This is a genomic window from Pseudoxanthomonas winnipegensis (genome assembly GCF_030322905.1).
Classification (GTDB): domain Bacteria; phylum Pseudomonadota; class Gammaproteobacteria; order Xanthomonadales; family Xanthomonadaceae; genus Pseudoxanthomonas_A; species Pseudoxanthomonas_A winnipegensis.
In genome coordinates this window covers 3,707,747-3,763,171 of the sequence record NZ_CP095475.1, presented here as the reverse complement: position 1 = coordinate 3,763,171, position 55,425 = coordinate 3,707,747, and the positions used below count along the sequence as shown (strand labels likewise).

51 protein-coding genes and 1 riboswitch (1 of these 52 running past the window's edge) are annotated in these 55,425 nt (G+C 70.5%); of the genes, 31 read left to right on the top strand and 20 right to left on the bottom strand.

Annotation, left to right across the window (positions count from 1 at the left end; translation table 11 throughout):
- From MWN52_RS16560 to MWN52_RS16545, 4 genes are all read right to left on the bottom strand, one after another.
- Positions 1-223 carry the 5' portion of a peptidoglycan-binding protein gene (locus MWN52_RS16560; protein WP_286575571.1) on the bottom strand. The gene continues 1,463 nt to the left of window position 1, outside the view, so the window shows 223 of its 1,686 coding nt (coding positions 1-223); its start codon is at positions 221-223; the stop codon falls past the left edge of the window.
- Between the two features lie 114 nt (positions 224-337).
- A complete protein-coding gene (locus MWN52_RS16555) occupies positions 338-904 on the bottom strand; it encodes a hypothetical protein (protein WP_286575570.1) in 567 nt (188 codons plus the stop codon).
- Between the two features lie 135 nt (positions 905-1,039).
- Positions 1,040-1,477 (bottom strand): hypothetical protein, encoded by a 438-nt coding sequence (locus MWN52_RS16550; protein WP_286577774.1) that lies wholly within the window; start codon positions 1,475-1,477, stop codon positions 1,040-1,042.
- Between the two features lie 164 nt (positions 1,478-1,641).
- A complete protein-coding gene (locus MWN52_RS16545; RefSeq protein WP_130525035.1) occupies positions 1,642-2,568 on the bottom strand; it encodes a phosphoribosylaminoimidazolesuccinocarboxamide synthase in 927 nt (308 codons plus the stop codon).
- 368 nt (positions 2,569-2,936) lie between these two features.
- Here MWN52_RS16545 and MWN52_RS16540 point away from each other — a divergent pair, with 368 nt between their 5' ends.
- The 5 genes from MWN52_RS16540 (at position 2,937) to yegS (ending at position 6,949) form a co-directional block, all read left to right on the top strand.
- The gene (locus tag MWN52_RS16540) at positions 2,937-3,278 is read left to right on the top strand and encodes a J domain-containing protein (RefSeq protein WP_130516420.1); all 342 of its coding nucleotides are present in this window, start codon (positions 2,937-2,939) and stop codon (positions 3,276-3,278) included.
- Between the two features lie 26 nt (positions 3,279-3,304).
- Positions 3,305-3,976, top strand: coding sequence for a ribulose-phosphate 3-epimerase (gene rpe, locus MWN52_RS16535; RefSeq protein WP_130525034.1), 672 nt, complete (start codon positions 3,305-3,307; stop codon positions 3,974-3,976).
- Positions 3,973-4,452, top strand: a complete 480-nt coding sequence (locus MWN52_RS16530) for a GNAT family N-acetyltransferase (RefSeq protein ID WP_130528152.1) — start codon at positions 3,973-3,975, stop codon at positions 4,450-4,452. The genes rpe and MWN52_RS16530 overlap by 4 nt, the downstream gene beginning before the upstream one ends.
- Before the next feature lie 9 nt (positions 4,453-4,461).
- The gene (locus MWN52_RS16525; protein ID WP_286575569.1) at positions 4,462-5,625 is read left to right on the top strand and encodes a lactonase family protein; all 1,164 of its coding nucleotides are present in this window, start codon (positions 4,462-4,464) and stop codon (positions 5,623-5,625) included.
- Between the two features lie 385 nt (positions 5,626-6,010).
- On the top strand, positions 6,011-6,949 hold the full coding sequence (yegS, locus tag MWN52_RS16520) for a lipid kinase YegS (protein ID WP_286575568.1): 939 nt from the start codon (positions 6,011-6,013) through the stop codon (positions 6,947-6,949).
- 15 nt (positions 6,950-6,964) lie between these two features.
- Here the strand turns inward: yegS and MWN52_RS16515 are convergent, their stop codons facing one another.
- Complete coding sequence (locus MWN52_RS16515) at positions 6,965-7,285, bottom strand: hypothetical protein (RefSeq protein ID WP_286575567.1); 321 nt, start codon at positions 7,283-7,285, stop codon at positions 6,965-6,967.
- A 470-nt stretch (positions 7,286-7,755) separates the two neighbouring features.
- On the opposite strand from MWN52_RS16515, the gene MWN52_RS16510 reads away from it, so the two are divergent.
- The 9 genes from MWN52_RS16510 to MWN52_RS16470 all read left to right on the top strand — a co-directional run bounded on the left by MWN52_RS16510 (position 7,756) and on the right by MWN52_RS16470 (position 16,449).
- Positions 7,756-8,856, top strand: coding sequence for a PLP-dependent cysteine synthase family protein (locus tag MWN52_RS16510; protein WP_130516434.1), 1,101 nt, complete (start codon positions 7,756-7,758; stop codon positions 8,854-8,856).
- A 177-nt stretch (positions 8,857-9,033) separates the two neighbouring features.
- Positions 9,034-10,674 (top strand): malonate decarboxylase subunit alpha, encoded by a 1,641-nt coding sequence (gene mdcA, locus MWN52_RS16505; RefSeq protein ID WP_286575566.1) that lies wholly within the window; start codon positions 9,034-9,036, stop codon positions 10,672-10,674.
- A gap of 10 nt (positions 10,675-10,684) precedes the next feature.
- Positions 10,685-11,002, top strand: coding sequence for a malonate decarboxylase acyl carrier protein (mdcC, locus tag MWN52_RS16500; protein WP_286575565.1), 318 nt, complete (start codon positions 10,685-10,687; stop codon positions 11,000-11,002).
- Complete coding sequence (locus tag MWN52_RS16495) at positions 10,999-11,907, top strand: biotin-independent malonate decarboxylase subunit beta (RefSeq protein WP_286575564.1); 909 nt, start codon at positions 10,999-11,001, stop codon at positions 11,905-11,907. Before mdcC ends, MWN52_RS16495 begins: the two co-directional genes overlap by 4 nt.
- Positions 11,898-12,602 carry a biotin-independent malonate decarboxylase subunit gamma gene (mdcE, locus tag MWN52_RS16490; RefSeq protein ID WP_286575563.1) on the top strand — a complete coding sequence of 235 codons (705 nt, stop codon included), beginning with the start codon at positions 11,898-11,900 and terminating at the stop codon, positions 12,600-12,602. Before MWN52_RS16495 ends, mdcE begins: the two co-directional genes overlap by 10 nt.
- The gene (gene mdcG, locus MWN52_RS16485; protein WP_286575562.1) at positions 12,595-13,245 is read left to right on the top strand and encodes a malonate decarboxylase holo-[acyl-carrier-protein] synthase; all 651 of its coding nucleotides are present in this window, start codon (positions 12,595-12,597) and stop codon (positions 13,243-13,245) included. Before mdcE ends, mdcG begins: the two co-directional genes overlap by 8 nt.
- Positions 13,242-14,108, top strand: a complete 867-nt coding sequence (gene mdcB / locus MWN52_RS16480; RefSeq protein WP_286575561.1) for a triphosphoribosyl-dephospho-CoA synthase MdcB — start codon at positions 13,242-13,244, stop codon at positions 14,106-14,108. Before mdcG ends, mdcB begins: the two co-directional genes overlap by 4 nt.
- Entirely contained in the window at positions 14,105-15,031 is a 927-nt protein-coding gene (mdcH, locus tag MWN52_RS16475) for a malonate decarboxylase subunit epsilon (protein WP_286575560.1), read from the top strand. Before mdcB ends, mdcH begins: the two co-directional genes overlap by 4 nt.
- Positions 15,032-15,099: 68 nt before the next feature.
- Positions 15,100-16,449 carry an SLC13 family permease gene (locus MWN52_RS16470; protein WP_286575559.1) on the top strand — a complete coding sequence of 450 codons (1,350 nt, stop codon included), beginning with the start codon at positions 15,100-15,102 and terminating at the stop codon, positions 16,447-16,449.
- 228 nt (positions 16,450-16,677) lie between these two features.
- Here the strand turns inward: MWN52_RS16470 and MWN52_RS16465 are convergent, their stop codons facing one another.
- Complete coding sequence (locus tag MWN52_RS16465; protein ID WP_130516451.1) at positions 16,678-17,403, bottom strand: GntR family transcriptional regulator; 726 nt, start codon at positions 17,401-17,403, stop codon at positions 16,678-16,680.
- Between the two features lie 178 nt (positions 17,404-17,581).
- Between MWN52_RS16465 and MWN52_RS16460 the strand changes: the two genes are divergently transcribed.
- Both MWN52_RS16460 and trhA read left to right on the top strand, forming a co-directional pair.
- Positions 17,582-19,603, top strand: coding sequence for a M3 family metallopeptidase (locus tag MWN52_RS16460; protein ID WP_286575558.1), 2,022 nt, complete (start codon positions 17,582-17,584; stop codon positions 19,601-19,603).
- Between the two features lie 651 nt (positions 19,604-20,254).
- Positions 20,255-20,926 carry a PAQR family membrane homeostasis protein TrhA gene (trhA, locus tag MWN52_RS16455; protein ID WP_286577773.1) on the top strand — a complete coding sequence of 224 codons (672 nt, stop codon included), beginning with the start codon at positions 20,255-20,257 and terminating at the stop codon, positions 20,924-20,926.
- Between the two features lie 10 nt (positions 20,927-20,936).
- On the opposite strand, the gene MWN52_RS16450 is transcribed toward trhA, so the two are convergent.
- Genes MWN52_RS16450 through MWN52_RS16435 form a run of 4 tightly spaced genes read right to left on the bottom strand, consistent with a single transcriptional unit; the run spans position 20,937 to position 26,567 of the window.
- The gene (locus MWN52_RS16450; protein ID WP_286575557.1) at positions 20,937-22,055 is read right to left on the bottom strand and encodes a hybrid sensor histidine kinase/response regulator; all 1,119 of its coding nucleotides are present in this window, start codon (positions 22,053-22,055) and stop codon (positions 20,937-20,939) included.
- Complete coding sequence (locus tag MWN52_RS16445; protein WP_130525007.1) at positions 22,052-22,633, bottom strand: chemotaxis protein CheB; 582 nt, start codon at positions 22,631-22,633, stop codon at positions 22,052-22,054. The genes MWN52_RS16450 and MWN52_RS16445 overlap by 4 nt, the downstream gene beginning before the upstream one ends.
- The gene (locus MWN52_RS16440) at positions 22,630-23,478 is read right to left on the bottom strand and encodes a CheR family methyltransferase (protein WP_286575556.1); all 849 of its coding nucleotides are present in this window, start codon (positions 23,476-23,478) and stop codon (positions 22,630-22,632) included. The genes MWN52_RS16445 and MWN52_RS16440 overlap by 4 nt, the downstream gene beginning before the upstream one ends.
- Positions 23,451-26,567 (bottom strand): response regulator, encoded by a 3,117-nt coding sequence (locus MWN52_RS16435; protein ID WP_286575555.1) that lies wholly within the window; start codon positions 26,565-26,567, stop codon positions 23,451-23,453. The genes MWN52_RS16440 and MWN52_RS16435 overlap by 28 nt, the downstream gene beginning before the upstream one ends.
- A gap of 228 nt (positions 26,568-26,795) precedes the next feature.
- Between MWN52_RS16435 and MWN52_RS16430 the strand changes: the two genes are divergently transcribed.
- A complete protein-coding gene (locus MWN52_RS16430; protein ID WP_130516465.1) occupies positions 26,796-27,173 on the top strand; it encodes a response regulator in 378 nt (125 codons plus the stop codon).
- Positions 27,174-27,300: 127 nt separating this feature from the next.
- Positions 27,301-29,622 (top strand): S9 family peptidase, encoded by a 2,322-nt coding sequence (locus MWN52_RS16425; protein ID WP_286575554.1) that lies wholly within the window; start codon positions 27,301-27,303, stop codon positions 29,620-29,622.
- Positions 29,623-29,857: 235 nt separating this feature from the next.
- Here the strand turns inward: MWN52_RS16425 and MWN52_RS16420 are convergent, their stop codons facing one another.
- Complete coding sequence (locus MWN52_RS16420) at positions 29,858-30,160, bottom strand: hypothetical protein (protein WP_130516470.1); 303 nt, start codon at positions 30,158-30,160, stop codon at positions 29,858-29,860.
- A 310-nt stretch (positions 30,161-30,470) separates the two neighbouring features.
- Here MWN52_RS16420 and dinB point away from each other — a divergent pair, with 310 nt between their 5' ends.
- The 6 genes from dinB (at position 30,471) to gph (ending at position 38,516) form a co-directional block, all read left to right on the top strand.
- Positions 30,471-31,571 carry a DNA polymerase IV gene (gene dinB, locus MWN52_RS16415; protein ID WP_286575553.1) on the top strand — a complete coding sequence of 367 codons (1,101 nt, stop codon included), beginning with the start codon at positions 30,471-30,473 and terminating at the stop codon, positions 31,569-31,571.
- A 38-nt stretch (positions 31,572-31,609) separates the two neighbouring features.
- Positions 31,610-31,987 (top strand): hypothetical protein, encoded by a 378-nt coding sequence (locus MWN52_RS16410; protein ID WP_286575552.1) that lies wholly within the window; start codon positions 31,610-31,612, stop codon positions 31,985-31,987.
- A gap of 71 nt (positions 31,988-32,058) precedes the next feature.
- The gene (locus tag MWN52_RS16405) at positions 32,059-33,330 is read left to right on the top strand and encodes a TolC family protein (protein WP_286575551.1); all 1,272 of its coding nucleotides are present in this window, start codon (positions 32,059-32,061) and stop codon (positions 33,328-33,330) included.
- The gene (locus tag MWN52_RS16400; protein ID WP_286575550.1) at positions 33,327-34,316 is read left to right on the top strand and encodes an efflux RND transporter periplasmic adaptor subunit; all 990 of its coding nucleotides are present in this window, start codon (positions 33,327-33,329) and stop codon (positions 34,314-34,316) included. The genes MWN52_RS16405 and MWN52_RS16400 overlap by 4 nt, the downstream gene beginning before the upstream one ends.
- Positions 34,317-34,510: 194 nt before the next feature.
- A complete protein-coding gene (locus MWN52_RS16395) occupies positions 34,511-37,693 on the top strand; it encodes an efflux RND transporter permease subunit (protein WP_286575549.1) in 3,183 nt (1,060 codons plus the stop codon).
- Positions 37,694-37,865: 172 nt separating this feature from the next.
- Positions 37,866-38,516, top strand: a complete 651-nt coding sequence (gene gph, locus MWN52_RS16390) for a phosphoglycolate phosphatase (RefSeq protein ID WP_131659652.1) — start codon at positions 37,866-37,868, stop codon at positions 38,514-38,516.
- Positions 38,517-38,520: 4 nt separating this feature from the next.
- Here gph and MWN52_RS16385 read toward each other — a convergent pair whose 3' ends face one another.
- Positions 38,521-38,877: an ArsR/SmtB family transcription factor gene (locus MWN52_RS16385; RefSeq protein WP_286575548.1), complete on the bottom strand. Its 357-nt coding sequence runs from the start codon at positions 38,875-38,877 to the stop codon at positions 38,521-38,523.
- A gap of 70 nt (positions 38,878-38,947) precedes the next feature.
- On the opposite strand from MWN52_RS16385, the gene MWN52_RS16380 reads away from it, so the two are divergent.
- Genes MWN52_RS16380 through MWN52_RS16370 form a run of 3 tightly spaced genes read left to right on the top strand, consistent with a single transcriptional unit; the run spans position 38,948 to position 40,667 of the window.
- Positions 38,948-39,832: an MBL fold metallo-hydrolase gene (locus MWN52_RS16380; protein WP_286575547.1), complete on the top strand. Its 885-nt coding sequence runs from the start codon at positions 38,948-38,950 to the stop codon at positions 39,830-39,832.
- Complete coding sequence (locus MWN52_RS16375) at positions 39,829-40,254, top strand: YeeE/YedE family protein (RefSeq protein ID WP_286575546.1); 426 nt, start codon at positions 39,829-39,831, stop codon at positions 40,252-40,254. Before MWN52_RS16380 ends, MWN52_RS16375 begins: the two co-directional genes overlap by 4 nt.
- The gene (locus MWN52_RS16370) at positions 40,251-40,667 is read left to right on the top strand and encodes a DUF6691 family protein (protein WP_286575545.1); all 417 of its coding nucleotides are present in this window, start codon (positions 40,251-40,253) and stop codon (positions 40,665-40,667) included. The genes MWN52_RS16375 and MWN52_RS16370 overlap by 4 nt, the downstream gene beginning before the upstream one ends.
- 54 nt (positions 40,668-40,721) lie before the next feature.
- Here the strand turns inward: MWN52_RS16370 and btuB are convergent, their stop codons facing one another.
- From btuB to MWN52_RS16345, 5 genes are all read right to left on the bottom strand, one after another.
- Positions 40,722-42,599, bottom strand: coding sequence for a TonB-dependent vitamin B12 receptor (gene btuB / locus MWN52_RS16365; protein WP_130524993.1), 1,878 nt, complete (start codon positions 42,597-42,599; stop codon positions 40,722-40,724).
- 145 nt (positions 42,600-42,744) lie between these two features.
- A riboswitch (cobalamin riboswitch) is annotated at positions 42,745-42,977 on the bottom strand.
- 25 nt (positions 42,978-43,002) lie between these two features.
- On the bottom strand, positions 43,003-43,377 hold the full coding sequence (locus MWN52_RS16360; protein ID WP_130516491.1) for a TfoX/Sxy family protein: 375 nt from the start codon (positions 43,375-43,377) through the stop codon (positions 43,003-43,005).
- The gene (locus tag MWN52_RS16355; protein WP_286575542.1) at positions 43,374-43,859 is read right to left on the bottom strand and encodes a GAF domain-containing protein; all 486 of its coding nucleotides are present in this window, start codon (positions 43,857-43,859) and stop codon (positions 43,374-43,376) included. The genes MWN52_RS16360 and MWN52_RS16355 overlap by 4 nt, the downstream gene beginning before the upstream one ends.
- 746 nt (positions 43,860-44,605) lie before the next feature.
- A complete protein-coding gene (queD, locus tag MWN52_RS16350) occupies positions 44,606-44,971 on the bottom strand; it encodes a 6-carboxytetrahydropterin synthase QueD (protein ID WP_130516495.1) in 366 nt (121 codons plus the stop codon).
- 84 nt (positions 44,972-45,055) lie between these two features.
- On the bottom strand, positions 45,056-46,420 hold the full coding sequence (locus MWN52_RS16345; protein WP_130528189.1) for a DEAD/DEAH box helicase: 1,365 nt from the start codon (positions 46,418-46,420) through the stop codon (positions 45,056-45,058).
- Positions 46,421-47,138: 718 nt separating this feature from the next.
- Between MWN52_RS16345 and MWN52_RS16340 the strand changes: the two genes are divergently transcribed.
- Positions 47,139-47,879 carry a Crp/Fnr family transcriptional regulator gene (locus MWN52_RS16340; protein WP_130528190.1) on the top strand — a complete coding sequence of 247 codons (741 nt, stop codon included), beginning with the start codon at positions 47,139-47,141 and terminating at the stop codon, positions 47,877-47,879.
- Positions 47,880-47,895: 16 nt separating this feature from the next.
- On the opposite strand, the gene MWN52_RS16335 is transcribed toward MWN52_RS16340, so the two are convergent.
- The 3 genes from MWN52_RS16335 to cydD all read right to left on the bottom strand — a co-directional run bounded on the left by MWN52_RS16335 (position 47,896) and on the right by cydD (position 51,646).
- The gene (locus MWN52_RS16335) at positions 47,896-48,219 is read right to left on the bottom strand and encodes a hypothetical protein (RefSeq protein ID WP_130528191.1); all 324 of its coding nucleotides are present in this window, start codon (positions 48,217-48,219) and stop codon (positions 47,896-47,898) included.
- A gap of 89 nt (positions 48,220-48,308) precedes the next feature.
- Positions 48,309-49,964 carry a thiol reductant ABC exporter subunit CydC gene (gene cydC / locus MWN52_RS16330; protein WP_286575540.1) on the bottom strand — a complete coding sequence of 552 codons (1,656 nt, stop codon included), beginning with the start codon at positions 49,962-49,964 and terminating at the stop codon, positions 48,309-48,311.
- Positions 49,961-51,646 (bottom strand): thiol reductant ABC exporter subunit CydD, encoded by a 1,686-nt coding sequence (cydD, locus tag MWN52_RS16325; protein ID WP_286575539.1) that lies wholly within the window; start codon positions 51,644-51,646, stop codon positions 49,961-49,963. The genes cydC and cydD overlap by 4 nt, the downstream gene beginning before the upstream one ends.
- 108 nt (positions 51,647-51,754) lie before the next feature.
- On the opposite strand from cydD, the gene MWN52_RS16320 reads away from it, so the two are divergent.
- The 3 genes from MWN52_RS16320 to cydX are packed head-to-tail and all read left to right on the top strand — an operon-like array spanning position 51,755 to position 54,617.
- Entirely contained in the window at positions 51,755-53,329 is a 1,575-nt protein-coding gene (locus tag MWN52_RS16320) for a cytochrome ubiquinol oxidase subunit I (RefSeq protein ID WP_130528194.1), read from the top strand.
- 10 nt (positions 53,330-53,339) lie between these two features.
- The gene (gene cydB, locus MWN52_RS16315) at positions 53,340-54,488 is read left to right on the top strand and encodes a cytochrome d ubiquinol oxidase subunit II (protein ID WP_130516510.1); all 1,149 of its coding nucleotides are present in this window, start codon (positions 53,340-53,342) and stop codon (positions 54,486-54,488) included.
- Positions 54,489-54,515: 27 nt separating this feature from the next.
- On the top strand, positions 54,516-54,617 hold the full coding sequence (cydX, locus tag MWN52_RS16310; protein WP_130516512.1) for a cytochrome bd-I oxidase subunit CydX: 102 nt from the start codon (positions 54,516-54,518) through the stop codon (positions 54,615-54,617).
- Positions 54,618-55,425 lie beyond the last annotated feature (808 nt).

The window sequence follows — 55,425 nt, the reverse complement described above, 5'->3', positions numbered from 1 at the left end:
CGCGCGATGACAGCCCGGCCTCACGCGAGGCGTCGATCAGGTTGTCGATCACCCTGGACTGGGTCTGCGGGGTGGCATCGCCCCATCGGCGCGACTCGCCGTGCAGACGGCCATCGCCGGCGTCGATGGGCTCGCGGTAGTGGCTCCAGGGTTTGATCCTGTCGCTGCGATAGGCGGCCCCGCGGGGCTGCACCATTTCGGTGTAGATCGTGTCGTCGGTCATGTCGTGCGTTCCTTTCTATGAGACGGATTCTTCCTTGGGAGGGGTACTGCTCCATGTACTGCGTACTGCGTTGGCCACGCGCCGCCGGATGGCGGTGCGTGAGCTTTCCTTAGCTCAGGACGGGTAGGGCACCACCTCCGGGTGCTTGAGTCCCAGCTCCTCGAGCTTGTGTTGGTATTCGTCGTTGTTCGGGCTCTGCTGGCCGTCTTCCTCATGCAGCGGCGGAGTCGCGTGATTCAGCAGCCGGCCCTGGGCGTCGTAGAGGAAGAACCACTCGCAGAACTCGCAGCCATAAGGCAGTTCGCCGTATTGCACGACGAAGTAGGCGCCGCCCTTGCCGTCTTCGGCGCAGCCCAGGCCCACCGCGGTGTAGTCGCTCATCTGGGGGGGCGCGGCCAGGGTCTGGCGTTGCCCGTCGCGTTCCAGCTCGACCTGGGTCTTGGTGGAGGCGGCGCCGTCCTGGCGAGGCAACGCGTCCAGGTGCAGGCGTGCGCCTGGGCATTCCTTGATCATGCCGTTCTGTCCTTGTGCGGCCGCTTCGGTCGAAGCGGGAGAGGGTGAGGGAGCCGAAGCCTGTACCGGCGTGTCGGCGGTCTGATCCGTGGAAGGCGTCTTGCCGCCGCAGGCGGCCAGCACCAGGGTGAGGCCCAAGGCGGGCAGGATGGAGCGGGCGGGGCGCATCAGGTCACCTCCTTGGCAGTGCGAGTCACGGGAAGGCAGGCCATACGGTCAGCGGCGTCCGGCATGCGGGTCGAACTGTTCGAAGCCCGGCGGGCCGATCTCCTCTGCCATGGCGCGTCCGAGCGATTCATCGACTCAAAGCGACTGGTCGTCCACCTTCACCAGGGTCCAGCAGGGCCGCTGGGCGAAGTAATAGACCTGCTGGTCGCCGCTGTCCGGCGTGCGCACCAGCACCTTGCGTCCGCCGGCCTCGTCGGAGACCACGACCTCGCGTCCGCCGTTGCGGGCCGCCTCCAGGTTGGGAATCACCGGCCATTCGACCTCGGCCAGCGGGACCTGGCGGGTCACCGGCGCAGGTTCGGGCTGGGCGTTCGGATCGAGCTGGATCATCGTCAACGGATCGGCCGTGGCCTTTTCCTGGACCGCGATGTCGGCGCTGAAGCGCTGTACGAAGTGGTCGAAGTCCGCGTCGGGGCAGGTGGCCGGGGCCGCGGCGGATGCGGCTGGCGCAGCGGGGACAGGCGCGGCAGCAGGGGCGGGCGCCTGCGGCTTGCAGGCGGCGAGCGCCAGCATCAGCGCGGACACGTGCACGAGCGTGCGGGTGAAGACCACTGGATCCTCCTGATCGCAAACAAGGCGCCCCGGGCAGGGCGCTTCATCGGGCCGGAGGATACCCGGCGTCTGCGGCCAGGTTTGTGAAGCGCACCCCGCGTTGCGCGCGGGGTGCTTGGCGCCGTTCAGTCCAGGCGGATGTCGGCCAGCTTGAGCAGGGCCTCGGCGTAGCGGGCGCGGGTGCGCTCGATCACTTCCGGCGGCAGCACCGGGCCCGGCGCGGTCTTGCCCCAGTCCAGCGTCTCCAGGTAGTCGCGCACGATCTGCTTGTCGTAGCTGGGCGGGCTGAGGCCGACCTGGTACTCGTCGGCCGGCCAGTAGCGCGAGGAATCCGGCGTCAGCATCTCGTCCATGATGTACAGGCGGCCGTCGGCATCGGTGCCGAACTCGAACTTGGTGTCGGCCAGCAGGATGCCGCGCGAGGCGGCGTATTCGGCGGCGAAGCTGTAGATGCGCAGGGTCGCATCGCGCACGCGCTCGGCCAGGTCGCCGCCGACGGTCTTGACCATGGCGTCGAAGTCGATGTTCTCGTCGTGGTCGCCGACCGCGGCCTTGGTCGAGGGGGTGAAGATCGGCTCGCGCAGCTTCTGCGCCTGCTGCAGGCCGTCGGGCAGCTCGATGCCGCTGATCTTGCCGGTGCGCTGGTAGTCCTTCCAGCCGCTGCCGATCAGATAGCCGCGGGCGATGGCCTCCACCGGCACCGGCTTGAGCTTGCGCGTGACCACCGCGCGGCGCGCGTACAGCGCCGGGTCCACGCCCTCGGGCAGGACGTCGGCGACCTCGATGCCGGTCAGGTGGTTGGGCATCAGGTGGGCGGTCTTGTCGAACCAGAAGTTGGAGATCTGGCACAGCATCTCGCCCTTGCCGGGGATCGGGTCGGGCAGGACCACGTCGAAGGCGGAGAGGCGGTCGGTGGCGACGATCAGCAGATAGTCGCCGGGCGCGGCGTTGGCCGGCAGGCGTTCGCGTGGGATGTCGAAGACGTCGCGGACCTTGCCGCGATGGCGCAGGGTCAGACCGGGCAGATCGGCTTGCAACAGCGTGGTGGGCACACAGCACTCCTGGCGTGAGGCGAAAGGCGCTCGAAACCCCGCTCGCTGCGTGTGCCGGCGCGCCGGTTAAGGCGGCGGCGGGCCGCGTAGTGTACGCGCCTGCGCGCAAAGCGACAGGTGCCCAGGGCCCATCATCGATCCCCGGGCAGGCCGCGTTGGCGCCGCCCTGCGGCGCCAACCCGAAGGGCCGCCCTTGCGCGCACCCGGAGACTGCGTCATTGCTCGGTCGTGGACGGACCTCCACTCCTCCCGCTTGCTTGCCCCGGGCACGCGCAAGGACGGCGCCCCCCACCCGGGGATCGATGACGGGCCCTGGGCCGCCTACCGTAAAATGCCGCTTCCCTCCCCACCGCAGGCCCGACCTCCCGATGAATCGCTGGTACGGAAAACTGCTGGGCGGCATCGCCGGCGCGCTGCTGTTCCGCCCCAATCCGGTGTTCGGCGCCCTGGTGGGACTGCTGCTGGGCCATGCCTTCGACCGGGACTGGTTCCAGCTGTCGCGGGACAATCCGTACCGCGCCTTCGACCTGACCCGCGACGCCAGCGATGCGGAAGTCGACCAGGCCTATCGCCGCCTGATCTCCCAGTACCACCCCGACCGCCTGGCCGGCGCCGCGCCCGAGCTGCGCGCCCGCGCCGAGGCCCGCGCGCGCGAGCTCAACGCCGCCTACGACCGCATCAAGACGCTGCGCCGCAAGCGCGCCGCCTGACCTCCTTCCTCTTCCGGCAGACCGCCATGTCCAACTGCATCATTTCCCCGTCCATCCTGTCGGCCGACTTCGCCCGGCTTGGCGCCGAGGTCGACGCCGTGCTCGCCGCCGGCGCCGACTGGATCCATTTCGACGTGATGGACAACCACTACGTGCCCAACCTGACCATCGGCCCGATGGTGTGCGAGGCGCTGCGCAAGTACGGGGTGACCGCGCCGATCGACGTGCACCTGATGGTCGAGCCGGTGGACCGCGTCGTGCCGGACTTCGCCAAGGCCGGCGCCAGCCACATCAGCTTCCACCCCGAGGCCAGCCGCCACGTGCACCGCACGATCCAGCTGATCAAGTCGCACGGCTGCACCGCCGGCGTGGTGCTCAATCCGGCCACCTCGCTGGACGTGCTGGACTGGGTGCTGGACGAGGTGGACCTGGTGCTGCTGATGTCAGTCAACCCGGGCTTCGGCGGGCAGGCCTTCATTCCCTCGGCGCTGGACAAGCTGCGCGCGGTGCGCGAGCGCATCGACGCCAGCGGCCGCAGGATCCATCTGGAGATCGACGGCGGGGTGAAGGTGGACAACATCGGCCAGATCGCCGCCGCCGGCGCCGATACCTTCGTCGCCGGCTCGGCGATCTTCAACGCCCCGGACTATGCGCAGGTGATCTCGCAGATGCGCGCGGCCGTGGCGGGGGCGAAGTGAGCCTGTCCATCCGCAGCGCCACGCGCGAAGACATCCCGCTGATCCTGGAGCTGATCCGCGCGCTGGCCGAGTACGAGCGCGAGCCGCACGCGGTCCAGGCCACCGAGGCCGACCTGGGGCGCACGCTGTTCGACGCGGGCGCCACCGCCTACTGCGTGCTCTGCGAGCAGGACGGCGTGGCGCTGGGCTTTGCGGTGTACTTCTTCAACTACTCCACCTGGAAGGGGCGCAATGGCCTCTATCTGGAGGACCTGTTCGTGCGGCCGCAGGCGCGCGGCCAGGGCGCCGGCCTGGCCCTGCTGCGCCACCTGGCGCGGCTGGCGGTGGAGAAGGACTGCGGGCGCTTCGAGTGGTCGGTGCTGGACTGGAACCAGCCGGCGATCGATTTCTACCGCGCCGTGGGCGCGCGGCCGATGGACGAATGGACCATCTATCGCCTGGATGGCCAGGCGCTGACCGACTTCGCACAGGGCTAGGGGCGCACCATGTTCAATCTGCTCAAGGCCACGATGCTGGCGATCGCCGCGCTGCCGCTGGCCGCGGTGGCGGCGCCCGCGTCGGTGGATCTGCTGGTCGGTTCGTATACCGACAGCGGCTCGCCAGGGCTGTATGCCTACCGCTTCGATACCGGCAGCGGCCGGCTGGACGCGCAGCCCTGGCAGACGCTGCGCCTGGACAACCCGTCCTGGCTGGTGCTCGCGCCCGATCAGACGCGCGTGTACGCCGTCAGCGAGAACGGGCCGGGCGCGCGCGACACGGTCGGCCGCGCCGGGATGCTGGCCCTGGACGCGCAGCATCGGCTGACGCTGCAGGGCCAGGTCTCCACGCTCGGCGACCATCCCACCCACGCCAGCCTGACGCCGGACGGGCGCTATCTGCTGGTGGCCAACTACTCGGTCGACACGCATCCGGGCGGGTCACTGGCGGTCCTGCCGATCGATGCGCAGGGCCGGCTGCAGCCGGTCACCCAGCTGCTGACCTACCAGGCCAGTCACGTGGACCCCGAGCGCCAGCGCTCGTCGCATGTGCACTGGGTCGGGTTCTCGCCCGACGGCGCGACCGCCTATGCCTCCGACCTGGGCGGCGATCGCGTGTACGCCTACCGCTATGCGCCGCAGGCCAACGCCGAACGGCCGCTGCAGCCCGCGCCCACCCCGTTCCTGGCGCTGCCGCCTGGCAGCGGGCCGCGGCACCTGACCTTCGACGCCAGCGGCCGGCACGCCTACCTGACCCTGGAGATGGCCGGGCAGGTGGCGGTGCTGGACGTCGACGCGCAGGGCGCGCTGCGGCTGCGCGAGGTGGTGAACCTGTTCGCGCCCGGCTTCACCGGCGGCAACGGCGGCGGCGCGCTGCACCTGTCGGCGGATGGGCGCTTCCTGTACGCGATCAATCGCGGTGGCGACGATCATCTGGCCGTGTTCGCGGTCGGCGCCGATGGCGGCCTGACGCTGATCCAGCGCCGCGCCACCGTGGGCCAGCAGGCGCGCGAGTTTGCCATCGATCCGTCCGGGCGCTTCCTGCTGATCGCCGTGCAGGGCGCCAACCGGATCGTGGTGCTGGCGCGCGACCCGCACACCGGCAAGCTCGGCAAGACGCTGCAGGCGGTGGAAGTGGCGGCGCCGTCGGACCTGAAGTTCCTGCGGCCGTAGAGCGGAGCTTGTGGCAATCCCCTCTTGGGGACTCCGCTGGGGCTTTCCCACAAACCTTCCACCGGGGCCTCCCGCGACCCGGACGAAGGGCAGCGGAGTCCCCAAGAGGGATTGCCACGAGCTCCGCTCTACAGGAGGGCCGCGGCGGGATGTGAGGAGGCAGTTGCTCCCGCAAACCGGAGATGCCGCCCTATGGCGGCACACAAAAAAAGAACCGCGTCGAGTCGCCCCGGCGCGGTTCCCGCGAAGACTGGAGGCTGATCCTGCCTCCCTCCGTCGTCCCTGCTATGGCCTTCCACGCTACGTGTCTTATCTGACGGGAACATGACAGCCGCAGGCCGCGGCGACTGCTAGCCTGCGCCACCCCACGTCCGTTGCCCTCCCCATGTCCCAGCCGCGCTGGTGTCTGATCCTCAACGGCAAGGCCGCCGGCAACGATGCGGTGCGCGCCGCGGTGACGCAGGCGCGCGAGCGCGGCGCGCGGCTGGACGTGCGCGTGACCTGGGAGAGTGGCGATGCCGAGCGCTACGTCACCGAGGCCATCGCCGACGGCGTGGACACGGTGATCGCCGGCGGCGGCGACGGCACGCTCAGCGAGGTCGCCACCACCCTGGCCCATCGCGACGAGGGCGCCGACGCGCTGCCCGCGCTGGCCCTGCTGCCGCTGGGCACGGCCAACGACTTCGCCACCGCGGCCGAGCTGCCGCTGGAGCCGCAGGCCGCGCTGGCGCTGATCGCCGCGGCGCCGGCGCGTCCCATCGACCTGCTGCGCGTCACCGCGGACCACGGCCCGCACTGGTGCGCCAACATGGCCACCGGCGGCTTCGGTACCCAGGTCACGGTGGAGACCGACGAGGCGATGAAGCGCGTGCTCGGCGGCCTGGCCTATGTGGTCACCGGCCTGTCGCGACTGGGCCGGGTCGAGCCGATGCGGGCGCGCTTCCGCGGGCCCGACTTCGCCTGGGAAGTCAGCTTCATCGCGCTGGGGCTGGGCAACGGCCGCCAGGCCGGCGGCGGCCAGGCGCTGTGCCCGGACGCGCTGGTCGACGACGGCCTGCTGGAGTTGACCATCGTCCCCGAGCTGACCGGCGCCTTCGCCGCCACGCTGGGCACGCTGATCACCGGCGGCAAGCGCGCCGCGCTGGAGCAGGCCGCCGTGCGCGCGCGCCTGCCGTGGGTGGAGATCGACGTGGCCGAGCCGATCACGCTCAACCTGGACGGCGAACCGGAGACCTCGCGCCACTTCCGCGTGGACTGCGTGCCCGGCCGCCTGCGCATGCACCTGCCCGACGGCTGCCCGCTGCTGCTGACTGCAGGTGCGTGACAGGCATCGGGCGAGTTAGGGCGCCAGCCACCGTAGCCCAAGGCCCATGATCCCCAGCAGGAAGAAAAAGAGAAGAATCCAGGTAGCCCCACGATAGCGCGCCCAAAGAGCCTCACGTGTGGAGATCTCAGCGAGAACTTGTGCACGCTTATCGATGAGTGGTTTGGCAGAACGCATCTGCTCGTCCGCCGATAGCAACTGGCTGGCCGCATTCTGGAAATTGCCGTCGATTTGATGCTTCAGATCAGAATCAAGACGTTCAAGTTCAGGAAGAGAAACGTCCGCGAGGCCATCTGACGCCCCAAGATTCTTAAGGAGGAGATCGCGGATTCGCATTAACACCCTAACGCCTATTGGACTCCATTCCCGGAGCGTCGCGCGGATGTTCGGCTGAAGAAGAACGGGGCGTCAAGCCGTTCTTGCACCTTCTCGTGCCGGGCTTTTCTGATCGCGATACTTGGTTGCTGATGGTTCTTTGACTACCTGCGAAATATGGCCGAACCGGCGGTGTCTCAGTTGCGATATTGGAAGCAAGGGCGAAACAATCGGACAGTTGGCCTGAGCACCTCCTGGGTGGACGTGTGTGCATCCGGGGACTGCGCTTCCAATGACTCGATGTCCGTGGATCTCCGCGTTTGGAAAGATGGCGGCTCCTGTAGGTGGTCCTCGCGGCCGCGCCATCGCGGGTGGTGGATGTGTTGGAGGTGGCTAGGGTCAATGTGTGCCGGGCCCGGCGGCGCAGCCCCGGACGGGACGAGCCGGGCGATACAATGGTGCATTCCTATCCAAAAAGAACCCTCGATCCCATGTCGCAGCGTGACTGGGTGGCCGCCGCCATCCACAAGATCGAGGCCGACTTCAACCGCTCGGCCGACACCCATCTGATCCCGCTGGAGCTGCCTGGCTACCCCGGCATCGACCTGTACCTGAAGGACGAGTCCAGCCATCCCACCGGCAGCCTCAAGCACCGGCTGGCGCGCTCGCTGTTCCTGTACGCGCTGGCCAACGGCTGGCTGCGCGAGGGCGCGCCGGTGATCGAGGCCTCCAGCGGTTCGACCGCGGTGTCCGAGGCCTACTTCGCGCGCCTGCTGGGCCTGCCCTTCATCGCGGTGATGCCGGCCAGCACCTCGCCGGAGAAGATCGCCGCGATCACCTTCTACGGCGGCCAGTGCCATCTGGTCGAGCAGGCCGGGGCGATCAATGCCGAGTCCGAGCGCCTGGCGCGCGAGCACGGCGGTCACTTCATGGACCAGTTCACCTACGCCGAGCGCGCGACCGACTGGCGGGCGAACAACAACATCGCCGAGTCGATCTTCAAGCAGATGGCGGCCGAGCCGCATCCGATCCCGGAATGGATCGTGTGCAGCCCCGGCACCGGTGGCACCGGCGCCACGCTGGGCCGCTACGTGCGCTACCGCCGGCATGCCACGCGCATCCTGTGCGTGGATCCGGAGCACTCGGTGTTCTTCGACTACTACCGCGATGCGCTGGGCGGGGCGGGCGATCCGGCGCGCCTGCACCACTGCGGCTCGCGCATCGAGGGCATCGGCCGGCCGCGGGTGGAGCCGAGCTTCGTGCCGGCCTGCATCGATGCGATGGTCAAGGTGCCCGATGCCCTGAGCCTGGCGGCGATGCGCTGGGCCAGCGCGACCCTGGGCAGGCGCGTGGGCGGCTCCACCGGCACCAACCTGGTCGGCGTGCTGCACGCCGCCCACGCGATGTGCCGGGCCGGTCGCCGCGGCTCCATCGTCACCATCCTGTGCGATGCCGGCGACCGCTACGCGCACAGCTATTACGACCCGGCCTGGTACGCGCGCTGCGGCATCGATACCGCCGACAGCGATGCGGCCATTGCCGCGGCGGTGGCCGGCGGCGCGCTGCCGGCCCTGGCGACGGCCGCGGGCTGAGCGGGCGGATCGACGGCGGCAGGGCCGCACGACAGTCGGCCCGGGCCCAGGCAAGTCCTTGCAATAAAACGGGTTTCGGCAGCGCTGGCTGAGATTTCGGCCAGCTGCTGCGCCGCCGCATGCAGGTCGGGCGCAGAATGATTACTCTGTAATTACAGAGTAATTCCTGGTGACGCGATGGCGGACTGGAACACCTTGAGCACCGACCGGAGCCAGCGCCTGCAGGCCGCGGCCAAGCTGGCCAGGGGCCGCCTGGTGCGCAGCCAGGACGTGGTGCCCCTGCTGGAGGCCGTGCTGCGGCCCGGCGACCGGGTCTGCCTGGAAGGCAACAACCAGAAGCAGGCCGACTTCCTGGCCGAGTGCCTGACCCGGGTCGATCCGGCGCGCGTGCACGACCTGCACATGGTGCAGTCGGTGCTGTCGCTGCCGGCGCACCTGGACGTGTTCGAGAAGGGCATCGCCAGGAAGCTGGACTTCTCCTTCTCCGGTCCGCAGTCGGTGCGGCTGGCGCGGCTGCTGGGCGAGGGCCGGCTGGAACTCGGCGCGATCCACACCTACCTGGAACTGTTCGGCCGCTACTTCATCGACCTGACCCCGCGCGTGGCGCTGATCGCCGCGCATGCGGCCGATCGCCACGGCAATCTCTACACCGGCCCGAATACCGAGGACACCCCGGCGATCGTGGAGGCCACCGCCTTCGGCGGCGGCATCGTCATCGCCCAGGTCAACCAGATCCTCGACACGCTGCCGCGCGTGGACATCCCGGCCGATTGGGTGAACTTCGTCACCCACGCGCCCAGGCCGAACTACATCGAGCCGCTGTTCACCCGCGACCCGGCCCAGATCAGCGAGGTGCAGGTGCTCATGGCGATGATGGCCATCAAGGGCATCTACGCCGAGTACGGCGTCAACCGCCTCAACCACGGCATCGGCTTCGACACCGCGGCGATCGAACTGCTGCTGCCGACCTATGCCGAATCGCTGGGGCTGAAGGGCAGGATCTGCCAGCACTGGGCGCTCAACCCGCATCCGGCGCTGATCCCGGCGATCGAGTCGGGCTTCGTCAAGTCGGTGCACTCCTTCGGCTCGGAGCTGGGCATGGAGGACTACATCGCCGCGCGCCCGGACGTGTTCTTCGTCGGCGCGGACGGCTCGATGCGCTCCAATCGCGCGTTCTCGCAGACCGCCGGGCTGTATGCCTGCGACATGTTCATCGGCTCGACCCTGCAGATCGACCTGGCCGGCAACAGCTCGACCGCCACGCGCGACCGCATCGCCGGGTTCGGCGGCGCCCCCAACATGGGCTCGGACGCGCGCGGCCGGCGCCACGCCAGCCCGGCCTGGCTCAAGGCCGGGCGCGAAGCGGCCAGGCCCGGCGAGATGCCGCGCGGACGCAAGCTGGTGGTGCAGATGGTGGAGACCTTCCGCGAGCACATGGCCCCGGCGTTCGTCGACAGGCTCGATGCCTGGGAGCTGGCCGAGCGCGCCGGACTGGACCTGCCGCCTGTGATGATCTACGGCGACGACGTCAGCCATGTGCTGACCGAGGAGGGCATCGCCAACCTGCTGCTGTGCCGCACGCCTGAGGAGCGCGAACAGGCGATCCGCGGCGTAGCCGGCTACACCGCGGTCGGCCTGGGCCGCGACCGGCGCACGGTCGAGAACCTGCGCGACCGCGGCGTGATCAGACGTCCCGACGACCTGGGCATCCGCTCGCGCGATGCCACGCGCGACCTGCTGGCCGCGCGCACGGTCAAGGACCTGGTGCGCTGGTCAGGCGGCCTGTACGACCCGCCCAAGCGCTTCCGCAACTGGTAAGGGGCACGCCATGGAAACCCTGCGCTACCGCTACGACGGACGCATCGCGCCCACCGGCACACGCGACCACGTGCTGGTCGGCGTGGTCGCCTCGGGCAACCTGGAAGTCATGATCGAGCCGGCCGCGCTGGAGGGCGCGATGGAGATCGAGATCGTCACCGCCGCGCGCGGCTTCGGCGAGATCTGGCAGGCCGTGCTGGACGACTTCGCCACGCGGCATCCGCTCAAGGATGTGCGCATCTGGATCAACGACGTCGGCGCGACGCCGGCGGTGGTCAGCCTGCGCCTCGACCAGGCGGTGGAAACGCTGCAGGAGCCGGCCGCATGAGCACCGCGCGCAGCTTCTACGAGGCCGACGCGCGCGAGCGCATCGCCGGCTTGCTCGACCCGGGCAGTTTCGTCGAGTTCCTCGGCCCGCGCCGGCGCATCACCAGCCCGCACCTGGCGCAGCTGGATCAGCCGGGCGAGTTCGACGACGGCATCGTCGTGGGCGAGGGGACGCTGCAGGGGCGCCGGGTGCTGATCGCCGCGCAGCAGGGCCAGTTCATGGGCGGCGGCGTGGGCGAGGTGCACGGCGCCAAGCTGGTCGGGCTGCTGGAGCGCGCGCAGCGGGTCGGGCCCGCGGCGGTGCTGCTGCTGCTCGACACCGGCGGCGTGCGCCTGCACGAGGCCAACGCCGGGCTGATCGCGATCTCGGAGATCATGCGCGCCACGTTGGCCACGCGCGCGGCCGGCGTGCCGGTGCTGGCGCTGATCGGCAGCGGCAACGGCGCCTTCGGCGGCATGGGCATCGTCGCGCGCTGCTGCAGCGCCGTGCTGATGTCCGAGGAGGGGCGGCTGTCGCTGTCGGGTCCGGAGGTGATCGAGACGGTGCGCGGCGTCGAGGAATTCGATGCGCGCGACCGCGCCCTGGTGTGGCGGGTCACCGGCGGCAAGCATCGCGTGCTGCTGGGCGAGGCGGCGCAGCTGGTCGCCGACCGCATCGACGCGTTCGCGCAGGCCACGCTGGAGGTGCTGGATCGGCTGCGCCCGGCCGACGATGACGCGCAGCTGCTGCGGGCCATGGAGGGCGAGCACGCGCGCCTGGCGCTGCGCATCGAGGCGTTCGGCGATTGCCGCGATGGGCTGCAGGTGTGGGAGGCGCTGGGCATCGCGCAGCCGCAGGCCCTGCCGCTGCTGGACACCGCCGCCTTCCTGGAGGCCACGCGCGGCCGGAGGATGCCATGGTACTGAGCGAACTGCTGGACCGGCTGTTCCCGCTGGGACACCGCATCGACCAGCGCGACGACGTGCTGACCGGCACGGCGAGGACCGCGCTCGGCGAGGTCACGGTCATCGGCACCGCCAACCGGCTGGAGGTCGGCGTCGATCATGCGTTGGCCCTGGCCGCCACCGTCATCGCCAGCACCCAGGCGCACCCGCAGCGGCCGATCGTGATGCTGGTCGACACCGCCGGCCAACGGCTGTCGCGCCGCGATGAACTGCTGGGCATCAACGGCTACTTCGCCCACCTGGCCAAAGCGCTGGACCTGGCGCGCCGCCGCGGCGCGGCGCTGGTGTCGCTGGTCTATGGCGAGTCGGTGAGCGGCGGCTTCCTGTCCTTCGGCCTGATGGCCGATGCGGTCTACGCTCTGCCCGAGGCGCAGGTGCGGGTGATGGACCTGCGCGCGATGGCGCGCGTGACCAAGCAGCCGCTGGAGAAGCTGCAGGCGCTGTCGCAGAGCTCGCCGGTGTTCGCGCCGGGCGTGGAGAACTACGTGGCGATGGGCGCGGTGCGTGCGATCTGGCGCGGCGATCTGGCCCAGGCCTTGGTCGATGCGCTCGAGGCGCCGCACGAGGGCGACACCCGGCGCGCGCTCGGCGCGCAACGGGGCGGGCGGACGCTGGCGGCGGACGTGTCGGCGATGGTGGCCGCCGGCGATGCCTGAGCCGCTGCGCCGCCACACGCTGGTCTGGCTGCCGCCGCAGGCCGCGCACGCGGTCGCGCCGGCGCAGGCCACGCGCGCGCGTGCCTGGTTCGAACAAGGCCATCCGGCCATCGTTGCGCGGCGCCCGGCGGCGGCGCCGGCCGATCCGCTGCACCTGGGCGTGCCGCTGCCGCCGGCCGAAGGCAAGCAGCGGCTGGCCGTGCGCGCCGCGGCCGCGGACGTCCTGCGCATCGCCCCGCCGCCGGCATTGGAGCACAGCATCGCCGGCGCGCCGGCGGCATGGCGACCGGCGCTGGCGGCGCTGGCGCATCGGGCGCATGCGCTCGACCTGGTGCCACGCGTGTTCGGCGCCTTCTGCTGGCAGACGCTGACCGGCCTGGCGTACGTGCACGAGACGTCGGATCTGGACCTGCTCTGGGAGATCGATTCCGCCGCGCAGGCCGATGTCATCGTTCGCCTGTTGGACGAATGGGAGCGGCGCCATCGCCGTCGTGCCGATGGCGAGCTGCGCCTGCCCGACGGGCGCGCGCTGAGCTGGCGCGAATACGCCGGCGGCGCACTGCGGCTGCTGGTCAAGACCGAGGACGACGCGCGCCTGGTCGCACGCGCGGACCTGTTCGCGGCGCAGCAGGTGGCCGCTTGAGCGCGCACGAGCCGCAGCCTGCCTGCGTGCCGCGTCCGCAGGACCGTGCCGAAGCGTCGCGCCTGGGCCGGCTCGCCATCGCCAGCCTGCATGCCGAACTGGCGCTGGCACCCAAGCCCGGCCTGGTGACCCCGCGCGATGCCGGCAGCCACGCCGACATGGATGCGCGCACGTTCTGGCGCAGTCTGGCCGCGCTGCGCGCCTACTTCGAGGCGGTCGCGCAGGCGGGGCTGGCGCAGGCGCCGTTCGATGCGCTGCGCCGCCTTGGCCTGCAGGCCGAGGACGCGATGCTGCGCGCCACCGACGGCATCAACACCCATCGCGGTGCGATCTTCAGCCTGGGACTGCTGACCGCGGCTGCGGCGCGGCTGCGCCGCATCGAGCGCGGACCCGTCGCCGCCGAGGCGGTCTGCCACGCGGTCAGCGACTGGCGTGCCGCACTCGAGACCGCACCGCTCGACCCCGACAGCCCCGGCCAGCGCATGCGGCGCGCGCACCGCGTCGCCGGCGTGCGAGAACAGGCCGCGGAGGGCTTCCCGCTGCTGCGCGAGGCCGCGCTGCCGGCGCTGCGGGACGCGCAGCAGGCCGGGCACGCGCCCGCGGCCGCGCAGGCGCACGTGCTGATGACGCTGGTGGCGCGGGTCGACGACCTCAACCTGCTCCACCGCGGCGGCGCCGAGGGCCTGCGCTTCGCGCAACATCAGGCGCGCGCCTTCCTCGCCTGCGGCAGCGTGTGGCAGCCCGACTGGGAAGCGCAGCTGGAGACGGTGGGCGAGGCCTTCGTCGCACGCCGCCTGAGCCCCGGCGGCAGCGCCGATCTGCTCGCCTGCACCGTGTTCCTCGACCGGCAGGCGCGCGCATGAGCCTGGCGCTGCTGTGTCCGGGGCAGGGCGGCCAGCATCCGGCGATGTTCGCGCGGGTGCAGGGCGATGCGGCCGCCGAACGCATCCTCCGCTACGCAGCCGACTTATTGCGGGAAGCGCCCGAGGCGCTGGCCGCCAGCGAGGCGCGCTTCGACAACGCGATCGCCCAGCCGCTGGTGTGCGCGGCCACGCTGGCGACCTGGGCGGCGCTGCGCGCGCGCCTGCCGTCGCCGGGTCTGGTGCTCGGCTACAGCGTGGGCGAGCTGGCCGCCCATGGCGTGGCCGGCAGCGTGACGCCGCAGGTTTGCCTGTCCCTGTCCAAGGCGCGTGCGGCCTGCATGGACGCGGCCAGTCCCGCCGACGGCGGACTGCTGGCGGTGATCGGCCTGTCGCGCCGGCGCATCGAGCGCCTGTGCGAGGCCTGCGCGGTCGCCGTGGCGATCGTCAACGGTGAGGACCACTTCGTGCTGGGCGGTCGTGCGGCCGGCCTGCAGGCCACCCAGCGCGAGGCCGAAGCCCTCGGCGCGCGCACGCTGCGCTTGCCTGTGCATGTTCCCGCGCACACGCCGTGGCTGGCGCAGGCGGCCGATGCGTTCGCCAGGACGCTGCAGGACGCTGCCGTGCGGGCGCCCGCTCTGGATGTGCTGGCCGGTATCGATGGCCATCGCATCGCCTCGCGCGAGGACGTGATCCGCAGCCTGTCGCGCCAGCTCGCCCAGGCAGTGGACTGGCACGGGGTGATGGCGCAGGCGATCGAGCGCGGCGCGCGCGTGCTGCTGGAGATCGGTCCGGGCAGCGCCCTGGCGCGGATGGCGCGCCAGGCGCATCCGGACTGCGAGGCGCGCGCGGTGGAGGAATTCCAGACGCTGGAGGGCGTCGTGGACTGGGTCGTCAGCGCCCTGGAGCGCCAGGCGATGCACTGAAGCAGGACCCTTGGGTGGCGGGCCGCCACTCGACGCAGTCGCGATATCACGTGTCTTAGGGAGGGCGCATGAGTCCGCAAATCATCACGATCATCGGCTTGGTGATCATGTTCGTCGTGGCCACGGCGCTGCCCATCAACATGGGCGCGGTGGCCTTCGCCCTGGCCTTCATCGTCGGGGGGATCTGGCTGGGCATGGACGCCAAGGCGGTGCTGGGCGGTTTCCCCGGCGACCTGTTCCTGACCCTGGTCGGGATTACCTACCTGTTCGCCATCGCGCAGAAGAACGGCACCATCGACCTGCTGATCCACTGGGCGGTCAAGGCGGTGCGCGGCGAGCTGGTGGCGATCCCGTGGGTGATGTTCCTGGTCACCGCGCTGCTGACCGCCTTCGGCGCGCTGGGTCCGGCGGCGGTGGCGATCATCGGCCCGGTCGCGCTGCGCTTCGCCAAGCAGTACCGGATCAATCCGCTGCTGATGGGGCTGCTGGTCATCCACGGCGCGCAGGCCGGCGGTTTCTCGCCGATCAGCGTCTATGGCGGCATCACCAACAAGGTGGTGGAGAAGGCCGGCCTGCCGGTCAGCGAGATGTCGGTGTTCCTGACCAGCCTGGGCTTCAACCTGGCCATGGCGATCATCTGCTTCATCGCGTTCGGCGGCCTGGCGCTGCTCAAGCGCCACGAGCCTTCGCGGGCCGAGTCCGAAGCCGTGCCGGTCAACGAGGCCTCGCCGCGCAGCTTCGCCATCGAGGGCCATGGCGCGCTGGTGACTCCGGGCGGGGGCACCTTGTCGATCAATCCGGTCGCGCTGGAGGCCGTGTCGATCAAGCGCGACCATGTGTTCACCCTGATCGGCCTGGTCGGCCTGGGCGTGGCCTCGCTGATCTACAGCCTCAACGTCGGCCTGGTGTCGATGACCGTGGCGGTGCTGCTGGCGCTGCTCTCGCCCAACGCGCAGAAGGGCGCCGTGGAGAGCATCAGCTGGTCCACGGTGCTGCTGATCGCCGGCGTGGTCACCTACATCGAGGTGCTGCAGAAGGCGGGCGCGGTGGACTTCATCGGCAACGGCGTGTCGCATATCGGCATTCCGCTGCTGGGCGCGCTGCTGGTGTGCTACGTCGGCGGCATCGTGTCGGCGTTCGCCTCCTCGGCGGCGGTGCTGGGCGCGACGATTCCGCTGGCGGTGCCGTTCCTGCTGCAGGGGCATCTGGCCCCGGCCGGCGTGATCTGCGCGCTGGCCGTGTCCTCAACCATCGTCGACGTCAGTCCGTTCTCGACCAATGGCGCGCTGGTGGTGGCCTCGGCCGCGCCGGACGAACGCGAGAAGCTGTTCCGCCGCTTCCTGGTCTACAGCGGCCTGGTGGTCGCGCTGGGGCCGCTGGCCGCGTGGCTGGTGTTCGTGGTACCGGGTTGGCTGTGATGGCGCCACCCGGTAGAGCGGAGCTTGCTCCGCTGGGGCTTTCCCCGTGAACCGAACGAAGGGCAGCGGAGCAAGCTCCGCTGGGGCCTTCCCCGCGAGCCGAACGAAGGGCAGCGGAGCAAGCTCCGCTCTACAAGGGGGACGTGACGCGATCGGGAGAGCGCGTTGCTCGGACCAGAAGAAAGCGGAGTGCCGATCGCTCCGCGCTCACGCCTCACTCCGCTCCACTCACTCCCCGCTTTTGCGTCCGCGCGGCAGTGGCGCCGGCACGTTGAGCTTGCCGCCCGAGGCGACGTACTTGGCCAGGGCCTCGCCCTGACTGAGCAGGTGGCGGTGCATGGTGCGCTCGGCCTCGGCGGCGTCGCCGTTGCGGAAGCACGCCATCAGCTCGCGGTGTTCGCTCAGCGACATCGCCATGCGTCCCGGCGTGAGCAGCTGGCGGCCGCGATGCATCTTGAGGATGCGGTGCAGGTCGTGGGTGACGCGGATCAGCCACGGGTTGCCGGCGTGTTCCTGCACCGCTTCGTGGATGAGGTAATTGTTGCGGTAGAACTCGGCCATGTCGCCGCGCTCGGCGGCCGCCTCCATCGCCGCGTGCAGCGATTCCAGCCGCGCCAGGCCGTCGGCGTCGATCTTGCGCACCGCCTCGTAGGCGCAGCGGCCCTCCAGCATCGCCATGATCGGGAACAGCTCGTTGAGGTCTTCCAGCGTCAGCCGGGTCACCCGCGCGCCGCGGCCGGGCTCGATCTGCACCAGCCCCTCGGCGGCCAGCAGCTTGAGGCTCTCGCGCAGCGGGGTGCGGCTGATGCCCAGCTCCTGGGCCAGGGCGGGCTCGTCGATCCAGTCGCCCGGCGGCAGGACGTAGTCGTAGATCTTCTGTCGCAGCGTATCGGCCACTTCCTCGTACATGGGCACGCGCCGGCGGGAGCTGGACTTGTCGGGCGTCAGGGTCATGGACGGGTGCGGCGCTTGGCACGATGTGTCAGATCCGCATCTTAATCCCTGCGCAGCGGCGGCCGCGAACCGCAGCGGGCACCGCGGCGCGCGCCGTATCATGGTGCGCTCACGCTTGCCCTGCGGCCGGCGCGCCCCCAGATCGACCGCCTGCCCCATTCCCAGAGTGCCCCCCGCCATGAATCCGCTGCTCGATTTCTCCGGTCTGCCCAAGTTCGATGCCATCAAGCCCGAGCACGTCGGCCCGGCCATCGACACGCTGCTGGCCCAGGCCGAGGCCGCGGTGAAGCAGGCCGAGACAGTCAGCCCGGTGACGTGGGAGAGCTTCGTGGTGCCGCTGGACGATGCGACCGAGCGGCTGTGGCGAGCCTGGGGCCAGGTCAACCATCTGCAGGGCGTGCTGAACTCGCCGGCGCTGCGCAAGGCCTACAACGACAACCTGCCCAAGATCACGCGCTTCGGCAGCGCGCTGGGGCAGAACCTGGCGCTGTTCTCGCAGTACCGTGCACTCGCGGAAGACGCGGACCTGTCCACCCTGGACGCCGCGCGCGCCAAGACCCTGGACAACGCGCTGCGCGACTTCCGCCTCGGCGGCGCCGAACTGCCGGACGAGGCCAAGGCGCGCTTCGCCGCGGTGCGCGAGGAGCTGGCCAGCCTGTCGGCCAAGTTCTCCGAGAACGTGCTCGACGCCACCGACGAGTGGGAGTTCTGGATCAAGGACAAGCAGCACCTGGCCGGGCTGCCGGCCGATGTGATCGCCGCCTGCCGCGCCGCGGCCAAGGCCGACGACGAACCGGGCTGGAAGTTCACCCTGCAGATGCCGTGCTATCTGCCGGTGCAGACCTATGCCGACGACCGCGCGCTGCGCGAGACGCTGTACCGCGCCTATGCGGTGCGCGCCTCGGAGGCCGGCGAGGAGAAGCTGGACAACTCGCCGCTGATCGACCGCATCCTGGCCCTGCGCGCCGAGCTGGCGCGGCTGCTGGGTTTCGCCTCTTACGCCGAGTATTCGCTGGCGACCAAGATGGCGGGCAGCCCGGCCGAGGTGCTGAGCTTCCTGCGCGACCTGGGCGCCCGCGCGCTGCCGTACGCCAGGCAGGACCGCGCCGAGCTGGAGGCCTTCGCCCGGGATGAGCTGGGGCTGGAGACGGTCGAGCCCTGGGACCTGGCCTACGTCAGCGAGAAGCTCAAGCAGGCCCGCTACAGCTTCTCGGCCCAGGAAGTGAAGCAGTACTTCACCGAGGACGCGGTGCTGGCCGGGCTGTTCGGCGTGATCAAGGCGCTGTACGGCGTGGACGTGCTGCCCGACACCGCGCCGGTGTGGCATCCGGACGTGCGCTTCTATCGCCTGCAGGACGCCGATGGCGCGCTGGTCGGCCAGTTCTACCTGGACCTGTATGCGCGCGAGGGCAAGCGCGGCGGTGCGTGGATGGACGACTGCCGCAATCGTCGTCATCGCGCCGACGGCGAGCAGACCCCGCTGGTCTATCTGGTGTGCAACTTCGGCAAGGGCGTGGACGGCGGGCCGGCCACCTTCACCCACAGCGACGTGATCACCCTGTTCCACGAGATGGGCCACGGCCTGCACCAGCTGCTGACCGAGGTCGGCGAGCTGTCGGTGGCCGGCATCAACGGCGTGGAGTGGGACGCGGTGGAGCTGCCGAGCCAGTTCATGGAGAACTTCTGCTGGGAGTGGTCGCGCGTGCAGGGCATGACCCGCCACGCGGAGACCGGTGAGCCGCTGCCGCGCGCGCTGTTCGACAAGATGGTGGCCGCGCGCAATTTCCAAAGTGGCATGCAGACCGTGCGCCAGCTGGAGTTCGCCCTGTTCGACATGGAGCTGCACAGCGCCTTCGATCCCTCCAGGGAAGGGGTAATGGACCTGCTCGAGCGCATCCGCGACGAGGTGGCCGTCAACCGCGCGCCGAAGTGGGGCCGCTTCCCGCATGCCTTCAGCCACATCTTCGCCGGTGGCTATGGCGCGGGCTACTACAGCTACAAGTGGGCCGAGGTGCTCAGCGCCGATGCCTACGCGGCCTTCGAGGAAGCGCCCGATCAGCTGGCCGCCACCGGCGCGCGTTTCCGCGCCGAGATCCTCTCGCGCGGCGGCAGCCGCAGCGCGCTGGAGAACTTCACCGCCTTCCGCGGCCGCGAACCGCGCATCGACGCGCTGCTGCGGCATAGCGGGATGGCAGCTTGAGGGCAGGGGGCGCTGCGGCCGTGCGGCCGGCGGTGGCGACCGTCGGCCCGGGGTGCGCGGCAAACCCCCTACCGTCGTTCCCGCGAAAGCGGGAACCCATGGACGTTCGCACGCAAAGCTGAAAGGCACTGGGTTCCCGCGTTCGCGGGAACGACGTTTGGTAGAGGGTTCCAGAAGAGGGAATGAGCGCCAGACGATGCGTTGTGTTGCACGCTCTTAAAGCACCTCACCCCTCAATCGCCAGCCCCGATCTCGAGCCCCTCTTCGCAACTGTCTCCTCAAATCTCTGTAGAGCGGAGCTTGCTCCGCTGCTCTTCGTCCGGGTCGTGGGAAAGGCCCCGCCGGAGCAAGCTCTGCTGCGTTTCGGCCGGGCCATCGGGAAAGCCCCAGCGGAGCAAGCTCCGCTCTACGGACAGGAACCGCCTTTACGGCCTTTTCGGCCCATGGCGGCGATGGGGCTTTCGTAACTGAGGCGAATGGCCTGGAGCCTCCGATACCCCCCCGTCGTTCCCGCGAACGCGGGAACCCAGTGACTTGAGGGCGTCGCGCGGACGTCCATGGATTCCCGCTTTCGCGGGAATGACGGCTTCCAGGCTGCCCCAATGACGGCTCCCCTGGCCTCACGCGGGTATCCTGTACGCCCCACGTTGCATCGATGCACCCGTGTCCGCGTCTTCGTCTTCCGTACCGCATTACCAGACTGCTGGCGCGCGTCGCGCCGACCTGATCGTCCACGTCGCCGGGTTGGCGCTGGCCATCGGCGGCGGCGCGGCCATGCTCTGGCGCGCGGCGGCCAACGAGGCCCTGCTGTTGGCCACCTGCGTCTACGCGCTGGGGCTGCTGGTGATGTTCGCCTGCTCGGCGGCGTACAACTTCGCCGCGCCCGCGCGGCAGCCGGTGCTGCGCAAGCTCGATCACGCCGGCATCTTCGTGATGATCGCCGGCTCCTACACGCCGCTGCTGGTGCTGGCGCTGTCCGGCGCCTGGCGCTGGTCGATGATCGGCGTGGTCTGGGGCGTGGCGCTGTTCGGCGTGTTCGCCAAGCTGTGCCTGCCCGGGCTGGGCAAAGGCTTCTGGGTGGCGATCTATCTGCTGCTGGGCTGGGTCGGCATGGTCGCGATCAAGCCGATGGTGGCCGGGTTGCCGACGGCGGTGCTGTGGCTGATCGCCGCCGGTGGTCTGATCTACACCATCGGCGTGGGCTTCTACGTGCGCAAGTCGATGGTCTACAACCGCGCGCTGTGGCACGCCCATGTGCTGGGCGGTGCGCTGGCGCACTGGGCGGCGATCTGGCTGTGCCTGCGGCCGCTGCCGGCGGCTTGAAGGCGCGTTTTCAGCGGTTGCGGCGCGAGAGCAGGGCTTCCATCACGACCTTGCCGTCGGCGTTGCGCGCGCTGAGCAGACCGCCGTGGGCGCGCACGAACTGGTCGGCGATGTACAGGCCCAGGCCCAGGCCGCTGCTGGCGCTGAAGCGGCCCTTGAACGGCTCGAACAGCCGCGGCAGAAGCTCGTCGGAAATCGCGCCGACATTGCTCACCATCAGCCGCACGTGCGCATTCTCGCTGCCGTCCAGGCTGACCTCGACCGGCTCGCCGCCGCCGTGCTCCAGCGCATTGCCCAGCAGGTTGGAGAGGATCTGGGCGTAGCGGTCGGCGTCGACGTCGGCCACCAGATCGCCGGTGCAGGTCAGGCGCAGCACGCTGCCGGGCTTGGCCTGGCGGAATTCCTCCACCGCGCCGGCGGTCAGCGGCTGCAGGTCCTGCGCGACGAAGCTCATGCGCAGGCCGCGGGTGCGGATGCGCGAGAAGTCCAGCAGCTGCTCGACCATGCGCGCCATGCGCCGTCCGCTGCTTTCCAGGAAGCCCAGCGTGCGCTGCGCCGAGGCGTCCGGCGGCAGCTCCACGCCAAGCTTCTCCGCGCACAGCAGCACCACCGACAGCGGCGTGCGCAGGTCGTGGGTGAGCACGGCGGTCATGGTCTCGTTGAGCTCCAGCGCGCGTTCCAGCTCGGCGTTGCGGCGCGCCAGCAGGCGGCGCTGTTCGTAGAGCTCGACGAAGATCTGCACCTTGCCCAGGATTACGTGCGTCTCGATCGGCTTGTGCAGGAAGTCCACCGCGCCGGCCTCGTAGCCCTTGAACGCGCGCAGCGGATCGTTGGGCGAGGCAGTGAGGAAGATGATCGGCACCTGCCGGGTGCGCTGCGAGCCGCGCATCAGCTCGGCCAGGGCGAAGCCGTCCATCTCCGGCATGTGCACGTCCAGCAGCGCCAGGGCGACCTCGTGGGTCAGCAGCAGCTCCAGCGCCTGCGCGCCGGAGGAGGCGCACAGGATGTTGAGGTCGGCGCGGCGCAGCAGCGCCTCCATCGCGATCAGGTTCTCCTGGACGTCGTCGACGATCAGCAGGTTGATCGCCTCGCCGGTCGGCGCGTCCTGGGGCGTGAGATTGAGATTCATCGAGAAAGGGCCGAGAGGTGGTGGCAGAGTTCTGCCAGGGAAAGAACGGCGTCCGCACCGGCGCGGGCCAGGGCCGAGGCGGGCATCAGCGGTGAGGACGCATCGGCCGGGGTCTGGATCCAGGCGGTGCCGCCGGCGCGGCGCACCGCGGCCACGCCCTCGCTGCCGTCGCTGCTGGCGCCGGTGAGCAGGATCGCCAGCAGGCGCGGGCCGAAGACCTCGGCGGCGGTCTCGAACAGCGGGTCGATCGCCGGCCGCGAGAACAGCACCGGCTCGTCCAGCGAAAGCGCCACATGGCCGGCGTCCTCGACCAGCAGGTGATAGTCCGGCGGGGCGATCAGCACCTGGCCGGCGCGCAGTGGCTGCTTGTCCTGCGCCTCGTCCACCTCCAGCGCGCAGTGCGCGCCGACGATCTGCGCCACCTTGCTGGGCCGGTCGCGCGGCAGGTGCAGCACGATCAGCACCGGCTGGCTCAGCGTGGCCGGCAGGCTGGCCAGCAGCGTCTGCAGCGCCATCACGCCGCCGGCCGAGGCGCCGATGACGATGGCATCCAGGTCGTGGCCGCTGGGCAGCTTCATGCGGCCTTCCGGTACAGGCGCTGCTCGCGGCTGACCACCTCGAACGCGCCGGCATGCGGCCCGAACTGCAGCGACTCCTTGCTGCCCAGGCCAAGGAAGCCGCGATGTACCAGCGCCTCCTGGAACAGCCCGATCGCGCGGTCCTGCAGGGCGCGGTTGAAGTAGATCAGCACGTTGCGGCACGACACCAGGTGCACTTCGGAGAACACCGTGTCGGTGGCCAGGCTGTGGTCGGCGAAGACCACGTTGCGGCGCAGGCTGCGGTCGAACACCGCCCCGTTGTAGGCAGTGGTGTAGTAGTCGGCCAGCGAGCCGCTGCCGCCGGCGTCCAGATAGTTGCGGCTGAACAACGCCAGCCGCTCGATCGGGAAGATGCCGGCCTCGGCCTGGGCCAGCGCCTCGGTATTGATGTCGGTGGCGTAGAGGATCGTGCGCTCCAGCAGGCCTTCCTCGCGCAGCAGGATCGCCAGCGACCAGACCTCCTCGCCGGTGCTGCAGCCGGCCACCCACAGCTTGATCGAGGGATAGGTGCGCAGCACCGGCAGCACCTGCGCGCGCAGCGCGGCGAAGTAGGCCGGGTCGCGGAACATCTCCGAGACCTGCACGGTGAAGTACTGCAGCGACTGGGCGAACAGCGCCGGGTCGTGCAGCAGCCGGTGCTGCAGCTGCGCCACCGTGTCGCAGTCCAGCCGCGACATCGCATGGCGCACGCGCCGGCGCAGCGAGGACATGGCGTACTGGCGGAAGTCGTAGTGGTAGCGCCGGTAGATCGCCTCCAGCAGCAGCGACAGCTCCAGATCGAACAGCTCGGCCTCGTTCACTGCCGCGAGCACCACACCCGGCACAGCGAGACCAGCTTGTCCACATCGATGGGCTTGGCGATGTAGTCGTTGGCGCCGGCTTCCAGGCAGCGCTCGCGATCGTCGGCCATGGCCTTGGCGGTCAGGGCGATGATCGGCAGGTGCTGGTGGCGGCGCTGCTTGCGGATGTGCCGCATCGCGGTCAGCCCGTCCATCTCCGGCATCATGATGTCCATCAGCACCAGGTCCACCTCCTTGTCCTGCTCCAGGCGCTCGACCGCCTCGCGGCCGTTGCGCGCGATCTCCAGCTTCACCCCGAGCGGCTCGAGCACGCTGGACAGGGCGAAGATGTTGCGCACGTCGTCCTCGGCCAGCAGGATCGTACGCCCATCCAGCACCGCATCGCGCTTGCGCGCCTCGCGCAGCAGGCGCTGCTGGTCGCTGGGCAGCGAGGCCTCGACGCTGTGCAGGAACAGGGTCACCTCGTCCAGCAGCCGCTCCGGCGAGCGCGCGCCCTTGATGATGATGCTCTTGGAATAGCGGCGCAGGCGCTGCTCCTCCTCGCGGGTCAGCGCGCGGCCGGTGTAGACGATCACCGGCGGGAACGCGCCGGACTCGCGCTCGCCCATGCGCTCGAGCAGGTCGTAGCCGCTGCCGTCGGGCAGCGCCAGGTCGGTGACCATGCAGTCGAACGTCACCGCGGCCAGCTGTTCCATCGCCTCGGCGATGCTGCCCACCGCGGTGATGTCCAGGCCCTCGTGGGCGAGCAGGCGGCGCAGGTTCTCGCGCAGGTTGCGGTCGTCCTCGACGATCAGCAGGCGGCGCATGTTGCGCTCGCTGGTCTGCTCCAGCTGGCGGATCGCCGCCACCAGCCGCTCGCGCGTGGCCGGCTTGAGCAGGAAGCCCACCGCGCCCAGTTCCAGCGAGACCTGCGCGCGCTCCTGCGCGGACATCACGTGCACCGGGATGTGGCGCGTGGCCGGGTCGCGCTTGAGCTGTTCGAGCACGCTCAGGCCGGAGATGTCGGGCAGGCCGACGTCCAGCAGCACGCCGCTGGGCTGGATCTGCGGCGCCAGGGCGATGGCCTCCTGCGCCGAGCCGGCCACCACGCAGTCGAAGTCCATGTCGTGGGCCAGCTCGACCAGCGCCTGGGCGAAGGCGGCGTCGTCCTCCACCGCCAGGATCGCGCGGCCGGGGCGGGTGCGGCGGTCGCGGTCGTCGAACGCGCTCGGTGCCGGCGCTGGCGTGGCGCTCGCGGCCGGGGCGGGCGCAGGGGCTGCGGCGGGTGCGGGCGTCGCGGCCGCACGCACGGCCGGCTCGGGCGCGCGCGGCGTCACCGGCGTGTCGGACGTCTGCGGCGCGCCTTCCACCGGCAGCTCCAGGATGAAGGTGCTGCCGCGGCCGGGCTCGCTGTCCACGGTGATGGTGCCGCCCATGCGCTGGGCCAGATCGCGCGAGATCGACAGCCCCAGGCCGGTGCCGCCGAAGCGGCGCTGGGTGCTGCCATCGGCCTGGCGGAAGGCCTCGAAGATCACCCCGGTCTGCGCCTTGGCGATGCCGATGCCGGTGTCGCTGACCACGAAGCGCACCCGGCCCACGCCATGCCCCTGCACGACCAGGGCGACGTGGCCGTGCTCGGTGAACTTGACCGCGTTGGCCAGCAGGTTCTTGAGCACCTGCTGCAGGCGCTGGGCGTCGATGGTCAGCCGCTCCGGCGCGCCGGGCTCGGCGCGGATGTCCAGCCCCAGCGCCTTCTGCGCGGCCAGCGGCTCGAAGGTCTCGCGCAGGCGCACCAGCAGCGGCGCCACGGCGATGTTGTCCTCGGACAGCTCGACCTGGCCGGCCTCGATCTTGGACAGGTCCAGGATGTCGTTGATCAGCGCCAGCAGGTCGTTGTTGGACGAGTGGATGGCCTGGGCGTACTTGATCTGCTCGGCGCTGAGCGTGCCCTCGCGGTTGTCGGCCAGCAGCTTGGCCAGGATCAGCGAGCTGTTCAGCGGGGTGCGCAGCTCGTGGGACATGTTGGCCAGGAACTCGGACTTGTACTGCGAGGCGGCCTCCAGCTCCTTGCCGCTGCGCACCAGCTCGTCCTGCGCGGCCAGCAGCGAGCGGCGCTGCTCCTCCAGCTCGTGGGTGCGCTCTTCCAGGTGCACGTTGATCTGTTCCAGCTCGGCCTGCTGCTGCTCCAGGTTGGCCTGGGACTGCTGCAGGCTGCGGCTCTGCTCCTCCAGCTCCTCGTTGGCCACGCGCAGCTCTTCCTGCTGGGCCTGCAGCTCCTCGCTCTGGCGCTGGGTCTGCTCCAGCAGCTCGACCAGATCGGCGCGCAGCTGCGCGGTGCGCAGGGCCACGCCGATGATGTCCATGCAGCGCTCCAGCAGGGCCAGGGCGCGGCCGTCGCTGTGGGCCACGCCGCTGCGGCCCAGTTCGATCGCGCCGACCACGCGGCCATCGGCGGTGACCGGCGCCAGCATCAGCTCGCCCGGCGCGCTGCGGCCCAGGCCGGTCTGGATCTGCACGTGCGAAGCATCGACGGCGCGCAGCTGGCGGACCTGCTTCAGGCGCACCGCTTCGCCCAGCTGGCCCTCGCTGGCGGGAATCTCGCTGGCCATGCCGGCCGGCAGCGCGATGCCGCCGCTCAGCACCAGGCGCTCGCCGAGCAGGCGGTACAGCGCGCCGACGTGCGCACCGGTGGCCTGGCACAGCGCGCCCAGCGCGTGCTGGGCCAGCTCCTGCGGCGACAGGTCGCCCTGCACGGCCGCGGCCACCGCGGTCTGACGCTCCTGCAGCCACAGCGCACGCTGGGCGGACATGCGCGCGCGGATGCCCTGCATGGTGATCATGCCCATGCCCAGGAAGCACAGGCCGCCGAAGGTGCGATTGACCGCCGAGAACGAGGAGTTAGTGCTGGCCGGGGCCACCTGGAAGCCGATCGCCACCAGCACGCAGGCCAGCACCGCCACCAGCAGCGGCACGCGCGGGCGCGACTGGAAGTTGGTGATCGCCACGGCGAAGAAATGGACCAGCCAGACCGCATAGCCCAGCGGCGTCACCAGCTCCAGGCCCAGGGTGAGGATCAGCAGGCCGGCCGCGGCGGCCCAGATCCAGGCGTCCCGCGAGGTGTTGGAGATTTGCATGGTGCGCGTACGGCTGGAAAAAAGACCCCCGATGGTAGCCGAGATCACGCGCAGATCACGTGCAGCGCCTGCGCCGCCGCGCGGCCTCCACGCGGCCTTCACATGGCGACTTCGAAGAATGCTTGTGCCCGCCTCGTCGCCTCGCTGCGCGTTCCGGCGGGCGACGCTGTGTCATCCTGCCGGGTCGTGCCGTCCCGCTTCTCTCGCTCCCTTCCCGGTGTTATTCCCATGTCCAAGCCGCTGCGCATTCTCTTTGTCGAAGATCAGGCCGACCTGCGCGAGCTGATGTCCGACGTGTTCGTGCAGATGGGCATGGAGGTGGTCACGCTGGCCGACGCCGCCGCGGCGCTGGAGCTGCTGGCCGAAGGGCCGCAGGTCGACGTGCTGTTCACCGACGTCTACATGCCCGGCCAGATGAGCGGCGCCGAGCTGAGCATGCGTGTGGCCCAGCGTTGGCCGCAGGTGCGCATCGTGCTGGCCTCCGGCCATGCCCGCCACCAGCTGCCCGAGCTGCCGCCGGGCGTGCAGTTCATCCAGAAGCCCTACAGCCTGCAGCAGGCCGCGCGCCTGATCCGCGGCGAAGCGCCCAGCATCCAGGCCGCCTGAGCCGGCGCCCGCGCCGGGCGTAGGACCTTCGGCAGGGGAGGGCGGACCGCCGGGGCGGTAGGATCACCGGTCCGTGCGTGGCCGGGCTGGTGCCCGGCGCGCTTCACCTGATTGCCTGGGGATCCGCATGCTCCTGAAATCCACTGCCCCGCGCCTGCTCGGTGCCTTGGCCCTGGCCGCGTGCGCGGCCGGCGCCTGGGCGCAGACGCCGACCGTGTCGGCCGCCGACTACGCCCGCGCCGGCGCGCTGATGTTCGCCCAGCCGCTGGTCGACCACGCCGTCACCCGCGTGACCTGGCTGGACGACACGCACTTCGTCTACACCGATCACGACGCCAGCGGCGACCGCCTGCTGCAGACCGACACGGCGACCGGGACCACTGCGCCGCTGTTCGACGCCAAGGCGCTGGCCGCCTCGCTCAACACGCTGCTGGAGACCAAGGACAAGCCGATCAAGGCCGACAAGCTGGGCATCCGCGGCATCGCCCTGACCGCCGACGGCCGCTACCGCTTCGCCATGCGCGGCACCGAGGTGGTCTGCGACGCCAGCGCCAAGTGCGCCAAGGTCTACGCCAAGCAGGGCGCCGAGCCCGGCGCCCTGTCGCCGGACAAGAAGTCCGAGGCCTTCATCCGCGACTGGAACCTGTGGGTGCGCGACCTGGCCACCGGCAAGGAGACCCAGCTGACCACCGATGGCGTCAAGGACTACGGCTACGCCACCGACAACGCCGGCTGGAAGCACACCGACAGCGCCATCGTCGAGTGGTCGCCGGATTCGCGCAAGATCGCCACCTTCCAGCAGGATCAGCGCAAGACCAGCGACATGTACCTGGTCAGCACCAAGGTCGGCGCGCCCAAGCTGGAGGCGTGGAAGTACCCGCTGCCCGGCGACAAGCACGTGACCATGATCGAGCGGGTGATCATCGATGTGCCCACCCGCCAGGTCACGCGCCTGAAGATGGAGCCGGACCAGCACCGCTCCACGCTGTGCGACGACATCAGCTGCGGCCCGGACGGCGGCTGGGACGATGTGAAGTGGGCGCCGGACAGCAAGACCGTGGCCTTCGTGTCGACCTCGCGCTTCCACAAGGACGCCTGGTTCCGCATCGCCGACGCGGCCACCGGCGCGGTGCGCACCGTGTTCTCCGAACACGTCAAGACCCAGTACGAGAGCGGCAACGGCACGGCCAACTGGGCCTATCTGCCGGCCAGCAACGAGGCGGTGTGGTTCTCCGAGCGCTCCGACTGGGGCCAGCTGTACCTGTACGACCTGACCACCGGCAAGCTCAAGCACGCCATCACCACCGGTGAGGGCAACGTCACCGAGATGCTCAAGGTCGATCCGGCCACGCGCACGGTGTGGTTCCGCGGCGTCGGCCGCACCCCCGGCCTGAATCCGTATTACCAGCAGTTCTGGAAGGTCAGCCTGGACGGCGGCGCGCCGACCCTGCTCACGCCCGAGGCGTCCGACCACACCGTGGCGCTGTCGCCCGACGGCAAGCTGTTCGTCGATGCGTACTCGACCACCACCGTGCCGCCGGTGACCGTGCTGCGCAGCGCGGCCGACGGCAAGGACGTGGCGCCGATCGCCAAGGCCGACATCACCCGCCTGAAGGCCGCCGGCTGGGTGCCGCCGGAGCCGTTCACGGTCAAGGCGCGCGACGGCAAGACCGACCTGTACGGGATCCTGTTCAAGCCGTCCAACTTCGATCCGTCCAAGAAGTACCCGATCGTCAACTACATCTATCCCGGTCCGCAGACCGGCTCGGTGCGCGGGCGCAGCTTCCTGGCCGCGCACGGCGACAACCAGTCGCTGGCCGAACTGGGCTTCATCGTGGTGGCCATCGACGGCATGGGCACGCCGTGGCGCTCCAAGTCCTTCCACGACACCTGGTACGCCGACATGGCCGACAACACGCTGCCCGACCAGGTGGCCGGCATGAAGGAACTGGCCGCGCGCTATCCGTGGATCGACCTGTCGCGTGCCGGCATCTGGGGCCATTCGGGCGGCGGCAACGCCTCCACCGCGGCGATCCTGCGCTACCCGGACCTGTTCAAGGTGGCCTGGTCGGAGAGCGGCAACCACGACAACCGCGGCTACGAAGACGACTGGGCCGAGCGCTACCAGGGCGAGCTGATCGTCGGCAAGGACGGCAAGAGCAACTACGATGCCCAGGCCAACCAGTCGCTGGCCGGCAACCTCAAGGGCCATCTGATGCTGGTGCACGGGACGCTGGACGACAACGTGCCGCCGTACCTGACCCTGCTGGTGGCCGACGCGCTGATGAAGGCCAACAAGGACTTCGACATGCTGATGATCCCCAACGCCCGCCACGGCTATGGGGCCATGACGGCCTATGTCGCGCGTCGGCGCTGGGATTACTTCGTGCGCTACCTGGCCGGCGGCACGCCGCCGGCGCAGTACGACCTGCAGATGCCGAAGGATTGATCGCGAGCGGTCGATCTTCGCGCTGCCGATCGTGTTCGAGAGAGGCCGGGTCTTGCGAAGGATCCGGCCCTTCTCTTTTTCAGATCTGCATTCCCGCGAAAGCGGGATCCAGGGACGTCGCGCTTCGCTTCTGTTGGTGCCTTGAGATTCCACCGCAAGTCACAGCGAGAGGCAGGCCCCTAGAGAAACGCCGGTGCAAAACCGGCGCTTCTCTTCATCTTTTTCGTCGAATGGATCAGGTCTTCGACTCGAGCGGAAGCAGGCTCACAGGCCGGGTTTGCCCGATCAGGATCTCCTGCCCGTTCTGGTCCTTGACATGCAGGCGGGTGCGCTGCGCTTCGGCGGTACTCGGCTGCCCTTCACATCGCTCCATGCACATCTCCAGCTTGGTCTCGCACTGATCTTCGGGATTGCCACTGGACAGACACTGCCTGTACGCCATGTTGCACACGGCGACACACGACGCCTCCGCCTTTCCGGGGGTGAGTGAGAGGGCGGTGCCAACCGCCAGCGCGGCTCCAACGATGATTGCTTTCATCCGTCAATCTCCTTTTGGTGGGAATCATTCCCGTTGCAGTTCTAGCACTGCCGAGCTGCCGCTGGCGCAACCGTCATCACGGTCTGCTCGCGATACGAATGCTCACCCGACTTGGCCACCATGAGCGAACAGTTCCGGACGTCCGCAATGTAAATCGCGACTCCGTGCGAGCGAACGATCGATCGCAACGCAACACCCGATCCCGCCCGCACATCGTCCCGCCCGACGACAGCCAAACAGAGCAAGCGCTGTGTCATGTCAACGTTTCCGGTGGCCTGTCCCACCGGCCGCGCGCGATACTGCGCATCCCATGCGCAAGATCCTCCACATCGATATGGATGCCTTCTACGCATCGGTCGAACAGCGCGACGACCCGTCCCTGCGCGGCAAGCCCGTGGTGGTGGCCTGGCGCGGCGCGCGCTCGGTGGTGTGCGCGGCCAGCTACGAGGCGCGCGTGTTCGGCGTGCGCTCGGCCATGCCGGCGGTGCGCGCCGAGCGGCTGTGTCCGGACGCGGTCTTCGTGCCGCCCGACTTCACCCGCTATAAGGCCGTCTCGCGGCAGGTGCGCGAGATCTTCCTGGCCCATACCGACCTGGTCGAGCCGCTGTCGCTGGACGAGGCCTACCTGGACGTGACCGACCCCAAGATCGCCTCGCCCAGCGCCACGGCCACCGCGCAAGCGATCCGCGCGCAGATCTTCGAGACCACGCAGCTGACCGCCTCGGCGGGCATCGCGCCCAACAAGTTCCTGGCCAAGATCGCCTCGGACTGGAACAAGCCCAACGGACAGTACGTGATCAAGCCGGCGCAGGTCGAGGCGTTCCTGACGCCGCTGCCGGTCGGGCGCATCCCCGGCGTGGGCAAGGTCGCCGAGCAGAAGCTGGCCGAGCTGGGCATCGCCACGGTCGGCGAGCTGCGCGCGTGCTCGCTGGAGGAGCTCACCCTGCGCTTCGGTCGCTTCGGCGCGGCGCTGCACCGGCGCGCGCGCGGCATCGACGAGCGCCCGGTGGAGCCGGACCAGCCGGTGCAGTCGATCTCGGCCGAGGACACCTTCGCCGTGGACGTGCCGCTGGAGGAGCTGGACGAACCGATCGTGCGCATGGCGGCCAAGGCGTGGGCGGCCACGCGCAAGACCCCGCGCATCGGCCATACCGTGGTGCTCAAGCTCAAGACCGCGCAGTTCCGCATCCTCACCCGCAGTTTCACGCCCGAGGCGCCGCCGGCCTCGCTGGAAGCCTTCACCCGCATCGCGCTGGCCCTGCGCGAGCGCGTGGACCTGCCCGCCGACACGCGCTATCGCCTGGTCGGCGTGGGCCTGTCGGGATTCCGCGAGCGCGAGGAGGTGGCGGTGCAGGGCGCGCTGTTCGACCACGATCTGGCGCCCGCGGGCGATGACAAACCGGCCATGTGATTGTTTAACGCGCGGCGCGCGCACTAGCATCGGCGCCCATGTCGTTGCGCATCGTCCCTCGCTGGCTGTCCTGGCTGCGCCCGCCGGCGCTGGCCGTGCTGCTGCTGGCGGTGCTGGCCAATCCGGTGCTGGCGGCGGTGGGCGATCTGCATGAGGCCACGCGCGGCAGCGCCGCGCACCTGCATCAGGCCGACGGGCACGCGCTGGCCGCCGACGCGGACGATGCCGACGATGCGGGCGATCTGCTGCATGCGCTGATGCATGCGGCCCACTGCTGCGGCCACCTGACCGCGATCCCCTCGCAGTTCGCGCTGCTGCCGATGGCGGCGGTGCGTGCGGCCCCGCAGGCGCGTGCGGACCTGCCCGCGCGTTCGCACACCCCGAGCCTGGCGCTGCGTCCGCCGATCGCGGCCTGACGATCCCTCGCCCGCGGCGCCCGTGAAGGCTGCGCCGCAGGGATTCGTCATCGCCCTTTCGGAGATTCCCCATGTGGTTGCGACTGGCGGCATTGGCCGCCTTCGCGGCCGTGCCCTGCGCGTTGGCGCAGGACCGGCCGCCGGCTCCTCTGAGCCTGGACGAGGCGCTGCGGCGCGTGTCCGACACCCATCCCCAGCTGCGCCTGATCGACGGCGAGCGGCCCGTGCTGGAGGCGCGCCGTGACGCCGCCGCGCTGGCACCGGCGACCAGCCTCGGCGTGGAGCTGGAGAACGCGCTGGGCAGCGGCCAGACCCGCGCCTTCGACAGCGCCGAGCTGACCGTCTCGCTGTCCGGCGTGCTCGAACGCGGCGGCAAGCTCGACGCGCGCCGTGCGCTGGCCCAGGCCAACCTGGACGCGCTGGCGCCGCGGCGCGAGGCCGCCCGCCTGGACGTGCTGGCCCAGGTCGCCCAGCGCTACCAGGCCATCGCCCTGGCCCAGCGCGCGCTGGCCATCGCGCGGCTGGACATCGACCAGCGCCGGCGCGCCGTGCAGGCGGCGCAGGCGCGGCTGCAGGCCGGCGCCTCGCCCGAGTCGGTGCTGCTGACCGCACAGGCGCAGCTGGCCCAGGCCGAACTGGACCGCGACCGCGCGCTGGCGGCCGGCCAGGCCGCGCGCCGCCAGCTGGCCACGCTGTGGGGCCAGCGCGAGGCCGATTTCGACGCGGTCAGCGGCGATCTGGAGGCCCTGCCGCGGCTGGAATCCTTCGACGCCCTGAGCCGTCTGCTCGAACGCACGCCGGAGCTGGCCATCGTCGCCGGCCAGGCGCGCGTGAGCGAGGCGCAGCTGCGCCTGGCCACCAGTGCGCGCAGTGCCGATGTGCAATGGCAGCTGGGCGTGCGCCGCCTGCAGGACGCCGGCGACACCGCGCTGGTGGCAGGCTTCAGCCTGCCGCTGGGCGGCGCGCGCCGCGCCGAGCCGGAGATCCGCGCGGCCCAGGCCGAGCTCGCGGTCAGCACGCTGCAGCGCGACGCGGTGCTGCTGCAGCTGCATGCGACGCTGGCCGAGGCGCACGGTCGCTACCTGACCGCGCAACTGGAGACACAGCGCCTGGCGCGCGACGTGCTGCCGCGCCTGCAGCAGGCCGAACGCGCCGCCGAACGCGCCTGGCGCGCCGGCGCCATCAGCTACCTGGAATGGGCGCAGCTGCAGGCCCAGCGCGTGGAGGCGCTGCGGCGCCAGCTCGACGCCGCCGCGCAGGCCCAGACCGCCCTCATCGAACTGCAGCGCCTGACCGGGCAACCGGTGGTGGCGCCCCACGCTGCGCAGGAGATCAGCCCATGAACACGTATTCCCGCCTCCCGCGCTGCCTGCTGCTGTTCGGCACGCTGCTGCTGGCCGCCTGCGGCAAGGACGCGACGCCGGCCGTCGCGACGGACGATCACGCGCAAACCGCCACCCGCGACGAACACGCCGATACGCCGCAAGGTGCGCAGGAGGACGCCGAGGCCGACAGCACGGTGATCCCCGCGGACATCGCGCGCGAGGCCGGCATCCGCGTCGCCCCGGCCGGGCCGGGCACCATCGCCGACGCGCACGAGGTGCAGGGCGTGCTGACGCCGGTCGATGGCCGCATCGCCCAGGCCACCGCGCGCTTCCCCGGCCCGGTGCGCAGCCTGCGCGCCAACGTCGGCGATCGCGTGCGCGCCGGGCAGGCGCTGGCCAGCATCGAAAGCAATCTCAGCCTGACCTCCTACACCGTCAGTGCGCCGATCGGTGGCGTGATCACCGCACGCAGCGCGCAGCTGGGCGGGGTGGTGGGCGAGGGCGCCGCGCTGTTCGAGATCGCCGACCTGTCCACGCTGTGGGTGGACCTGCATGTCTTCGGCAGCGACACCCAGCACATCACCGCCGGCGTGCCGGTCACCGTGACCCGGATGACCGATGGCGTCAGCACCCGCACCACGCTCGAACGCGTGCTGCCCGGCACGGCCACGGCCAGCCAGAGCACCGTGGCGCGCGCGCTGCTGCGCAACGACGACGGCCTGTGGCGCCCGGGCGCGGCGGTGAAGGCGCGCATCGTGGTGGCCACCACGCCGGCGGCGCTGGTGGTACCGCTGGACGCGCTGCAGACGCTGGAGGGGCGGCAGGTGGTGTTCGTGCGCGAGGGCCAGGACCGCTACGTCGCCCGCGCGGTCGAACTGGGCCAGCGCGACGCGACCCAGGCGGCCGTGCTCGCCGGGCTGAAGCCAGGCGAGCAGGTCGTGGTCGAGCAGAGCTATGTGGTCAAGGCCGATCTCGGCAAGGCGGGGGCCGGCCATGCGCATTGAGACTGCCGTCCACGCCGGGCCTAGCACTCGGCCGTTCCCTTCGTTGCCGCGTACGCGGGAATCCAGCGCCTTCGCGCTCGAAGGGACGACATCGCCACATCACGGGCGTCCCGCATGCGCGCAGATGAAGCCGATGCAGGCGATGGCGTCTGTCGCACGAGGCATGACCAACACGGTCCCAGGAGGACACTCCCATGCTTGAGTCCATCCTGCGCCTCAGCATCGCCCACCGCTGGCTGGTCCTGGCGCTGACCGGCGTACTCATCGCCGTCGGCGCCTGGAGCTTCACCAAGCTTCCCATCGACGCCACGCCGGACATCACCAACGTCCAGGTGCAGATCAACACCGCCGCGCCCGGCTACGCACCGCAGGAGGCCGAGCAGCGCATCACCTTCCCGGTGGAGACGGCCATGGCTGGCCTGCCCGGCCTGGAGCGCACGCGCTCGCTGTCGCGCTATGGGCTTTCGCAGGTGACCGTGTCCTTCGTCGATGACACCGACCTGTACTTCGCCCGGCAACAGGTGGCCGAACGCCTGCAGCAGGTGCGCGCGCAGCTGCCCGAGGGCCTGGACCCGCAGCTGGGGCCCATCGCCACCGGTCTGGGCGAGATCTTCGCCTACACCGTCGACGCCGCGCCCGACGCGCGCAAGGCCGATGGCAGCCGCTACACCGCCACCGATCTGCGCACGTTGCAGGACTGGGTGATCCGCCCGCAGCTGCGGACCGTGCCCGGCGTGACCGAGGTCAACACCATCGGTGGCCACGCGCGGCAGATCCACGTCACGCCCGACCCGGCGCAGCTGCGCGCGCTCGGCCTGACGCTGGAAGACGTCGTGCAGGCGCTGCGCGTCAACAACCGCAATGTCGGCGCCGGCTACATCGAGCGCAACGGCCAGCAGCTGCTGGTGCGCATCCCCGGCCAGGTCGAGGGCATCGAGCAGCTGGGCGACATCGTGCTGGCGCGGCGCGAGGGCGTGCCGATCCACGTCCACGACGTCGCCCGGGTCGCCGAGGGACCGGAGCTGCGCAGCGGCGCCGCCACCCAGGACGGGCACGAGGTGGTGCTGGGCACGGTGATGATGCTGGTCGGCGCCAACAGCCGCAGCGTGGCGCGCGCGGCGGCCGAGAAGCTCGAGGTCGCCCAGCGCAGCCTGCCGCCCGGCGTCACCGCCACGCCCACCTACGACCGCACCGCGCTGGTCGAGCGCACCATCGCCACGGTCGCCAGGAACCTGGTCGAGGGCGCGCTGCTGGTGATCGTGGTGCTGTTCGCGCTGCTGGGCAATCTGCGCGCTGCGTTGATCACCGCCGCGGTGATCCCGCTGGCGATGCTGTTCACCCTGACCGGCATGGCCCGCGGCGGCGTGTCGGCCAACCTGATGAGCCTGGGCGCGCTGGACTTCGGCCTGATCGTCGATGGCGCGGTGATCATCATCGAGCACTGCCTGCACCGCTTCGGGCTGCGCCAGCGCGAACTGGGTCGCGTGCTCACCGACGAGGAGCGCTTCGAGGAAACCGCGCGCGCCAGCGCCGAGGTGATCCGGCCCAGCCTGTTCGGCCTGGGCATCATCACCGCGGTCTATCTGCCGATCTTCGCGCTCACCGGCGTGGAGGGAAAAATGTTCCACCCCATGGCCATCACCGTGGTGCTGGCGCTGAGCGGGGCGATGCTGCTCTCGCTCACCTTCGTGCCGGCCGCCATCGCGCTGTGGCTGGGGGGACGCGTACGCACCGGCGAGAACCGGGTGATGGGCTGGCTGCGGCGAGGCTACGTGCCGCTGCTGGACGCCAGCCTGCGCCATGGGCGCGTGGTCGCCCTTGCCGCGCTCGCGCTGGTGGCGCTGTGCGGTGCGCTGGCCACGCGGCTGGGCAGCGAGTTCGTGCCGCAGCTGGACGAAGGCGATATCGCCATGCACGCCATGCGCATTCCCGGCACGTCCCTGAGCCAGTCGGTGGACATGCAGCAGCGGGTGGAGAAGCGGGTGCTGGCCTTCCCCGAGGTCGCGCGCGTGTTCTCCAGGATCGGCACGCCGGAGGTGGCCTCCGACCCGATGCCGCCCTCGGTGGCCGATACCTTCATCATGCTCAAGGACCGCGCGCAGTGGCCCGATCCGCGCAAGTCCAAGGACGCGCTGATCGGCCAGATCCAAGCCGCGGTGCAGGCGCTGCCGGGCAACAACTACGAGTTCACCCAGCCGATCCAGATGCGCATGAACGAGCTGCTTTCCGGCGTGCGCGCCGACGTGGCCGTCGCGCTGTACGGCGACGATCTGGACACGCTGCGCCAGGTCGGCGCGCGTATCGAGGCCGTGGCCCGCGCCGTGCCGGGCGCGGCCGATGTGCGCCTGGAGGAGACCGAAGGCCTGCCGCTGCTCTCCGTGCTGCCCGATCGCGCCGCGCTGGCCGGCTACGGGCTCAACGCCGGCGACGTGCAGGACACGGTGGCCACGGCGATCGGCGGCGAAGTGGCCGGCCAGCTGTTCGAAGGCGATCGCCGCTTCGACATCGTCGTGCGCCTGCCCGAGGCGCTGCGCGGCGACCCGGCCGCGCTGGCCGACCTGCCGATCTCGCTGGCCCCGGCGCTGGCCGGCGACGAAGCCGACGAGGCCGGCCGCGTCGGTGGCTGGAACACGCCACGCACGGGCGCCGCGCCGCGCACGGTGCCGCTGCGCGAGCTGGCGCGCCTGGAGATCAGCGAAGGTCCCAGCCAGATCAACCGCCAGGACGGCAAGCGCCGCATCGTCGTCACCGCCAACGTGCGCCAGGGCGACCTGGGCAGCTTCGTGCAGCGCCTGCGCGAGGCGGTCGATGCGCGGGTCGAGCTGCCGACCGGTTACTGGATCAGCTACGGCGGCAGCTTCGAACAGCTGGCATCGGCCAGCCGACGACTGGCGATCGTGGTGCCGGCGACGCTGGCGCTGATCTTCGCGCTGTTGTTCTGGGCCTTCGGCAATGCGCGCGAGGCGGCGGTGGTGTTCACCGGGGTGCCGCTGGCGCTCACCGGCGGCGTGCTGGCGCTGGCAATGCGCGGACTGCCGCTGTCGATCTCGGCGGGCATCGGCTTCATCGCGCTGTCCGGCGTGGCCGTGCTCAACGGGTTGGTGCTGGTGAGCTTCGTGCGCGATCTGCGCGCGCGCGGCGTGGCGCTGGCCCAGGCCGTGCGCGAGGGCGCGCTCGGCCGCCTGCGCCCGGTGCTGATGACGGCGCTGGTGGCCTGCCTGGGCTTCGTGCCGATGGCGTTCAACACCGGCGCCGGCAGCGAGGTGCAGCGGCCGCTGGCCACGGTGGTGATCGGCGGCATCGTGTCCTCGACGCTGCTGACCCTGCTGGTGCTGCCGCTGCTGTATCGCTGGGCGCATCGGCGCGAGGCGGTGTAAGGCGGCGTTCGGGCTTTGCCCGACGTGTGGCCCACGGCCGCCGTCGCTGCCCGCAGGCGGCGGCGGCGGGCGGTTGCCGGGGCCTGGTAGTGCAGACGCCGCGCCTGGCTTGAACGCCGCGCTACGCGTCGGCGGCTAACATGCCGCTCCCCTTCGTCGCGTGGAGCGCACCGTGTCCTTCCCCTACCCGCTGGTGATTTTCGACCTGGACGGCACGCTGGTGGACAGCGCGCCGGACATCGCCGAGGCGGTCAACCGCACGCTGACCGACTGGAAGCTGCGGACCTTCGACCTGGCGCAGATCACCAACTGGATCGGCGAGGGCTCGCGCCAGCTGATCACCTACGCCATGCGCGCGGCCGGCAGCGATGCCGACATCGACGCGGTGATGCCCGGCTTCCTCAAGCACTACGGCGATACCGCGCTGGATGGCCAGCTGTATCCGGGCGTGGCCGACACGCTGGCGGCGCTGCACGGGCAGGGCGTGCGGCTGGCGGTGTGCACCAACAAGCCCGAGCAGTTCGTGCGCCCGCTGCTGGAGGCGCGCGGCGTGCTAGGCCTGTTCGACGGTATCGTCGGCGGCGACACGCTGCCCCAGCGCAAGCCGGCGCCCGAGCCGCTATGGCACTTGGCCACGCAGTTCGGCGTGGAGCCCGGCAAGAGCCTGATGGTGGGCGATTCGGAAAGCGATGCGCTGGCCGCGCACAACGCGGGCGTGCCGCTGGTGCTGCTGCGCTACGGTTATCGCAAGCAGTACGACCTCGACGCCGCCGGCGCGGTCGCGGTGCTCGACACCTTCCCCGAACTGCTCGCGCTGCGCTGAGGGTTCAGCGCCGGCGCGGGCGCTGCGTTTTTTTCCCGACAGGCACGCAATAGGCCGCATGCAGCGCCTGCATCACGCCCAGCGCCGGGCTGTCGAGCAGGCGGTAGAAGATGGTCTGGGCCTCGCGTCGGGTGTCCACCAGCTCGGCCTGGCGCAGCACTGCCAGGTGCTGGCTCAGCGCCGACATCGACAGGGCGCTCTTGGCCTGCAGTTCGCCCACCGAAGCCTCGCCCTCCACCAGCCGGCACAGCACGCGCAGCCGCGCCGGATGCGCCAGCGCCTTCAGCAGCGCGCTCGCGGACTGGGCGTGGCTGGCCATCGCGTCGGCGTCCAGCGCAGGCGAGGGCAGGCGGGCGGGCATGGGCTTGACCTTTCGTTTTCGATGCGTCTAATTTAGATAAATCTAAAATATGACGCAACGGGAGTTTCGGATGTCACCGGCATCTTCCTCGCCGCAGGTCCAACCCTTCCACGATCCGGCCACCGGTACGCTCACCTATGTCGTGCGCGATCCGCACAGTCCGGCGGCGGTGGTGATCGATCCGCTGCTGGATTACGACGCCAACGCCGCGCGCACCTCCACCGCCTCGGCCGACGCGCTGCTGGCCTGGGTGCGCGAACAGGGGCTGGACGTGCTGTGGATCCTGGAGACCCACGCCCACGCCGACCATCTCAGCGCGGCCGGCTATCTGCGCGATGCGCTCGGCGCGGGGATCGCCATCGGTCGCGGCATCGTCGGTATACAGGCGCGCTTCAAGGCGCTGTTCGGCCTGGGCGATGAGTTCGTGGCCGATGGACGCCAGTTCGACCGTCTGCTCGACGACGGCGACGTGCTGCAGGTGGGCGCGCTGACCGTGCGCGTGCTCGCCACGCCGGGCCACACGGAGGACAGCCTGAGCTATGTGATCGGCGATGCGGCCTTCATCGGCGACACGCTGTTCGCGCCGGCCTCGGGCACGGCGCGCACCGATTTCCCCGGCGGCGATGCGGCGCAGCTGTACGTCTCGATCCAGCGCCTGCTGGCGTTGCCGGAGGACACGCGTCTGTTCCTGTGCCACGACTATCCGGCGCAGGGCGCCGCGCCGAAGGTCGAGGTCACTGTCGCCGAGCAGCGCGCGCACAACCTGCATGTCGGCCAGGGCGCGAGCGAGGCCGACTTCGTCGCCCGCCGCCGCGCGCGCGATGCGGTCCTGCCGGTGCCGCGCCTGCTGCTGCCGGCCCTGCAGGTGAACATCCGCGGCGGTCGTCTGCCGCCTGCCGAGGCGGACGGGGTGGCCTATCTGCGCCTGCCGCTCAATCGGCTGGGCGTGCAATGAGCCTGGAGTGGAGCGGCGCACTGGCCGGCGGCGTGCTGATCGGCATGTCGGCCAGCGCGCTGCTGTGGCTGACCGGGCGCATCGCCGGCGTCAGCGGCATCGCCGGGCGCGCGCTGCTGGCGCCCAGCGAGGGCCTGGCCTGGCGGCTGGCCTTCCTGGCGGGGCTGATCTGCGTGGGGAGTCTGGCGCTGCACGCGCTGCCATCCGCACAGCCCACGCGCGCCGGCTTTCCGCCGTGGCTGCTCGTCGTGGCCGGCCTGCTGGTCGGGGTCGGCACACGCATGGGCAATGGGTGCACCAGTGGTCACGGCGTCTGCGGGCTGGCGCTGCATTCGCGTCGCTCGCTGGCCGCCGTTGCGATGTTCATGGCGGTGGCGATGGCGGTGACCTTCCTGGTGCGGCATGTAGGGAGTGGTCCATGAATCGGCAGGTCTGGGCCGCGGCGGCCTGTGGCGCGCTGTTCGGCGTCGGCCTGGTGGTCTCGGGCATGACCGATCCGCAGCGCGTGCTGGGCTTCCTCGATGTCGCCGGGCGCTGGGATCCGCGTCTGCTGTTCGTCCTGGGCGGCGCGGTGTTGACCAGCGGCGCGCTGTTTCCGCTGATCCGGCGACGTCAGGCACCGGTGTGCGCGCCGTCGTTCTCGCTGCCGGCCGCACGCGCGATCGATCGTCCGCTGTTGCTGGGCGCCGCGCTGTTCGGCGCCGGCTGGGGCCTGGCCGGCTACTGCCCCGGCCCCGCGCTGGTCGGCCTCGGCGCCGGCATCGGCGAGGCGCTGTGGTTCGTGCCGGCCATGCTGGCGGGCATGGCGCTGCACCGGCTGCTGGCGGGGGCATAAAAAAAGCCGGCGCAACGCGCCGGCTTTTCTCTGCAAACCTTCTTGGGCGAAGGCTTACTGCTTGGCCTGCCAGCGCACGCTGACGGTGTACTCGCGGCCGGGCTGGTTGTACCACTGGACGGTCTCGTAGTCCTTGTCGAACACGTTGGCGGCCTTGGCCAGCAGGGTCCAGTCGCGCGACAGGGCGTATTCCAGGCGCACGTCCATCGTGCCGTAGCCGGCCAGGCGCTCGGTGTTGGCCGCGTTGTCGTAGCGCTTGCCGGCGGCGTTGCCGGTCAGGCCCAGGCGGAAGTCGCCGATCGCATAGTCCAGGTCCAGGCGCGCGGTGTCGCGTGCGCGGCGCGCCAGCCACTTGTCGTGGTTGGCGCCGTCGCCGTCGTCGCGCGCATCGGCGTGGCTGAGCTGGGCGTTGATGTCCAGCCCGGCCAGGGTGACGAAGCCGGTCAGCTCGGCGCCGCGGATCCTGGCCTTGTCCACATTGACGATGTTGAAGGCCGTGTCGTAGCCGATCAGGTCCTCGATGCGGGTCTCGTAGGCGTTGAAGGTCCAGTTCCAGCCCTGGCCGTACTGCGCCAGGCCAAGGTTGAGCGACTTGCTCTTCTCCGGCTTGAGGTTCGGATTGCTGAAGCCCGGGTAGTACAGGTCGTTGAAGTTGGGCGCCTTGAAGCCGGTGCCCGCGTTGGCGGTGAACTTGAAGCCGTTGCCGAAGCCGAAGCCATAGCCCAGGCTGCCGGTGGTGTGCGAGCCGAACTGTTCGTTGTCGTCGTTGCGCACCGAGGCCTGCAGCGCGTGCGCGCCGAAGCTGCCCTGGTACTCGGCGAACACGCCGGTGTTGTCGCGCGCGTCGATGTCGTAGGGCGTGGTGCTGGTGACGCGGTCGTTCAGCCAGTCCACGCCCAGGGTGAAGGTCTGGCCTTCGGCGAAGCGGTAGTCGCCCTGCGCCGAGGCGGTGTCGCGGCGGGTGTCGAAGGTGCTGACGAAGCTGCGCGTGCCGGTATCGGCATCGGCGAAGTAGTTGTCGGCCTCATCGTCATTGCGGCCGGCCTGCACGGTCAGCTGGAACGCCTCGTTCGGGTTCCAGCGCAGCTTGCCGCCGGCCACGCGCTGCAGGCTCTTGGCCTCATTGCCGCCGAACAGGGTGCCGTCGTATTCGTTGTAGCTGTCGGCGTTGAGGAAGTTGCCCTCCAGCGCCAGCGTGTCGGTGACGTCGATCCCGGCGCGCAGGCCGAAGGAGGTGTTGCGGTAGCCGTCGCGGTCCGGCTCGTCGGCGTAGCAGCCGGCGCCGAAGGGATGGGCCGCATCGCCGGCGGTACCGCGGCAGGCGTTGATGCCATCGGTGTCCTGGTAGCCGCCGTTGGCCGACAGCCAGCCGCGTTCGCCGCGATAGCTGAAGCCGGCGCTGTGGTCGCGCAGGCCATGGCTGCCGAAGCCGGCCTGGGCGTAGGTGGTCAGGCCCTTGCCGCCGCTGCGGGTGAAGATCTGGATGACCCCGCCGATGGCTTCGGAGCCGTACAGGCTCGAGCGCGGGCCGCGCACGATCTCGATGCGCTCGATCTGCGACACCGGCAGGTCCTGGAACGCGGCCAGCCCTGCGGTAACCGAGCCGATGCGCACGCCGTCCACCAGCACCAGCACGTGATCCGATTCGCTGCCGCGCAGGAACACGCTGGTCAGCTTGCCCGGCCCGCCCTGGTTGGCGATGTTGATGCCGGCGCGGCCAGCCAGCAGCTCGGGCAGCGAGGTCGCCTGGCTGCGCTCGATCTCCTCGCGCGAGATGACCTGCACGGGGACCAGGCTGTCCTGGACGGCGACTTCGGTGCGCGTGGCGGTGACGCTGATCTGGTCCAGATCGGTCGCGTCGTCGGCGGGCCGCGCCAGGGCGGTGGCGGAAAGGCTCAGGCCGATGGCCAGGCAGAGCAGGGTGGTCTTCATGTGGGGAACTCCGTCGCGCGCCTCGCACGTGCAAGGCAGGAAAGTCGCGGCGACGGAAGGCAACACAGGCGGACAGCGCGCACGGCAAGGCGTGGGCGCGGCACGCGCGACGCCCTCCGCATCGCAACCGGTGGTGGGTTCGGTACGAACCCGTGCTGCTCAGGCCGGTCTCCGGGCTTGCGAGCTGGAAGGCACTCCTTCCGCCGTCGCGCCTTCCCGCGTGCGCTGAAGGCACGCAGTGGCCGATGCGTTGGCATGGCTCGCTTACCGTTGCGGGGGCAGCGCCGGATTCGTCCCGTGGCGGGGCTCACCGGCTTCCCGTTTCAACCTGGACGCGGTGGATGCGCGGCAGGTCACCTGAAAGCGGCGCGGATTGTACGCGATCCAGCGCCTGGCGCGGCGCTCAGTCGCTGTCGCGGCCGGGGCTGTCGAAGAAATCGAACGCCGGCGCGGCGCCGCCTTCCTCGTCGTGGCGGGTGGTGGTCACCGGTGCGGCGGCGGGGCGGCCGCGCGGGGCGGGCAATGCGGCGGCGGCGACCTCGACCTCGGCGACCATCTGCTGGCGGCGGGCGTCGGGCACGTCCTGCCAGTGGCAGCCCAGCAGGGCGCCTTCCAGGGCATAGAGCAGGTTGAGGCTGGGGCGGAAGCCGGCGCGCTTGATGCGCATAAAGGCTTCCACGGGACCGGCCGCGCGCAGGTCCTCTTCGGTGCGCAGGCCGACCTGACGCAGCCACGCAGCGGACTTGGGGCCGATGTTGCGCAGCTGCGTGGTGCTCACGCCAGGGCGTCCACGAAGGCCGCGGCGATGGCTTCCAGGCCGCGCTGGTCGTCTTCGTCGAAGCGGCCCAGCTGGGGGCTGTCGATGTCCAGCACGCCGATCAGGGCGCCGTCCTTCACCAGCGGCACCACCAGCTCCGAGCGCGAGGCCGCGTCGCAGGCGATATGGCCGGGGAAGGCTTCCACGTCGTGGACGCGCTGGGTCTGGCGGGTGCTGGCCGCCGCGCCACACACACCCTTGTCCAGGGCGATGCGCACGCACGCCGGCAGGCCCTGGAACGGCCCGACCACCAGCTCGGTGCCATCGAAGAAATAGAAGCCGGCCCAGTTGAAGCCGGGCAGTGCGTGGTAGAGCAGCGCGGCGAGGTTGGCGGCGTTGGCGATGCGGTCGGTTTCCCCGTACATCAGGCCGCGCGCCTGCTCCAGCAGCTGCGCGTATTGCTCGGGCTTGGTCCCGGAGAGGGTCTGGGTCGCGAATGACATGTCGTGGATTCTACGACGCATGGCGCGCAGACCGGCCATGTTGTTGCAGGAAACGCTATGTCCCCGGTGCGCGCGGCGCGGGAAGCTGGTTCTTGCGATCGAGGGTCGCGGGGGCGTGCGCGTTCTGGCTTCGGTTGGGCAGCGGTCCGGCGGGCGGTGTCCGCTTTTCCCTCAGTCGGGGCGTCATGCCCTGCCTTAAGGCGCTCGGCTTCCTGCCTCGCTCGTCGCGACCCCCGCCCGCCGGCCCGCTGCCGCGCGCGTCGAGATGATCGGCTTTGGTCGAAAGAGGTCCTGCTTGGTTCACTGGGGAGCCTCGACCGTTCGGGCCCGTGACGGCGCGCGATCGGACTCCCATCTCCGTGGGAGCGACTGTCTCCTCAATCTGTAGAGCGGAGCTTGCTTCGCTGCGCTTCGTTCGGTTCATGGGGAGGGCCCCAGCGGAGCGAGCTCCGCTCTACAGGGCTCACACCGAGCACGGGCAGAGCGAAGGGCGGTCGGCGAAGCGTGTTCCCCGGCCCTGCACCCTGGTGGCGGAGACAAAAAAAAGGCCCGACAGGGGGAGGGACCTGTCGGGCCTGGATTTGTGCGGGGGGAGGGACCCACACAAATGGGGGTTGCGTGGCGCGGTGCGCCGGCGCGAGAACTGCTGTTGCGACGCAGCATAACGCCGGACTTGGTGCGATGCAACATCCCTTGTGCGTACGACCGACGAACGGTCGGCCGCGGGTCGATGACGCGCCCTGGCGTCAGTCCGCGCGCGGTCCGCGATAGCGACTGCCGGCCGTGCAGGTCTCGTGGACCACAACCTGGCTCAGCATCGGCAGGGCCGGCTTGAGGTGGTCCCAGATCCACTCGGCGATGCGCTCGCTGGTCGGGTTGTCCAGGCCCTCGATGTCGTTGAGGTAGTGGTGGTCGAGCCGTTCGTAGAGCGGCTTGAAAGCCGCCTTGACGTCGGCGAAGTCCATCACCCAGCCGGTGTGCGGATCCAGGGGGCCGGTCAGATGCAGTTCGACGCGGAAGGAATGGCCGTGCAGGCGGGCGCACTTGTGCCCCTCGGGCACGTTCGGCAGCCGGTGCGCGGCCTCGAAAGTGAAGACCTTGAAGATGTCCATGGCGGGCAGTCCGGGGCCGGCGCGTAGGCGTCGGCGGTGAAGGAAAGGAGACGCGCCGGCCTGCGGCGCGTCCCCGATGGCAGCTTAGTGCGCGGCGCGCGGCGCGCTCTGGCGCCGACCGCCGTCGCGGCGGCCGCCGTTGTTGGGCGCGCTGCCGCTGCCGTGCTTCTTCGGGCCGGCGTGGGCGTGGGCCTGCGCCTGGCGCGGGGCGTCGCCGTGCGGGCGGCGGCCGTGGCGGCGCGGCGGACGGGTGCCCGACGGCTGCTCGGCCTTGCCCGGCGCGCTGTTGCCCCAGCGGATCGGATGCTGCGGCACGAAGCCCTCCACATCGCGGATCTCCACGTCGCGGCCCAGCAGGCGCACGATCTGGCGCAGCAGCTTGGCGTCTTCCTGCGCGACCAGCGACACCGCCTCGCCGGTGGAGCCGTTGCGGCCGGTGCGGCCGATGCGGTGCACGTAGTCCTCGGCCACCATCGGCAGGTCGAAGTTGATCACCTTGGGCAGCTGGTCGATATCGATGCCGCGCGCGGCGATATCGGTGGCCACCAGCACGTTGATCTTGCCGGCCTTGAAATCGCGCAGCGCGCGCAGGCGCTGGGCCTGGCTCTTGTTGCCGTGGATCGCCGCGGTCTGGATGCCGGACTTCTCCAGGAAGGTGGCCAGCTTGTCGCTGCCGTGCTTGGTCTTGGCGAACACCAGCGTCTGCACGCGCGTGTCGGCCGCCAGCAGGTGCAGCAGCAGCTCGCGCTTGCGCGCGCTGTCCACCGGGTGCACGCGGTGGGCGATGGTGTCGGCCACGGTGTTCTTCGGTGTGACCTGGATTTCCAGCGGGTCGACCATGAACTCGCGCGCCAGCGCCTTGATCGGCTCGGCGAAGGTGGCCGAGAACAGCAGCGTCTGCCGGTCCTGCTTGGGCAGCTTGGCCAGGATGCGCTTGATCGAGGGCAGAAAGCCCATGTCGAGCATGCGGTCGGCCTCGTCCAGCACCAGGATCTCGATGCCCGACAGGTCCACGCTGCGGCGCTCGATGTGGTCCAGCAGGCGGCCCGGGCAGGCGATGACCAGGTCCACGCCACGACGCAGCGCGTCCAGCTGCGGGCCCATGCCCACGCCGCCGTAGATGGTCGCGGCCGGGATGCGCAGGTACTTGCTGTAGTCGCGCAGGCTCTCGAAGACCTGCGTGGCCAGCTCGCGGGTCGGGGTCAGCACCAGCGCGCGCGGCCGGCGCGGGCCACGGGTGACCTCCTGCGAGGACGTACCCAGGTGCTGCAGCAGCGGCAGACCGAAGGCGGCGGTCTTGCCGGTGCCGGTCTGCGCGCCGGCCAGCAGGTCGCGGCCTTCCAGCGCCGGCGGGATCGCCTGCTCCTGGATCGGGGTGGGATGTTCATAACCCTGCTCGGTCAGCGCGCGCAGCAGGAACGGGGCAAGCCCCAGGGATTCAAACGACATGAGAAAACTCCGGATGGACGCCCACGCCGCGCGGCCCCTGCCTGATCCGTGCGACGCGAAAGCGCCGCCGGCCACGCAAGCCAACGCGAGGAGAAGCGTGTGTTGCCCGAAGCGTTCCCGAACCGCGCTGCGAGTAACTGGATGGGCGGCCCGTGCCGACACTGGCGCGAACCGTCTTTGCGAAGCGAAAAGGCGTCGGAAGGAAGGGGGGCGAGGCGGGCGTAGGGCCCGGGCCGCGCCGCTGGTCCCGTCAAGGGAAACACGACTGCCGCTAGCGAAGCGCGTCGATGGTAGCAGATTCCAGGCCCGCCCGTGGCCCCGCCTCACCCCCGCCCCGCCCCGCGGCGCTTCTGACGAGCGCCACTGCCACCTCCGATCACGTCACGGCCTTTGTAGAGCGGAGCTTGCTCCGCTGCTTTTCGTCCGGATCATGGGAAAGCCCCAGCGGAGCAAGCTCCGCTCTACAAAGGCCGGATCATAGGAAAGCCCCAGCGGAGCAAGCTCCGCTCTACAAAGGCCGGATCATGGGAAGGCCCCAGCGGAGCAAGCTCCGCTCTACAAGGGCCGGATCATGGGAAGGCCCCAGCGGAGCAAGCTCCGCTCTACAGGGGGGGGGGGGCGCCATGGCGGCGATGTGGCTTTCCCACGGACCATCCGACCCCCCAACACCAGGGGCGTATCATGCAGCCTCAGTTAAGGCAGAGCGGCCGATCCGACCATGAGCCTGCGCATCCAACGCAATCCCACCGACCCCAACCAGACCAGCGTGGAGGGCCACGGCTGCCGCGTCTGCCTGGTGCGCCATCTCGCCGTGTGCACCGCGCTGCCGCCCGATCAGGCCAAGGCGCTGGAGGCGATGACCGGCGACACCCATCTGCGCGCCGGCGAGTTGCTGGCGCGCGAAGGCGAGCCGCGGCGCTACGTCTTCACCGTGCAGAGCGGCGCCCTGCGCCGCACCCGCACGCTGGCCGACGGCCGCCGGCTGGTGGCCGGGTTCCTGATGCAGGGCGACTACATCGGCTTCTCCGGCGCCAGCCATTACCGGCACACCATCGAGGCGATCACCGACGCCAGCCTGTGCGCGGTCTCCCAGCCCGGCATGCGCCAGCTGTGCCAGACCTATCCGGGCCTGGAGCACGAGCTGATGGAGCGCGCCTGCATCGAGCTGGACGCCACGCGCGACAAGCTGATGGCGCTGGCGCGGATGACCCCGCCCGAGCGCCTGGCCGGCTTCCTGGTGGACATGGCCGCGCGCCGCGCGCGCCAGGGCCTGGACGATGCCGTGGTCGAACTGCCGATGACGCGCACCGACATCGCCGACTACCTGGGCCTGACCATCGAGACGGTTAGCCGCTGCTTCACCCGCCTGCGCACCGACGCGCTGATCGCCACGCCCGAGCCGCACACCGTGCGCCTGCTCGACCGCGACAGACTCGAGGCGTTGGCGGCCGCCGCCTGAGGCGTCCGCGCGGTCCCTAGGGACTGATGCTGTAGGTGATGTACAGGCCGCCGCCGGTGAGTACCACCATCGCCACGATGAAGGCCACGTCGGCCACCTGTTCGAGCCGGTGGTTGCGCGTACCGGTGCGCAGCCCGAAGTAGGACACCAGCGTGGCGATCAGGAAGATCACCGCGTCCCAGGCCAGCAGGTCGTCGGCCAGGGTCGCCTTCTGATTCACCGCCGCCGCCACGTGCAGCAGGCCGACCCCGGTCAGGCACACGCCGACCATGGCCGCCGAGATCGGGCAGATCAGCGCGCAGATCTTCTCGTCGAGCTTGCTGCGTGCGGGGTCGTACATGGCCGAACGTGTGGGGGTACGAACGTCGACTCTAGCGCAGCTGCGCGCATCGGCCGTTGCCCGGACTTAAACGCGGGCGTGCGTTTCGCTCATGGCTGCGCGCGGGGCGCGAGCCGGCCGTCGATCAGCTGCCAGTGCGCGTCGGCCCAGCCTGCCGGCAAGGCGTCGTGGGTGATCACGATGACGGTGCGGCCGGCGCTGGCCTGGGCCAGGTCGGCGAGCAGGGCCTGGGCGGTGTCCACGTCCAGGCCTTCGGTGGGTTCGTCCAGCAGCAGGATCGGGGCATCGCGCAGCAGCGCGCGTGCCAGGGCCAGGCGCCGGGCCTGGCCGGCCGACAGGGTGCGGCCGTGTTCGCCGACCCAGCCGTCGAGCTGGCCGGGCAGCGCGCGCACCAGATCGTCCAGGCGCACCTGCGCCAGCGCCTGCCACAGGCGCGCCTCGTCGGCTTCCGGCGCGCCCAGCTGCAGGTTCTCGCGCACGCTGCCGGCGAAGACCGGCGCCTCCTGCGGCAGCCAGGCGATGTGGCGATGCCAGTCGGCCAGGGCGAAGCCGCGCAGTTCCTGGCCGCCGTAGCGCAACGTACCTTCGGTGGGATCGACCAGCCGCAGCAGCAGCGCCAGCAGCGAGCTCTTGCCCGCGCCGCTGTCGCCGCCGATGGCCACGCGCGTGCCCGGCGCGATGCGCAGCTGCACCTGCCGCAACACAGGCGCGGCGGCGCCGGGCCAGCGGAAGGCGACCTGGTCCAGCGCCAGCACGCCGGTGGCGGGCACGGCCTGCGGCGCTTCGGGATCGGCCACCTGCGGGGCGGGGGCGAGGGTGGCCTCCAGCCGCTGCGCGGCGGTGGCGGCGGCGTGGCGTTCGCGCCAGGCCAGGGCGGCGCCCGCGCTGGCTTCCAGCAGGGCCACGGTCATGAAGAACAGGCCGGCGGCCGCCGGCGAGCCCAGCGTGCCGGTGCCGACCGCCTGTAGCAGCAGGCCCAGCACCAGCACCAGGGTCACCGCGCTGATCGCGCCATGGCCCAGGGTGCCCAGCGCGAGCACGCGCTTGCGCTGGCGTTCGAACCGTTCGAAGTGCGTGCTGCGCGCGTCGATGCGTGCGGCCCAGGTGGCGCTGGCGTGCAGGGCGGCCAGGTCGGTCGCGCCGTCCAGGCCGTCCAGCACCTCGGCGCGCAACGCGGCGCGGGCCTGCGCGCGGGCCTGTTCCTGCGCCTGTGCGCCGCGCGCGGTCAGCCAGGGCAGGCCGAGGCCCAGCAGCAGGCACGCCAGCAGCAGGACCAGCCCGGCCAGCGGCAGCACGCAGGCCATGACCACGCAGGCCAGCACCATCAGTGTGCCCAGCGCGACCAGCGGACCGAGCGCGCGCACCAGGCCGCCTTCGACACGTTCGATGTCGCCGACCAGCTGGCCCAGCAGTTCGCCGGTGCGCAGGTGGCCCAGCTGCAGCGGCGCCAGCGGCAGGGCGCGGCGGAAGAAGCCGGTGCGCAGATCCGCGCCGATGCGCAGGGTCACGTCGTGGCCGATCAACTTCTCGAAGTAGCGCGACAGGATGCGGATGAAGGTCAGGCCGCGGATGCCGGCCGACGGCCCGAACAGGTTGAACCCCAGCGCCCCCACGCCGGCCAGCGAGGCGGCGGTGAGGAAGTGCCCGGCCAGGCCGAGCAGCGCGGTGCCGGCCAGCGCGGTGAGCGTCATCAGGGCCAGGGTCAGCGCGACGCCGCGGCGGTGCCGGGCCAGCAAGGCGTTCATGCCGCCCTCCGTACGCTCGGCGTGCGGTCATTGCCCAGCCACAGCACCTGGCCCAGGCGTTCGATCACGGCCGCGCTGTGCGTGGCCACCAGCAGGGCGCGGCCCTGGCCGAAGCGCAGCAGGGCCTCGAGCAGCGCGGTCTCGGTGTCGGCGTCGAGGAAGGCGGTGGGCTCGTCGAGCAGCAACAGTTGCGGGTCCTGCAGCAGGGCACGGGCCAGCGCCACGCGCCGGGCCTGGCCGCCGGACAGGCCGAAGCCGCCTTCGCCGATGCGCGTGTCCAGGCCATCGGGCAGCGCGCGGGCGAAGTGCAGCACCTGCGCGGCCTCGGCGGCGGCCTGCAGCTGCGCGGGGCTGGCCTGCGGCGCGGCGATGCGCAGGTTGTCGGCGATCGTCCCGGCGAACAGATGCGGGCGCTGCGGCGCGTAGCCGATGCGCAGGCCGGGGGCGTGCTGGATCAGGCCCGCCTCCGGCGGCAGCCAGCCGGCCAGCGCCTCGAGCAGGGTGCTCTTGCCGCAGCCGCTGGGGCCGGCCAGGGCCAGGTGCTGGCCCGGGGCCAGGTCGAAGGACAGGCCCTGCACCGCGGCGCGCGCGGCACCGGCATGGCGCAGGCGCAGGTCGCGCACGCGCAGCAGCGCCGGGGCGAGGGCGGGCACGGGCCTGGCGTCGGCATGCGGCGGCGGGGCGGGTGCCGTGTCGTCCACGGCCAGCGCGCGGTTGATGCCGTCCAGCGCGGCCAGCGCGCCGGCGCGGTCGTGGTAGTGGGCGGCCAGCCGGCGCAGCGGGGCGTAGACCTCCGGCGCCAGCAGCAGGCAGAACAGGCCGGCGGCCAGGTCCAGCGGCGCGCTGCGCAGCTCGAGCATGCCCAGATAGGTCAGGCCCAGGTACAGGGCCACCATCGCCACGCCCATCGAGGCGAAGAACTCCAGCACCGCCGAGGACAGGAAAGCGATGCGCAGCACCTTCAGGCTGCCCTCGCGCACGCCCTGCGCGGCCTGCGCGATGCCGGCCAGCGCGGCGGAGGCCTGGCCGTACAGGCGGATCAGCCCCAGCCCGCGCAGGCGGTCGGCGAAATGCGCGCCCATGCGCGCCATGGCCTGCAGCTGGCGGTCGCTGGCGGCCTGCGCACCCCAGCCCACCAGCGCCATGAACACCGGGATCAGCGGCAGGGTGAGCAGCAGCACCGTGCCGACCACGCGGTCCACGCAGAACACCGCGGCCAGCAGCGCCAGCGGCACCCAGACCATTTCCATGCGCGCCAGCAGGAAGCCGCCGACATAGCCGTCCAGCGCATCGATGTGCGTGCCGGTCAGCTCGCTCAGCGCGCCGCTGCGCTGGCGTCGCAGCCACAACGGGCCGCGCGCCTGCATCCGCGCGAACACGCCCAGGCGCAGGCCGTGGCGCAGCGCCTGCACCGCATCGTCGGCCAGCGTCCGGGCCGCCCAGGCCAGCCCGGCGCGCGCCAGGCCCACGCCCAACAGCGCGGCCAGCGGCCACCACAGCGTCTGCATGGGCCGGTGTTCGGCCAGGACGTGCTGGGCCAGCAGCGCGATCAGGCCGGCCTGCGCGATCAGCAGCACCCCGCTGGCCGAAGTGGCCAGGCCGGCCAGGCGCAGGCGGCCGCGGACCGGTGCGACCACGGTCTCGAGGGTCAGGGGGGCGTCTGCGGTGGGCGCGACCAACATGGCGTCCATTCTGCGCCACGCCTCCTGGAAGGGCGTTGATCCAGATCAAGGTTGAATCCGGGCCAGGCGCGCAAGCTGTCGGCAATCTCCCAAACAGCTGCTCGTGCCATGCCCGACATGACCGTCGTTGAACTCAGCAGGCTGCAGTTCGCCCTGACTGCGCTGTACCACTTCCTGTTCGTCCCATTGACGCTGGGGCTGTCCTTCCTCATCGCCATCATGGAAAGCGTCTATGTGATGACCGGGCGCGATGTGTGGCGGCGCATGACCCTGTTCTGGGGCACGCTGTTCGGCATCAACTTCGCCATGGGCGTGGCGACCGGCATCGTCATGGAGTTCCAGTTCGGCACCAACTGGTCCTACTACAGCCAGTACGTCGGCGACATCTTCGGCGCGCCGCTGGCCATCGAGGGGCTGATGGCCTTCTTCCTGGAGGCGACCTTCATCGGCCTGTTCTTCTTCGGCTGGGACAAGCTGTCCAAGGTCCAGCACCTGGTGGTCACCTGGCTGGTGGCGCTGGGCTCGAACCTCTCGGCGCTGTGGATCCTGATCGCCAACGGCTGGATGCAGTACCCCGTCGGGGCGAAGTTCAATCCGGAGACCATGCGCATGGAGGTCACCGACTTCGCCGCGGTGCTGTTCAACCCCGTGGCGCAGGCCAAGTTCGTGCACACCGTCAGCGCCGGCTACGTGTGCGGGGCGGTGTTCGTGATGGCGATCAGCGCCTGGTACCTGCTGCGCGGGCGTCACCTGGAGTTCGCCAAGCGCTCGATGGCCGTGGCCGCCAGCTTCGGCCTGGCCGCGTCTTTGAGCGTGGTGGTGCTGGGCGATGAGAGCGGCTACATCGCCGGTGAGAACCAGAAGATGAAGCTGGCCGCGATCGAGGCCATGTGGGAAACCGAGCCCGCGCCGGCCGGCTTCAATGTCTTCGCGCTCCCCGACCAGGACACGCACAGCAACAGCGCGCAGATCCACATCCCCTGGGTGATGGGCCTGATCGGCACGCGCTCGTTCAATACGCAGATGCCCGGCATCCTGCCGCTGGTCGAACGGGCCAAGGAGCGCATCCGCAGCGGCCAGCAGGCCTATGCGGCCCTGCAGGCCCTGCGCGCGGACAGGAACGACGCCGCCGCGCGCGCCACCTTCGATGCGCACTGGGGCGACCTGGGTCACGGCCTGCTGCTCAAGCGCTATCGCGACGACATCGCCAACGCCACCGACGCGCAGATCGATCAGGCCGCCTTCGACACCGTGCCGCGCGTGGCGCCGCTGTTCTGGCTGTTCCGCGCGATGGCCGGGCTAGGCTTCTACTTCATCGGCTTCTTCGCCCTGGCGTTCTGGTACGCCAGCAAGCACACGCTGCATGAGAAGCGCTGGTTCCTGAAGCTCGCGTTCTGGACGCTGCTGCTGCCGTGGGTGGCGATCGAGTCCGGCTGGATCGTGGCCGAATACGGTCGCCAGCCCTGGATCATCGACGGCGTGCTGCCGACCTTCTTCGCCGCCTCGGGTCTGAAGCTGCACCAGATCCTGATCAGCCTGGGCGTGTTCGTCGGCCTCTACACCACGCTGGCGGTGATCGAGATCTACCTGCTGCGCAAGACCATCCTCAAGGGCCCCACCGAAGTCTCCGGTGGGCGTCAGCCCGACACCACCGGCACCCCGCTCGCCGCCGTCAACGCCTGAAGGCCACCTCATGGACACGATTCCGCTTAATTACGAAACCCTGCGCTTCATCTGGTGGCTGTTGCTGGGCATCCTGCTGATCGGCTTTGCGGTCATGGATGGCTTCGACCTGGGCGTGGCCACGCTGCTGCCCGGCGTGGCGCGCACCGATCAGGAGCGCCGGCTGGTCATCAACGTGGTCGGCCCGGTGTGGGAAGGCAACCAGGTGTGGCTGATCCTGGGCGGCGGCGCGATCTTCGCCGCGTTCCCGGCGCTGTACGCGGTCAGCTTCTCCGGCTTCTACCTGGCGATGATCCTGATCCTGATGGCGCTGATCCTGCGGCCGGTCGGCTTCAAGTTCCGCAGCAAGCTGGAGAAGCCGGCCTGGCGCGCGACCTGGGACTGGGTGCTGTTCGCCGCCGGGCTGGTGCCGGCGCTGGTGTTCGGCGTGGCGATGGGCAATGTGCTGGTCGGCGCGCCGTTCCGCTTCGACGAGTCGCTGCGCACGATCTACGAAGGCGATCTGTTCGGTCTGCTGATGCCCTTCCCGGTGCTGTGTGGCCTGGTCAGCGTGGCGATGCTGGCCACGCACGGCGCGGGCATGCTGGTGATCAAGACCAGCGGCGAGATCCAGGCCCGCGCCCGTCGCCTGGGCAGCCTGACCGCGCTGGCCACGGCGGTGCTGTTCGCGCTGGCCGGCGTGTGGCTGGCGCTGGGCGTCAAGGGCTATCAGCTCGTCGGCGCGCTCGATCATGCCGGCCCGTCCAATCCTTTGGCCAAGCAGGTGGAGGTGGCCGCCGGGGCCTGGATGAGCAACTACCACGCCATGCCGTGGACCTGGATCTTCCCGGTGCTGGGCGTGGCCGCCTTCCTGGCCTGCGCGGCGCTGCTGCGCGCCGGGCGCGAGGTGCCTTCGTTCCTCGCCTCGGCGGTGGGCATCGCGGCGATCATCCTGACCGAGGGCGTGGCGGTGTTTCCCTTCATGCTGCCGTCCTCGCTGGATCCGCGTTCCAGCCTGACCCTGTGGGATGCCTCGTCCAGTCACATGACGCTGTTCATCATGCTGCTGGCCACGGCGGTGTTCCTGCCGATCATCCTGGCCTACACCGCCTGGGTCTACCGCGTGCTGCGCGGCAAGGTCGGCGACGACGCCCTGACCCGCAACCCCAACGCCTACTGACGGCGCTCAACCTTAGGAGCAACGACGATGTGGTACTTCTCCTGGATCCTCGGCGTGAGCCTGGCCTGCTTCTTCGCCATCCTCAACGGCATGTGGTTCGAGATGCGCGAGGATGCGCGCAAGCGCTGATCCTTGGCGCTCGATGACGCGAAGCCCGCCGTGCGGCGGGCTTTGGTTTTAGCTCTTCTCGTGATCGACGGATCGGACGCTTGGTCGCTGGCTTCGGAGGGGCATCGGTCCGGCGGGCGGTGTCCGCTTTTCCCTCAATCAGGGCATTCTGTCCTGATTCGGGCGCTCGGCTTCCTGCCTCGCTCGTCGCGGCCACCGCCCGCCGGCCCGCTGCCTCGCGCGTCAAGTCACAGGACTTCGATTCGAGCCCCCTCCCTTGCGCGCAGCGCAGGGGAGGGCGGGGGTGGGGTGCTTTTGCTCTTTGCTTCTGTGGCTTGCCCGGTAAAGCCCCGACCCCTCCCCAGCCCTCCCCTTCGCCTGCGGCGAAAGGGAGGGGGCAGAGCGCTTGCTCAGTGCCTTCGAATTGGGAGGAATTCTGATCTTTCCGCTCACCGGGCCTCGCGCCGACCGGGCGTGGGGCAGAGCGGACTGGACGTCTTGTGACGACGCGCGGGCGCGCATGGTCCCCGCGGATGACCGACGCAACCCCCGCGGGAGCCGCCCTTGTGGCCTTTTCGGCCAACGGCGGCGATGGGGCTTTACCGGTAGAGCCTCATCGCCGCCGTGGCGGCTCCCACCAATGCGCGAGCCTCGGTCAATTCCAGGCATCGGCCATGGAGGTTAGCCAAGGATCGGCGCCCGGCTGCGTCGAGGCTGGTGGGCGAAGTCGGCTCGCCGGTCCGCCTCTCATGTCCTCAACTGATTCGCGTCGCGCACCCCGGCAGAGCACCTGTCCTTTTCTCGGTCGCCGGCCGGACGTATGCGGCGC

Excerpts from the sequence above, each read along its gene's own strand:
- MWN52_RS16555 (WP_286575570.1), bottom strand. The coding sequence starts at position 904 with ATGCGCCCCGCCCGCTCCATCCTGCCCGCCTTGGGCCTCACCCTGGTG.
- MWN52_RS16550 (WP_286577774.1), bottom strand. The coding sequence starts at position 1,477 with ATGCTGGCGCTCGCCGCCTGCAAGCCGCAGGCGCCCGCCCCTGCTGCC.
- MWN52_RS16540 (WP_130516420.1), top strand. The coding sequence starts at position 2,937 with ATGAATCGCTGGTACGGAAAACTGCTGGGCGGCATCGCCGGCGCGCTG.
- rpe (WP_130525034.1), top strand. The coding sequence starts at position 3,305 with ATGTCCAACTGCATCATTTCCCCGTCCATCCTGTCGGCCGACTTCGCC.
- MWN52_RS16525 (WP_286575569.1), top strand. The coding sequence starts at position 4,462 with ATGTTCAATCTGCTCAAGGCCACGATGCTGGCGATCGCCGCGCTGCCG.
- yegS (WP_286575568.1), top strand. The coding sequence starts at position 6,011 with ATGTCCCAGCCGCGCTGGTGTCTGATCCTCAACGGCAAGGCCGCCGGC.
- MWN52_RS16515 (WP_286575567.1), bottom strand. The coding sequence starts at position 7,285 with ATGCGAATCCGCGATCTCCTCCTTAAGAATCTTGGGGCGTCAGATGGC.
- MWN52_RS16510 (WP_130516434.1), top strand. The coding sequence starts at position 7,756 with ATGTCGCAGCGTGACTGGGTGGCCGCCGCCATCCACAAGATCGAGGCC.
- mdcA (WP_286575566.1), top strand. The coding sequence starts at position 9,034 with ATGGCGGACTGGAACACCTTGAGCACCGACCGGAGCCAGCGCCTGCAG.
- mdcC (WP_286575565.1), top strand. The coding sequence starts at position 10,685 with ATGGAAACCCTGCGCTACCGCTACGACGGACGCATCGCGCCCACCGGC.
- MWN52_RS16495 (WP_286575564.1), top strand. The coding sequence starts at position 10,999 with ATGAGCACCGCGCGCAGCTTCTACGAGGCCGACGCGCGCGAGCGCATC.
- mdcE (WP_286575563.1), top strand. The coding sequence starts at position 11,898 with ATGGTACTGAGCGAACTGCTGGACCGGCTGTTCCCGCTGGGACACCGC.
- mdcG (WP_286575562.1), top strand. The coding sequence starts at position 12,595 with ATGCCTGAGCCGCTGCGCCGCCACACGCTGGTCTGGCTGCCGCCGCAG.
- mdcH (WP_286575560.1), top strand. The coding sequence starts at position 14,105 with ATGAGCCTGGCGCTGCTGTGTCCGGGGCAGGGCGGCCAGCATCCGGCG.
- MWN52_RS16470 (WP_286575559.1), top strand. The coding sequence starts at position 15,100 with ATGAGTCCGCAAATCATCACGATCATCGGCTTGGTGATCATGTTCGTC.
- MWN52_RS16465 (WP_130516451.1), bottom strand. The coding sequence starts at position 17,403 with ATGACCCTGACGCCCGACAAGTCCAGCTCCCGCCGGCGCGTGCCCATG.
- MWN52_RS16460 (WP_286575558.1), top strand. The coding sequence starts at position 17,582 with ATGAATCCGCTGCTCGATTTCTCCGGTCTGCCCAAGTTCGATGCCATC.
- MWN52_RS16450 (WP_286575557.1), bottom strand. The coding sequence starts at position 22,055 with ATGAATCTCAATCTCACGCCCCAGGACGCGCCGACCGGCGAGGCGATC.
- MWN52_RS16445 (WP_130525007.1), bottom strand. The coding sequence starts at position 22,633 with ATGAAGCTGCCCAGCGGCCACGACCTGGATGCCATCGTCATCGGCGCC.
- MWN52_RS16435 (WP_286575555.1), bottom strand. The coding sequence starts at position 26,567 with ATGCAAATCTCCAACACCTCGCGGGACGCCTGGATCTGGGCCGCCGCG.
- MWN52_RS16430 (WP_130516465.1), top strand. The coding sequence starts at position 26,796 with ATGTCCAAGCCGCTGCGCATTCTCTTTGTCGAAGATCAGGCCGACCTG.
- MWN52_RS16425 (WP_286575554.1), top strand. The coding sequence starts at position 27,301 with ATGCTCCTGAAATCCACTGCCCCGCGCCTGCTCGGTGCCTTGGCCCTG.
- MWN52_RS16420 (WP_130516470.1), bottom strand. The coding sequence starts at position 30,160 with ATGAAAGCAATCATCGTTGGAGCCGCGCTGGCGGTTGGCACCGCCCTC.
- dinB (WP_286575553.1), top strand. The coding sequence starts at position 30,471 with ATGCGCAAGATCCTCCACATCGATATGGATGCCTTCTACGCATCGGTC.
- MWN52_RS16410 (WP_286575552.1), top strand. The coding sequence starts at position 31,610 with ATGTCGTTGCGCATCGTCCCTCGCTGGCTGTCCTGGCTGCGCCCGCCG.
- MWN52_RS16405 (WP_286575551.1), top strand. The coding sequence starts at position 32,059 with ATGTGGTTGCGACTGGCGGCATTGGCCGCCTTCGCGGCCGTGCCCTGC.
- MWN52_RS16400 (WP_286575550.1), top strand. The coding sequence starts at position 33,327 with ATGAACACGTATTCCCGCCTCCCGCGCTGCCTGCTGCTGTTCGGCACG.
- MWN52_RS16395 (WP_286575549.1), top strand. The coding sequence starts at position 34,511 with ATGCTTGAGTCCATCCTGCGCCTCAGCATCGCCCACCGCTGGCTGGTC.
- MWN52_RS16385 (WP_286575548.1), bottom strand. The coding sequence starts at position 38,877 with ATGCCCGCCCGCCTGCCCTCGCCTGCGCTGGACGCCGACGCGATGGCC.
- MWN52_RS16380 (WP_286575547.1), top strand. The coding sequence starts at position 38,948 with ATGTCACCGGCATCTTCCTCGCCGCAGGTCCAACCCTTCCACGATCCG.
- MWN52_RS16375 (WP_286575546.1), top strand. The coding sequence starts at position 39,829 with ATGAGCCTGGAGTGGAGCGGCGCACTGGCCGGCGGCGTGCTGATCGGC.
- MWN52_RS16370 (WP_286575545.1), top strand. The coding sequence starts at position 40,251 with ATGAATCGGCAGGTCTGGGCCGCGGCGGCCTGTGGCGCGCTGTTCGGC.
- btuB (WP_130524993.1), bottom strand. The coding sequence starts at position 42,599 with ATGAAGACCACCCTGCTCTGCCTGGCCATCGGCCTGAGCCTTTCCGCC.
- MWN52_RS16355 (WP_286575542.1), bottom strand. The coding sequence starts at position 43,859 with ATGTCATTCGCGACCCAGACCCTCTCCGGGACCAAGCCCGAGCAATAC.
- queD (WP_130516495.1), bottom strand. The coding sequence starts at position 44,971 with ATGGACATCTTCAAGGTCTTCACTTTCGAGGCCGCGCACCGGCTGCCG.
- MWN52_RS16345 (WP_130528189.1), bottom strand. The coding sequence starts at position 46,420 with ATGTCGTTTGAATCCCTGGGGCTTGCCCCGTTCCTGCTGCGCGCGCTG.
- MWN52_RS16340 (WP_130528190.1), top strand. The coding sequence starts at position 47,139 with ATGAGCCTGCGCATCCAACGCAATCCCACCGACCCCAACCAGACCAGC.
- MWN52_RS16335 (WP_130528191.1), bottom strand. The coding sequence starts at position 48,219 with ATGTACGACCCCGCACGCAGCAAGCTCGACGAGAAGATCTGCGCGCTG.
- cydC (WP_286575540.1), bottom strand. The coding sequence starts at position 49,964 with ATGAACGCCTTGCTGGCCCGGCACCGCCGCGGCGTCGCGCTGACCCTG.
- cydD (WP_286575539.1), bottom strand. The coding sequence starts at position 51,646 with ATGTTGGTCGCGCCCACCGCAGACGCCCCCCTGACCCTCGAGACCGTG.
- MWN52_RS16320 (WP_130528194.1), top strand. The coding sequence starts at position 51,755 with ATGCCCGACATGACCGTCGTTGAACTCAGCAGGCTGCAGTTCGCCCTG.
- cydB (WP_130516510.1), top strand. The coding sequence starts at position 53,340 with ATGGACACGATTCCGCTTAATTACGAAACCCTGCGCTTCATCTGGTGG.
- cydX (WP_130516512.1), top strand. The coding sequence starts at position 54,516 with ATGTGGTACTTCTCCTGGATCCTCGGCGTGAGCCTGGCCTGCTTCTTC.